Source organism: Trichlorobacter lovleyi (assembly GCF_015239775.1).
GTDB classification, from domain to species: Bacteria; Desulfobacterota; Desulfuromonadia; order Geobacterales; family Pseudopelobacteraceae; genus Trichlorobacter; species Trichlorobacter lovleyi_B.
Genome location: NZ_CP058409.1, coordinates 112719 through 168514 on the forward strand (window position 1 = coordinate 112719; position 55796 = coordinate 168514).

At 56.9% G+C, this 55796-nt stretch carries 57 protein-coding genes and 1 pseudogene (2 of these 58 cut by a window edge); 16 read left to right on the forward strand and 42 right to left on the reverse strand.

The window, feature by feature from the left end:
* Positions 1-1316, reverse strand: partial view of a thaumatin family protein gene (locus FY034_RS00565; RefSeq protein WP_265552969.1) — the 5' portion only. The gene continues 277 nt to the left of window position 1, outside the view; the window shows 1316 of its 1593 coding nt (coding positions 1-1316); the start codon lies at positions 1314-1316; the stop codon falls past the left edge of the window.
* 237 nt (positions 1317-1553) lie between these two features.
* Here FY034_RS00565 and FY034_RS00570 point away from each other — a divergent pair, with 237 nt between their 5' ends.
* The gene (locus FY034_RS00570) at positions 1554-1871 is read left to right on the forward strand and encodes a DMT family transporter (protein ID WP_265552970.1); all 318 of its coding nucleotides are present in this window, start codon (positions 1554-1556) and stop codon (positions 1869-1871) included.
* A gap of 186 nt (positions 1872-2057) precedes the next feature.
* Here FY034_RS00570 and FY034_RS00575 read toward each other — a convergent pair whose 3' ends face one another.
* The 29 genes and pseudogenes from FY034_RS00575 to FY034_RS00715 all read right to left on the reverse strand — a co-directional run bounded on the left by FY034_RS00575 (position 2058) and on the right by FY034_RS00715 (position 26801).
* Positions 2058-2819 (reverse strand): methyltransferase domain-containing selenoprotein MduS, encoded by a 762-nt coding sequence (locus FY034_RS00575; protein WP_265552971.1) that lies wholly within the window; start codon positions 2817-2819, stop codon positions 2058-2060.
* 188 nt (positions 2820-3007) lie between these two features.
* Complete coding sequence (locus FY034_RS00580) at positions 3008-3346, reverse strand: hypothetical protein (protein WP_265552973.1); 339 nt, start codon at positions 3344-3346, stop codon at positions 3008-3010.
* 9 nt (positions 3347-3355) lie between these two features.
* Positions 3356-4678, reverse strand: coding sequence for an RCC1 domain-containing protein (locus FY034_RS00585; protein WP_265552975.1), 1323 nt, complete (start codon positions 4676-4678; stop codon positions 3356-3358).
* Positions 4657-5223: a hypothetical protein gene (locus FY034_RS00590; RefSeq protein ID WP_265552977.1), complete on the reverse strand. Its 567-nt coding sequence runs from the start codon at positions 5221-5223 to the stop codon at positions 4657-4659. Before FY034_RS00590 ends, FY034_RS00585 begins: the two co-directional genes overlap by 22 nt.
* Positions 5224-5266: 43 nt before the next feature.
* Positions 5267-6421, reverse strand: coding sequence for a hypothetical protein (locus FY034_RS00595; RefSeq protein WP_265552979.1), 1155 nt, complete (start codon positions 6419-6421; stop codon positions 5267-5269).
* Positions 6422-6517: 96 nt separating this feature from the next.
* Positions 6518-9649 carry a tetratricopeptide repeat protein gene (locus FY034_RS00600; protein ID WP_265552981.1) on the reverse strand — a complete coding sequence of 1044 codons (3132 nt, stop codon included), beginning with the start codon at positions 9647-9649 and terminating at the stop codon, positions 6518-6520.
* Positions 9650-9802: 153 nt separating this feature from the next.
* Positions 9803-10336, reverse strand: a complete 534-nt coding sequence (locus FY034_RS00605) for a hypothetical protein (protein WP_265552983.1) — start codon at positions 10334-10336, stop codon at positions 9803-9805.
* A gap of 72 nt (positions 10337-10408) precedes the next feature.
* Positions 10409-10864 carry a hypothetical protein gene (locus FY034_RS00610; protein WP_265552986.1) on the reverse strand — a complete coding sequence of 152 codons (456 nt, stop codon included), beginning with the start codon at positions 10862-10864 and terminating at the stop codon, positions 10409-10411.
* 40 nt (positions 10865-10904) lie between these two features.
* Positions 10905-11303: a hypothetical protein gene (locus FY034_RS00615; RefSeq protein ID WP_265552988.1), complete on the reverse strand. Its 399-nt coding sequence runs from the start codon at positions 11301-11303 to the stop codon at positions 10905-10907.
* Between the two features lie 84 nt (positions 11304-11387).
* Positions 11388-11876: a hypothetical protein gene (locus FY034_RS00620; protein WP_265552990.1), complete on the reverse strand. Its 489-nt coding sequence runs from the start codon at positions 11874-11876 to the stop codon at positions 11388-11390.
* Between the two features lie 165 nt (positions 11877-12041).
* Positions 12042-12890, reverse strand: a complete 849-nt coding sequence (locus tag FY034_RS00625) for a restriction endonuclease (RefSeq protein ID WP_265552992.1) — start codon at positions 12888-12890, stop codon at positions 12042-12044.
* 350 nt (positions 12891-13240) lie between these two features.
* Positions 13241-14599 (reverse strand): type II toxin-antitoxin system HipA family toxin YjjJ, encoded by a 1359-nt coding sequence (gene yjjJ, locus FY034_RS00630; protein ID WP_265552994.1) that lies wholly within the window; start codon positions 14597-14599, stop codon positions 13241-13243.
* Between the two features lie 157 nt (positions 14600-14756).
* Positions 14757-15308 (reverse strand): hypothetical protein, encoded by a 552-nt coding sequence (locus tag FY034_RS00635; RefSeq protein ID WP_265552996.1) that lies wholly within the window; start codon positions 15306-15308, stop codon positions 14757-14759.
* A 13-nt stretch (positions 15309-15321) separates the two neighbouring features.
* Positions 15322-15681, reverse strand: coding sequence for a nuclear transport factor 2 family protein (locus tag FY034_RS00640; protein WP_265552998.1), 360 nt, complete (start codon positions 15679-15681; stop codon positions 15322-15324).
* Between the two features lie 178 nt (positions 15682-15859).
* The gene (blaOXA, locus tag FY034_RS00645; RefSeq protein ID WP_265553000.1) at positions 15860-16648 is read right to left on the reverse strand and encodes a class D beta-lactamase; all 789 of its coding nucleotides are present in this window, start codon (positions 16646-16648) and stop codon (positions 15860-15862) included.
* Between the two features lie 48 nt (positions 16649-16696).
* Positions 16697-17122, reverse strand: a complete 426-nt coding sequence (locus tag FY034_RS00650; protein ID WP_265553002.1) for a cupin domain-containing protein — start codon at positions 17120-17122, stop codon at positions 16697-16699.
* Positions 17106-18008, reverse strand: a complete 903-nt coding sequence (locus FY034_RS00655; RefSeq protein WP_265553005.1) for a 4Fe-4S ferredoxin — start codon at positions 18006-18008, stop codon at positions 17106-17108. Before FY034_RS00655 ends, FY034_RS00650 begins: the two co-directional genes overlap by 17 nt.
* A gap of 39 nt (positions 18009-18047) precedes the next feature.
* Positions 18048-18602 (reverse strand): nitroreductase family protein, encoded by a 555-nt coding sequence (locus tag FY034_RS00660; RefSeq protein ID WP_265553006.1) that lies wholly within the window; start codon positions 18600-18602, stop codon positions 18048-18050.
* Positions 18603-18631: 29 nt separating this feature from the next.
* On the reverse strand, positions 18632-19429 hold the full coding sequence (locus FY034_RS00665; protein ID WP_265553008.1) for a nitroreductase family protein: 798 nt from the start codon (positions 19427-19429) through the stop codon (positions 18632-18634).
* On the reverse strand, positions 19426-19779 hold the full coding sequence (locus FY034_RS00670) for an NAD(P)H-dependent oxidoreductase (protein ID WP_265553010.1): 354 nt from the start codon (positions 19777-19779) through the stop codon (positions 19426-19428). Before FY034_RS00670 ends, FY034_RS00665 begins: the two co-directional genes overlap by 4 nt.
* Positions 19780-19877: 98 nt before the next feature.
* Positions 19878-20012 (reverse strand): annotated as a pseudogene (locus tag FY034_RS00675) (NAD(P)H-dependent oxidoreductase); the annotation flags it as partial.
* On the reverse strand, positions 20009-20593 hold the full coding sequence (locus FY034_RS00680; protein ID WP_265553012.1) for a flavin reductase family protein: 585 nt from the start codon (positions 20591-20593) through the stop codon (positions 20009-20011). The gene FY034_RS00680 and the pseudogene FY034_RS00675, both read right to left, overlap by 4 nt.
* Before the next feature lie 197 nt (positions 20594-20790).
* Positions 20791-21372 (reverse strand): TetR/AcrR family transcriptional regulator, encoded by a 582-nt coding sequence (locus tag FY034_RS00685; protein ID WP_265553014.1) that lies wholly within the window; start codon positions 21370-21372, stop codon positions 20791-20793.
* 372 nt (positions 21373-21744) lie between these two features.
* Complete coding sequence (locus FY034_RS00690; RefSeq protein WP_265553015.1) at positions 21745-22392, reverse strand: 2Fe-2S iron-sulfur cluster-binding protein; 648 nt, start codon at positions 22390-22392, stop codon at positions 21745-21747.
* Positions 22392-24431: an NADH-ubiquinone oxidoreductase-F iron-sulfur binding region domain-containing protein gene (locus tag FY034_RS00695; protein ID WP_265553017.1), complete on the reverse strand. Its 2040-nt coding sequence runs from the start codon at positions 24429-24431 to the stop codon at positions 22392-22394. Before FY034_RS00695 ends, FY034_RS00690 begins: the two co-directional genes overlap by 1 nt.
* Complete coding sequence (locus FY034_RS00700; RefSeq protein WP_265553019.1) at positions 24412-24903, reverse strand: NAD(P)H-dependent oxidoreductase subunit E; 492 nt, start codon at positions 24901-24903, stop codon at positions 24412-24414. Before FY034_RS00700 ends, FY034_RS00695 begins: the two co-directional genes overlap by 20 nt.
* A gap of 378 nt (positions 24904-25281) precedes the next feature.
* Entirely contained in the window at positions 25282-26001 is a 720-nt protein-coding gene (locus tag FY034_RS00705) for an LrgB family protein (RefSeq protein WP_265553020.1), read from the reverse strand.
* Complete coding sequence (locus FY034_RS00710) at positions 25991-26362, reverse strand: CidA/LrgA family protein (RefSeq protein WP_265553022.1); 372 nt, start codon at positions 26360-26362, stop codon at positions 25991-25993. Before FY034_RS00710 ends, FY034_RS00705 begins: the two co-directional genes overlap by 11 nt.
* Before the next feature lie 37 nt (positions 26363-26399).
* On the reverse strand, positions 26400-26801 hold the full coding sequence (locus tag FY034_RS00715; protein WP_265553024.1) for a PaaI family thioesterase: 402 nt from the start codon (positions 26799-26801) through the stop codon (positions 26400-26402).
* A gap of 203 nt (positions 26802-27004) precedes the next feature.
* Between FY034_RS00715 and FY034_RS00720 the strand changes: the two genes are divergently transcribed.
* The 5 genes from FY034_RS00720 (at position 27005) to FY034_RS00740 (ending at position 30367) form a co-directional block, all read left to right on the forward strand.
* A complete protein-coding gene (locus tag FY034_RS00720; protein ID WP_265553026.1) occupies positions 27005-27478 on the forward strand; it encodes a permease in 474 nt (157 codons plus the stop codon).
* Positions 27478-28011 carry a permease gene (locus FY034_RS00725; RefSeq protein WP_265553028.1) on the forward strand — a complete coding sequence of 178 codons (534 nt, stop codon included), beginning with the start codon at positions 27478-27480 and terminating at the stop codon, positions 28009-28011. Before FY034_RS00720 ends, FY034_RS00725 begins: the two co-directional genes overlap by 1 nt.
* A 22-nt stretch (positions 28012-28033) precedes the next feature.
* Positions 28034-28378 (forward strand): PadR family transcriptional regulator, encoded by a 345-nt coding sequence (locus FY034_RS00730; RefSeq protein ID WP_265553030.1) that lies wholly within the window; start codon positions 28034-28036, stop codon positions 28376-28378.
* Positions 28379-28468: 90 nt separating this feature from the next.
* On the forward strand, positions 28469-29251 hold the full coding sequence (locus tag FY034_RS00735; RefSeq protein WP_265553032.1) for a hypothetical protein: 783 nt from the start codon (positions 28469-28471) through the stop codon (positions 29249-29251).
* A 279-nt stretch (positions 29252-29530) separates the two neighbouring features.
* Positions 29531-30367, forward strand: a complete 837-nt coding sequence (locus FY034_RS00740; protein WP_265553034.1) for an MBL fold metallo-hydrolase — start codon at positions 29531-29533, stop codon at positions 30365-30367.
* Between the two features lie 100 nt (positions 30368-30467).
* On the opposite strand, the gene FY034_RS00745 is transcribed toward FY034_RS00740, so the two are convergent.
* A complete protein-coding gene (locus tag FY034_RS00745) occupies positions 30468-32360 on the reverse strand; it encodes an MASE3 domain-containing protein (protein WP_265553036.1) in 1893 nt (630 codons plus the stop codon).
* A gap of 485 nt (positions 32361-32845) precedes the next feature.
* On the opposite strand from FY034_RS00745, the gene FY034_RS00750 reads away from it, so the two are divergent.
* On the forward strand, positions 32846-34174 hold the full coding sequence (locus FY034_RS00750) for an alanine/glycine:cation symporter family protein (RefSeq protein WP_265553039.1): 1329 nt from the start codon (positions 32846-32848) through the stop codon (positions 34172-34174).
* Here the strand turns inward: FY034_RS00750 and FY034_RS00755 are convergent.
* Together FY034_RS00755 and FY034_RS00760 are read right to left on the reverse strand one after the other, a co-directional pair.
* Positions 34158-34709 carry a MerR family transcriptional regulator gene (locus FY034_RS00755; RefSeq protein WP_265553042.1) on the reverse strand — a complete coding sequence of 184 codons (552 nt, stop codon included), beginning with the start codon at positions 34707-34709 and terminating at the stop codon, positions 34158-34160. The genes FY034_RS00750 and FY034_RS00755 overlap by 17 nt on opposite strands.
* Positions 34710-34761: 52 nt before the next feature.
* On the reverse strand, positions 34762-34947 hold the full coding sequence (locus FY034_RS00760) for a hypothetical protein (RefSeq protein ID WP_265553044.1): 186 nt from the start codon (positions 34945-34947) through the stop codon (positions 34762-34764).
* Positions 34948-35148: 201 nt separating this feature from the next.
* On the opposite strand from FY034_RS00760, the gene FY034_RS00765 reads away from it, so the two are divergent.
* From FY034_RS00765 to FY034_RS00775, 3 genes are read left to right on the forward strand one after another with little or no spacing between them, the layout of a single operon-like run.
* Entirely contained in the window at positions 35149-35550 is a 402-nt protein-coding gene (locus tag FY034_RS00765) for a bacteriohemerythrin (protein WP_265553046.1), read from the forward strand.
* A 27-nt stretch (positions 35551-35577) separates the two neighbouring features.
* Positions 35578-37071: a cache domain-containing protein gene (locus tag FY034_RS00770; RefSeq protein ID WP_265553048.1), complete on the forward strand. Its 1494-nt coding sequence runs from the start codon at positions 35578-35580 to the stop codon at positions 37069-37071.
* Positions 37068-38912 (forward strand): HD domain-containing phosphohydrolase, encoded by a 1845-nt coding sequence (locus tag FY034_RS00775; RefSeq protein WP_265553050.1) that lies wholly within the window; start codon positions 37068-37070, stop codon positions 38910-38912. Before FY034_RS00770 ends, FY034_RS00775 begins: the two co-directional genes overlap by 4 nt.
* A 79-nt stretch (positions 38913-38991) precedes the next feature.
* On the opposite strand, the gene FY034_RS00780 is transcribed toward FY034_RS00775, so the two are convergent.
* The 6 genes from FY034_RS00780 to FY034_RS00805 form a co-directional block, all read right to left on the reverse strand.
* The gene (locus tag FY034_RS00780) at positions 38992-40839 is read right to left on the reverse strand and encodes a cache domain-containing protein (protein WP_265553053.1); all 1848 of its coding nucleotides are present in this window, start codon (positions 40837-40839) and stop codon (positions 38992-38994) included.
* A gap of 6 nt (positions 40840-40845) precedes the next feature.
* Positions 40846-42195 carry a sigma-54-dependent transcriptional regulator gene (locus FY034_RS00785; protein ID WP_265553056.1) on the reverse strand — a complete coding sequence of 450 codons (1350 nt, stop codon included), beginning with the start codon at positions 42193-42195 and terminating at the stop codon, positions 40846-40848.
* Between the two features lie 217 nt (positions 42196-42412).
* A complete protein-coding gene (locus FY034_RS00790) occupies positions 42413-42877 on the reverse strand; it encodes a protein-export chaperone SecB (RefSeq protein WP_265553058.1) in 465 nt (154 codons plus the stop codon).
* 3 nt (positions 42878-42880) lie between these two features.
* Positions 42881-43414, reverse strand: a complete 534-nt coding sequence (locus FY034_RS00795) for a type II toxin-antitoxin system MqsA family antitoxin (RefSeq protein WP_265553060.1) — start codon at positions 43412-43414, stop codon at positions 42881-42883.
* A 2-nt stretch (positions 43415-43416) separates the two neighbouring features.
* A complete protein-coding gene (locus FY034_RS00800) occupies positions 43417-43743 on the reverse strand; it encodes a type II toxin-antitoxin system MqsR family toxin (RefSeq protein WP_265553062.1) in 327 nt (108 codons plus the stop codon).
* A 213-nt stretch (positions 43744-43956) separates the two neighbouring features.
* On the reverse strand, positions 43957-45747 hold the full coding sequence (locus FY034_RS00805; protein ID WP_265553064.1) for a TPR end-of-group domain-containing protein: 1791 nt from the start codon (positions 45745-45747) through the stop codon (positions 43957-43959).
* 663 nt (positions 45748-46410) lie between these two features.
* Here FY034_RS00805 and FY034_RS00810 point away from each other — a divergent pair.
* The 6 genes from FY034_RS00810 (at position 46411) to FY034_RS00835 (ending at position 53867) form a co-directional block, all read left to right on the forward strand.
* A complete protein-coding gene (locus FY034_RS00810) occupies positions 46411-47544 on the forward strand; it encodes a hydrogenase small subunit (RefSeq protein WP_265553065.1) in 1134 nt (377 codons plus the stop codon).
* Positions 47528-48469, forward strand: a complete 942-nt coding sequence (gene hybA, locus FY034_RS00815; RefSeq protein WP_265553067.1) for a hydrogenase 2 operon protein HybA — start codon at positions 47528-47530, stop codon at positions 48467-48469. Before FY034_RS00810 ends, hybA begins: the two co-directional genes overlap by 17 nt.
* Positions 48466-49731, forward strand: a complete 1266-nt coding sequence (gene hybB / locus FY034_RS00820; protein ID WP_265553069.1) for a Ni/Fe-hydrogenase cytochrome b subunit — start codon at positions 48466-48468, stop codon at positions 49729-49731. The genes hybA and hybB overlap by 4 nt, the downstream gene beginning before the upstream one ends.
* A 119-nt stretch (positions 49732-49850) precedes the next feature.
* On the forward strand, positions 49851-51530 hold the full coding sequence (locus tag FY034_RS00825) for a nickel-dependent hydrogenase large subunit (RefSeq protein WP_012468242.1): 1680 nt from the start codon (positions 49851-49853) through the stop codon (positions 51528-51530).
* A 143-nt stretch (positions 51531-51673) separates the two neighbouring features.
* The gene (locus FY034_RS00830) at positions 51674-52159 is read left to right on the forward strand and encodes a HyaD/HybD family hydrogenase maturation endopeptidase (protein ID WP_012468243.1); all 486 of its coding nucleotides are present in this window, start codon (positions 51674-51676) and stop codon (positions 52157-52159) included.
* 106 nt (positions 52160-52265) lie between these two features.
* Positions 52266-53867, forward strand: a complete 1602-nt coding sequence (locus FY034_RS00835) for a methyl-accepting chemotaxis protein (RefSeq protein WP_265553073.1) — start codon at positions 52266-52268, stop codon at positions 53865-53867.
* A 91-nt stretch (positions 53868-53958) separates the two neighbouring features.
* Here FY034_RS00835 and FY034_RS00840 read toward each other — a convergent pair whose 3' ends face one another.
* From FY034_RS00840 to FY034_RS00850, 3 genes are all read right to left on the reverse strand, one after another.
* A complete protein-coding gene (locus FY034_RS00840) occupies positions 53959-54696 on the reverse strand; it encodes a hypothetical protein (protein ID WP_265553075.1) in 738 nt (245 codons plus the stop codon).
* Positions 54697-54901: 205 nt separating this feature from the next.
* Positions 54902-55429 (reverse strand): lipocalin family protein, encoded by a 528-nt coding sequence (locus FY034_RS00845; protein WP_265553076.1) that lies wholly within the window; start codon positions 55427-55429, stop codon positions 54902-54904.
* A 34-nt stretch (positions 55430-55463) separates the two neighbouring features.
* Positions 55464-55796 carry the end of a LysR family transcriptional regulator gene (locus FY034_RS00850; protein ID WP_265553078.1) on the reverse strand. 576 nt of this gene lie beyond the right edge of the window, so only the last 333 of its 909 coding nucleotides appear in the window; the start codon falls outside the window, past its right edge — the gene reads right to left on this strand; it ends in the stop codon at positions 55464-55466.

Consider the following 55796-nt stretch of genomic DNA (forward strand, 5'->3'; position numbering starts at 1 on the left):
GGACCGGTGAACGGGTGCGCGCTGCCGCTGTCGATGCTGTAGGTGCCGCTGAGTCCGCCGGTCGGATGCAGCAGGAAATTGGGCAGCTGGATCGGGATAGTGCCTGCTGCCCGTTTTCCGAAGCTGATCGTAAAGCCCTTGATCTCGTTTGCCTTGCAGTTGCCCAGGCTGCCTGCGTCATCATACTGCCAGGTGTAGGCGCCGCTGCAGCCGCTGTTCTTGATGGTGTCGGGATAGCGTTTTGATGTCGCATCCCACACAAACTTGCAGCCGTCCTCCTGCTCAATGCAGACCACCTGGTTCTGGGCGGCCTTATCCACCGGCTTGCCCGGTTTGCCCGGTTTGCCCTGCTTGTCCTTGCTATCACCCCATTTGCCGTAATCCCCTGCCTTGAGGGCCAGCGGTGAGCAGCCGGCAGAAGCGATGCCGGTGCTGGGGTTTTTATCCGGGCAGGGTGCCTTGTCGCTACACTGGTTGCCGCAGCCGCAGGTGCTGTCGCTGGCGCATTTTGCTGCCAGGATAAAGTACTGCTGCCTTTTCAGGAAATCCTTGTTGTCGGCCTCAAAAAGCTTGTACGGAGCAAGGCAGACACCACCGGCCGGGCGATTGGTCCAGGGACAGGCAGGTAGTGCGCTGCAGCCGACCGTCTTGGTGCAGCTGCTGCTGGCAATGGTGGTCAGGGTGATCTGTACCGGGAAGTTATAGCCATCCACGTAACTGACGTTGTACCAGCTCTTGCCATCCTTGTCGTTCAGGGTAAATTCTGCCATCGAGGCCGGCTGATTGCCGGTGGTGCAGGTATTGTCGCCGCAACCGTTGCCGCCGGAATCCTGACAACAGTCCCCCACGGCGCACTTGTTGCCCTCGCAGCCGGTCCTGGCAACAAACCGGCCGTTAAAGGTCAATGGTGCGCACCAGCTGCGGGTCTTGCCGGCCTCAAGTTTCCAGTCCGGAAAGCTGCTTTTGTCGGGAGCCTGGCCCCGGTTGGCCTTGCCCAGCCAGACCCCCAGAAAGATATCCTCCCCCGAGTTATTGACAAAATTGAGCGGAACGCAACTCTCTGCCTGTGCCAGGGCAACCGCGGCCTGCAGCGGCTGGGGGGCGGCCTGGGCCGCCTCCAGGCATTCCTTGAGATGCTGGGCAAAGATCTCCTGATCGCCGGCCTTATCAAGGTTATAGGTGTATTCAGCCGCCTTCTTCTCACACTCGTAGCGGAGCTTTGAAAAACCCGGCGCCTCGGCTGCCTGGCCCACAGCCGCAACCAGACAGAGGGTGACGCTCAACAGTGCCAACAGCTTCAACCGGACAGATGCCATGGGTATCCTCCTTTTTCAGCGCTGCGTTGTGGGATGGCTGCTGCAGATTGGATTATATACTTCTAACAGAGAGTGGGACGATGTCAAATCAGTCAGCTGGAAAGGGGGAGAGAGAACTGATGCAGTAACTGGGGTATCGTGGTTTATGAAATCATACATGCTTGCAATTATCGCAGTTGTTCCCTAAATAGATAAAATCACGCTGCCTCGTGCAGGCACGCTATGAGGGAGGATGCTATGGCCTGGACCTATCTTGTTCTTGCCGGACTGCTTGAAATCGGCTGGCCGATCGGCCTCAAACTCGGCTGGACGGAAAACGGCCCGCGGCCGCTCTGGCTCGGCTTTGCGGTGCTCTGCATCATACTCAGCGGCTCGTTCCTGTTGCAGGCGCAACGGGTCATACCGATGGGAACGGCCTATGCGGTCTGGACCGGCATTGGGGCGGTGGGTACATTTGTCGTGGGGATCGTGGCCTTTGGCGATGCCGTCAGCATGCTCAGGATCGCCTCGGCCGGCCTGATCATCGCCGGGGTGGTGGGACTGAAGTTTGCCTGAATATCGACAGCCGCCTTATTTGCCAGACCAGCAGTCTGCATCTCCTGCAGCCGCGTTGCCGGATTCGTCCAAAACCGACACTCTGCTGCGGAAAATCGGGGAAGTATCCGCCACCGGCAATGCTGCTGAAGGACCGTCCCATACAGGGGTACATGCGGCTTCACCTGAAGCCCGTGGTTACACGCCTCAGGTCCTCCCCGGAGGCAGTTCCGGGGCGCCCTTGCACCTCTCCAGCGGGTCGCAGATCGTATCCTCGTCGCAGGGGGGCAGATCCCAGGTCTGCGGGGCAGCCCCTTTTCGCATGGTAACGCAAAACAGATCGCGGGGCAGACTGCCCTCCTCCATGCGGTTAACCTGCAGAAGCTCATAGCCCCGGGACAACCGGCGGATCTTTTCAGCCGTAAAGAACTGGACCGCAAACCCACCGATTTCGTAGATATCTTCACCCCAATGGGTGCCTGCCCGGTAATGCCTGTCAAAGTTGCTACGGACCGAATACAGGGCCAATCCGCCCGGTTTGAGAACACGATGCATCTCGCGCAGGACAAAGGCGATCTCAGCCGTGGAAAGCTCCATGCACAGCAGCATGTGGGAATAACATGCGTCGAACTGTTCGTCGGCAAACGGAAGTGCCTCCCGCACGTCGTGACTGAAGGGGTGTAGCTGGGCAAGCAGGCCCGCAGCTGCCGCCTTTTTCCGAACTCCCGCAACCGCAGCTTCTGAATAATCAAGGGCGGTCACCGTCAGCGCCTGCCCGGCAAACAGAACCGTATCGCGGCCCTGGCCGCACCCAACCTCCAGCAGCGAGCGCACGCCGTTTTGCCGGAACAGCTCAAGCGAGACCCTGGCAAACTCACTCGGCTGCTCACCAAAAAATGCGTCAGACCGGCTAAACTGTCTGTCCCACTGTTCTTGCTGGTCCGGTCTTGCTGGTTCTGCCCGATCCATGGCATGCTCATTTCTTCAGGCTGCGCTGCCTGGTTTAGCAGGCTGTTGAAAAACTACTGCGGAGCCCGTCTACGGCGTTGCGCGGTGCTCGCTCTTTCTCCTAACTATACGTTATGTCTCAGTCGCTGTGCGCCGTGCGCCTTGTAGCCGTGCTTCCTCATAACGTTTTTCAACAGCCTGTTAGTCCGTTACTCCTTGATCAGCCCGTGCTGCCGGAAGATCGCCTCCACCAGGGGGGCGTCTTCCACGGTAAAGCCGATCTTGACCCACTGGCTCTTCAGGTCGGCCATAAAGATCCTGTCGCGCCTGGGCCGGTTGTAATCTGCCGGAAACCAGGTCTTGATGTTGCCGGTGCCGTGCAGGCGCCACTTGCCGTTCCAGAGCGTCGGCTTGCAGACCGTAATGGCGGCAATATCCGTCAGGCGGACGGTCTTAGGAGTATGCAGCGGAAAGTAGTACTGTGCAAAGACAATCTCATCTGCGGTTATGGTCACCAGGCTGTCGTGGTAGATGGGCTTGTTGTCCATGGGGCGCCTTTACAGGTGTGAGGTGGTAGCGGCAAAATCAAGATGGAGAGACTGTTTTTTTACTGCCTGCATTTTGACAGATTGACCGCCTGACATAACGTAGCCTGCCACTTTAGTCTCCGACTGGATGAGGTCTATTAAGGCTTTTACCGGAACAAGGCTTGAGATCGATGTCCCGTCTCCAAGTTGCCCATAGCTGTTGTCTCCCCATATGTTAACCGTACTGTCCGAAATAGCTGCGCTATGTGACCATCCAGCGGAGATAGTGGTGGCAGGTCCGGCCAGACCGGAAACCGTTACTGGTAAGCTGCTGTTAATAGTGGCGCCGTTGCCGAGTTGCCCGCTAGCATTGTTGCCCCATGTCCTGACAGTGCCGTCGCTTAATAACGCCATGCTATGGAAATCACCTGCAGCAATGGCTGTGGCCGCACCACCTAAACCTGCAACAGAGACCGGCACGTAGCTGTCAAGATATGTGCCGTTGCCAAGAGCACCCTGTCCGTTGTATCCCCAAGTCCTAATCGTACCATCGCTCAGCAAGGCTACCGTGTGACAATAACCGGTTGCTATTTTGGTGGCTGTACCGCCGAGTCCTGCAACAGTGATCGGTGTGCTGCTGTCAATAGTGCTGTTGTTACCGAGCTGGCCAGCGTAGTTTGCACCCCATGTATTGATGCTGCCATCGGACATAAGTGCAACCGAATGAACAAAGCCTGCAGAGATGGCAACAGCTTTGCCACTGAGCCCGGCTACATGTACCGGTACGTTACTGCTATGAGGCGTTCCGTTGCTGATGGCGGTTCCCCAGGCCATGATGGACCCGTCTTCCATAAGTGCCATACTGTGTAGACCACCGGCAGCAATAGCGGTGACTTTACCAGTCAATCCGGTAACAGCTACCGGAATATTGCTACTGGTATTGTTGCCGTTTCCAAGCTGTCCAAAGGTGTTATATCCCCATGTCTTAACCGTACCGTCCGCCAAGAGTGCTATCGAGTGGAATTCTCCGGAGGCAAGAGCTACTGCCGGTCCGCCAAGCCCTGTGACGGTCACCGGTATAGTGCTGTTAGTAGTAGTGCCGTTGCCCAGTTGTCCAAGTTGATTACTTCCCCAGGCCTTGACACTACCATCGGGCAGCAGTGCTAGCGTGTGGTCATTCTTGGCAACGACTGTAGGGGTAACCGAGATTGATGCAGTAGAATCTTCGCTTTTGCCACATCCTGCATAGAAACAGATCAGAATGCCAAACAGAAGGAGCCTACCCAAGATACCGATGAATGTAGGTTTTTTGATCCGGTTACCAGTGATGATTATGGTTGGCTGTTTGGACATAATCTTTCCTCAGGGATAATATGCGGCTGTGCATTGATGAATAGTACAACATCACCGGCAGTCGATATCTTTTTGTAGAACGGATTTCTTTCCGTATGTTCCAGGCTACGTCCTGCTCGTTGAGCAACAACCGGAATTAAGTCTTCAATATCGTCGGGGTCAATCTTTAGATCCTTTTCAAGTCTGTCCGAAGCTCTCAGGGGGCATGCACCCTCCGGGAATTTTACCTGTTGTTGAAGCTCATCATGAACGGCTCGGATTACCCACGTGTCAACCTGGTTCCTGTCGAATGACCTTGCAAATGTACAAATCCCTTCATGTGCTCGTTCCTCTGTCATGCCCATCAGCTTTTGCCTGTGTCTTTTGTTTGAATAGAGCGTGGTTACGGCCAAGGCGGCAAATAGTGCTAACATCCAGGGATGGCGGGTGATTGCAGATAGAAGCACGTAGAGCATCAGCCCGAGTACACTGCATGCCAGTACCTTTTTCCACCAATGTACTTGTTCTGGTAGGTAGGGTGGCATTAAGCGTGATGGCGTTTTCATGTTTTCTCACACAGATGGTTATACGGTGACAATTGCTGTTGCCTTACCGGGCGGCGTCATGCCCGGTCAAAGTCTGAGCGCGGGTTAGTGATGTAACTCTATCGAGGATGGCACCAAGCAATTTTTGGTCTTTTTCGTACAGAAGATCACTTTTTAGCAGCCGAACAGGGCCGAAATATTTCTGTGCAAATGGGGTTTCGTGTTCAGATTTTTTCTTCAGAATTCGAGCGTAATAACCTTCAAGAATGCTTGAGTAGTCACTTTTTGAAATTCCTTCCTTCAGTGCCTTTATCTGTGCGCTCATGAAGCTCGGTAGTTCGCTTGCGGAGGAAGGAATAAGCAGAACGACGAAATTTGCGCTAATACCTTCTTCAGGTACCTTACCGGTGAATTCCCATCGATAGATATTATTATCGCGAGTGAAAGATGAAGGATGCACATTAGCAAGAAATACAGGGCGAGAAACTCCGGCAGGCGCTGCTTCACCAAGCTCTTTAAAAAAGTTGGCCTCTTCTAGTTTCTTGAAAAATTCTGTTCCATCTATCGTAAAGACAGCATTCTCGACTGGCTCCTTCCACGTATAGGCAGTTTTTGTAATATAGCCGAAGCTATAGGCCAAGGCCGGAAACATTCGGTCCAACTCATAATATTTCCTGTCAATGTCGTTAAAGTCGCGCTCATTTTCATTTGCAGATGCAATCCCTAAAAGCAGGCTATAGGTAACCGTGACGGTCTTTGTCTGGTGAGGTTGAAATTGCTCGTTCCACGCAAAGACTTTCTTGAACAGACCCTGCGGGTCAAGTTTCTTGTCTATCAACCCTTCCTTTAGAGTTACCTTTCTTTCGGATTTTGTGTCTTTTGCCCGGAAATGAAGCTTAGACATGGCGAGTTTTTCGTCTCCGAAGCCTTGTAGGTCAAGGAACGGAAACCCAACCTGCAGAGAGACTGGCTTATTTGCAGTGTTTTTCAAAACGAACACAGCTTCAACGTCAGCTCTTGGGAAAAATGGTGTTCCCCATTTCCCCGTTTCTTCATCAACTCGCAGTTTAATAAAAACATGTTCCTTCACGAGCTGGATATCATTGTTTTTAATCGGTATAACCTGATTGCCAGCACCAAAGAAAACACCTGTATTGGCGAGGGCGGTGAGCGGACAAAAGAGCAGGAGAATCACAAGGCATGAATTCATCCATCTCATTTTTATCTCCTTTTGTATGGTAACGGACAGAGGGAAAGCCGGGGACAGGCCGCTTCACAACAGAGCTGGACGAAAAGCAGCTCACCCTTTCAGTCATTATAAATCGAACCCAAAAACATTCTGTCCGGCAGCGCGGAGCAGTTTTTGCACGAACTTGTTTTTGACCACCGCATCCCCCGGCTCGGGCACATCAATGCTATTGCCAAACAGCGCACGTTTCGTTTCCAGCATTTCTGCGTTACCGCCAAATTTCTTGGTAAGCTCTTCCAGCTCCTGTTTGCTGGCAGGCAGGATAAACAGGTTCTTGATGGGTGCCCCTCGTTCCGGGCTCATCTTCTGGTAAATCATCCAGAGCCCTTTGACATCGGTTATCTCACCATGTTTCAGGTTGCTGTGCCGGTTCAGCGGGTCGAGCTGCACCATCCGCAGGGCGATCTGATCCATCTCCACCTGGCTGAGGAAGACGTCGTTGCGCAGTTTGTAGGCCTCCTTCCAGGCATCGAGATAGTCCGGATCGAGGTCGGCAGCTTTGCGGAAATGGGTATAGGCGTCGGCCTTGCGCCCCTGAGCCTCGCGCAACTGTCCCAGCAGATAATGTATCTGCGGTTTGTTCGGCGCCGCCTTTGCCGCCCCGGTCAGCACCTCTTCGGCTATGCTGACGCTCTGCTGATGCGTAAAGACCCCCTCGCAGCCAAAACAGAAATGGGCCACCTGGCCGAACTGCTCCGGCATCCGCTCGAACGCGATTTCATAATGTTTCTTTGCGCCGGCCAGATCGCCGATGGAGGCCAGGCGCTCGGCAAGTCGCCACTGTACGCAATAGGCGTCAGCAAACAGTTCCGATGCCTGTGCATACACCTGCAGGCTTTTGCGCAGCAGGCCGGCCTCGGTCAGCTTATCACCCGTTTCGGCCAGCTGCACCGACTGGACAACTCGATCGAAGAAGGCAGCATCGTCCGATTTCCCCTTGGCCTTGAGAATCTCACCCAGTACCGCATAGCCGCGGGCACGGTCGCCAGGCGGTTCTTCGCCATCGGTGGGGTCAATTTTCAGTGCCTGACGTACAGCAGCCTCAGCCTCGTCCAACCTGCCTTCCCTTTTCAGCAGCACCGCCTTCCAGATCAGGGGGCGCTCCTCAAAGCGGTCCCGTAGCTGCAACCGGTCAAGCCAGGGAATAACCGAAGAACCAAGCATTGCGGTGAGGGTCTCGTAGGCGGCATCGTCATCCGGTTTGGTCAGCAGGTACCACTTGAGTATGGCGGTCGATTCGGCAGTGCGCCCGCTCTTGTACAGGGCCCTGGCAGCGATGGGGGCCAGTGAAGGCTTGTTTTCGTGCATGTTAATAAGATCGGTCGCACCCCACCAGCGTGATTTTTCCAGCAAGACAAGGACATCGTCAAAGCGGCCCGCTTTGTCATACAACTGGGCCAGACGGGTAAGCTGAGCAGTGATGAAGCCGCTGGCCAGGGCCATATCCTTCGCAATTGGGTTTGCGCTGAGCTCCGGTGCGTTCAGTATGAACAGCGTCGTGGCAATGATTATCTGTTCTGCCTTGGCAAGCTGGCCGGCGTTTTCATACTCCTCGACCAGTGACTCCAGGGCTTGGCGTCCCTCCCAGGTTGCCATGTCGGTCATACGGAGTTGTAAGCCGCCGCTTTGCAGCAGGGCCATCACCTGTTCCTCTCCCACGGCGGTCAAGTCCGGCCGGGACAGGAGCTTGGCGATGGAGATCAGCCGGGCTGCCATACTGAGCTTTACCCGTGCTATGGCCTGCCTGGCCTGCGGGGTTTCCTTGCTCTCGTCGGCCGTGACGATTGCGCGCAGCAGTCCCAACGCCTCTTCAGTGCGGTCCATGGCCAAAAGAAAGTCTACCTTGCGCGACTGCACGACCAACCGGGTTCCAAGGCTGTTATTCGGTTTCTGAGCGGCAGCATCAAGAATGGCAACCAGCTTGGCCGCTTCGCTGTCATTACTGACGACCACGCCACATTGCTTCCACAGCGGCAGCTCAGGCCGATCTGTCAATATGCTGCTGCACCACCGGTTCAATCTCTGCGCATGACGGTTCTTGTCGAAAGAGTGCCAGCGCCGTCCGAACTCGGATGCCTCGAATTCATTCGCCTCCATCCGTTTGCTCAACTCCACCGCATCAGCAATCCGGTCCTTGGCGATCAGACCCAGCAGGTAAAGGATCTTTGCGCTGGTGCGGGGGGTATCCCTTTCCTGGAACCGGTATTCGTGTTCAACAGTCTGGAACATCTCCGGCACTGTCTTCTCTTTGTTTCCCTTTTCAGGGAAACGGGTGTTGATGGCCTCATACAGCTCCGTATCGTTCAGGCTGGTCACCAACTCCCATTGCGGGTCGGTGAGCAGGTCAACGCGCTTCGTTGCCAACCGCTTGGCAAGATCGAGGGTCCTGCCACCCGACGGTACCCGCAGAGATACCCCCGGTATCGTCATCGCCTTGAGGATTACCTCTTCGGCCCGTTTCTCCCCGGCCATACCGACCAGATCGGGTATCTGTACCTTGATCTGGCCCTTCGGCCGTTCTCCACGCAGCGATTGCAGATACGCCTCGAAGCTCTCGACCGTTGGCGCCCCCGATTTTCCGACATCGGGACGCTGCAGATCATCACGCAGTTCCGACAGGTTCAGGCCGAACGGGTTATTGTTCGCCATGGCCAGGGCAGCTTTCAACTCAATCAGCCCCTGATCGAGAGCGGGCTTGTCTTTGGTCAGGTAGGCCATCAGAACGCGCAGGACGGTATCCTGGGTGGCGTTGCCGGATGGAGGCACCGCAGCCAGGCGGTTCTTGAGGGTCTCCCAGGCCTCCGGGGAGGGGATGGAGCTAATCAGAGCTGTCAGTGACGGGGTCTTGGCATCGGGCGGGGCAAACGGGTTCAAGGCGTTTAGCTTCATCGACTCGGGCGGCAACAACTTGAAGCGTTCATAGAGCTTCAGCCAACGATCGACAGCAACATCGACGGCAAGCCTTGCGCGCTCTGCCTTGAAACGTTCCAGATCCCCCATGAACAGCTCTGCCTCGTTTTGGGCAGAGTCGTTCTTCTTCTCCACGGCTCCGGCTGCCTTGCCGATACGGGTCAGCGCCTCGCCGGCACCGATAAGATCGTCGGCAAATGATGGCATTGATACGGCCCAGAACGCCGTACATACAACAGCTGCCAGGATGCTGCCAGAACGCCTGCGTGTGGGAACAATACGACTCATCGTAACCCTCCTTGGGTGAGAGGTAAAATGGGGATCTTACGTCTCATTGTAGTTGTGGTCGTTTTTCTTGCACTTTGTTTAACGGTGCCAGCTCTTGAGCTGCCGGGCGGCCTTATCGCTTGGTCTCGGCCTGAGCGCCAGGTTGAACGCTCGCTATTTTTCCTCTTTTTCAAGCAACATAGACGATGGGTTTAGCCGGCGTCCTGTAGCAAGGCAAAAAACAGCCTCATCCTCCCGCCCAAGCCCTCTCAATATTGAAGCTTTTCGAGAAAAAGCGTCGTCAATTTCCTCTTCTCGTGACACCCAACATTTCCCGTCTTCCAGCATTTTTATTGCTGTATTCAAGGATTTTATTGCATTTTCATGCTCGCCTTTTCGTTCCCAGTAATCTCCTAGATCGATATAGGCAGGGATACAGTCTAAGTCCATCTCAAGCGCCTGTTCGTAACAGGCACGCGCTGTTTCAAATAGCTTTTCGGACTCCATCTCTTCAACGGCACCGGACAGGCCCCAGAGGTCAAGCAGATTCCCCTTGTAGAGAATGGCACCGATGTACTTTGGATAAACCTCGATTAGACGGTCAAGTACGCTCAATGCTCCCTCGTACTCACCTGACAACCCAAGCCGACCCGCGAGTTCCATTTGTTTTTTCGTCAGCAATTCTATAGTCATATTCTTGTTGTTCAACGGGACCGGTGGCTCACCAACGCGTCAGCGCCTGTATGCCGTCTTGTTAGGTATCAGACCTCCCACTCTCGGCTACGATAGATAAATCGCAATTTCGGGAATCTTCTTCTTTGCGGTGGCTACAATTGAATCGTTTCCGAATAGGAATGACAAATGTTCATGGGCCACTGATCCAAACAAAGGACAGCACTCCTTATTATAAAAAGCTAAATCCTCGGGGTAGTCTGGAGCGAGCCAGTCATATACAGACGTGACAGTTCGAAGCACTTTTATTGTGTCATTTGTTATTCGGTAAAACCTGATTGTCTCTTCTGGAGGGGCACAGATCTTAGTGCCCGGCCATTCATTTGTCAGTTCTTCTTTAATCAGGTATGGCCTTAACCTCTTCTCCACCTCTTGGGCGGTGGCGGCAAACGAGAAACCCTTCCGCCATATCAGTGAAAATGAGGATGCTTCTACTTTCGCCCACTCCAAAAGAAGGTAGTAACTTTCATTCTTAAAATCTGAATCGATTTCATAAAATTTCATTTTTCATCCACCTAACGGTGTTGCCGCTGAGTCGCAAGCGTCAGCGAGATGGCTCTAGTAGTGTGTTATGCGCTATATTTCTGGAGTAAATTCTGCCGACAACTCCCCCTGCAACGACGGATGCAAGAATGACAAAAGGTGAGAATAGAAGAGCTCCTTCCGCAGCCTCACCTTCACCTTTCATGCTTACAAACAGAATAGCCACAGCCATCATTCCAATAATGCTCGTCATCAGCACGCCAATTAAATATGGATGGGAAATTTCCTTCTTTCGAATTTTGCTCACTAGCTTCATGGCCGTCCATCCAACAATGGAAAATCCTCCGATTAAAAGAAGAAAGTACAAAGCAAGTTCAGTCGACCCGGAGAACGACATTACGCCGGACACGGCACCAAAGATAATCAATGCGATAATGATGCTTTTATAAATTTTCGTCATTTTTCTTTCGCATAACGGGGCAGCGGGTGACCCGTCCGGGTGGCCTTTTCGCCCGGTCGGTGTCCACCGTCCTTGTTAGATCAATCACTTCTTTCGTGTATAGATTCCGGTAAACCATGTGTGCCATTGCTTTTGAAGAATTATACCGTCTGGAGTTTTCCTCTCTGAACAACCTTTAGCCATTGGCTCATGTGTGTTTGCATCAATAGTCCAATATTCTTCCGAATTATGTACCAGACCATTAAATTGAACTTGGAGCTGAACACCGCCCAAAAGAGCTAAGGCGCAACTAACAAACATAATGGTCTTTCTGTCAACAAGCAGAATCAAGCCCATAACACATAAAGCAGTAAGTTCGAATTGCCCAAACGGCTCCGCGATCTCGATGCACATCTTTTGACGGATTGCAAAAGCAAAGAAAAAAAGAGCGAATACCGCTCCTCCGATTGCCGAGGGGATCTTTACTTTCCAAGCAATATTCTTAATAGGCTTAGTTCTAAAGAAATAGATTGTCACTACTGTGACAACGGCCATTAAGATCATGCTGATCGCGTTGATGTTATCGGGTTTCATCTTTTTCCTTCATGATCTAACTCGTTATTGAGCGGTTCACGCGCGCGTGCGCGTGAACCGCTCATCCCGCCAAATGGAACATTTATCCTGCAGCCATTCACGGCTTCGTGCCATATGGCTCCATAGCTCCTGTGCTCTTGGCTGTAACTGCCGCCTGCAAGGATGCTAGTACCTACTCTGATTCGCACACTCTTCCAATGACCGAATACCGTTACACTTTGGAAATACGGCACACCCCCAGAACTCCTTACCTGCATTGCTGCCTTGGCGTGCAAGCCGCTTCTTCATCTGCCCACCACACTTGGGGCAGGCAGGGGCCAAGGCTTTTATCTCCTGTTGGTTGACCGAAGGCGCAGGCGATAGGCGTACCCTGTCAATCAGGCTCTTCAGTTGAGGGCCGTCAATCAACTCAAGGTTAAGTCCTTGAGCAAACTTTATTGCCTCATCGGTATACACGCCAGAGGTCACAAAGTAGCCGCCGGTTGCGCCATTTGCAGCCATGACACCGTAAAACTCACGCACCGGCTGAACTCCAACCTTGTAGGCCTTCCACTGTTTGCACTGCACCAGATGCTTTTCGCTGTTTTTGCGTACTACAAGGTCGATGCCGCCGTCAGGGCCATTGCCGCCTGCCCGGCTCACCTGAAAACCGGCACGTTGGAAGTGCTCGGCAACCAATTGCTCAAAATCGCCCCAGCTCATCTGATTGAGCGCAGTTGCATCAGCTGCTGCTGCCGCTTTCTCATAGAGCCTTTTTTGGCGCAGTGCGTTTATGCCGGAAATCAGCGCAGCCAGTCCAAAGCCAAAAGGCAGGATGTATTGAGCAAGCATGGCAAGGGATGCCAGCATGCCTTTTACCACCATCTCACCCACTGTGGCTGATGTGAGCGGACGGCCGGCAAGCTGGTGCAGCACGGCATAGGAAACCAGCGCCAATACGATCCCGACCCACCAGGGGAGCCTGCTGGTCACCAGTACTAACTCTTCAAATGGGCTTGTCTTCTGTCTGGGCATAACGTTTCTTCATCTCATTGGCTGGCATTGGTATATCTGTGACCTGACTCCAGCTCCTGCTGCAAAAAATTATGGTTTTAAACAGCAGGTATATTGATAGGTTACAAGAAAACTGTAAAATTTCTTTACACCTTGAAAAAACGAAAAACCCGCCTTTTGGGCGGGTTTGGGTGTCAGCATATACGCTGTATGGAAGGCCGGTTGGGCATGGGCTTTCCTCTGTGATGTAATGGTTGGCTATCTAGTAGCGCAACTGGCGGATGCTTGTCCAGTTAAAACAGCCTGATAGGGTCACAGCCCTCGATCATCCTATTGTGTTCATATTTCCACTCCATTGCAAAATCAGCCTGTTACAGCAGGCGTGGCGCAGTCTTCAGGCGCTCCAGCGTTGCCAGGTTTTCAACGCAGATCCGGCGGAACGGTTCAGAGATGCGTGTATCAACACGTACGCGATTCCAGAACTGGCAGGCGCACTCAAACGCCGCAACCCATTCCTGATGAGCGCCGGGCACCGCAGCAGGCGGCGTAAAATTACGGACTGGTGCTGCGCCATCCATGGGGCGGTACAGCATCGGCAGTAGATCATAGGCCGGTGCAAGGGAGAACCGCTTGCTGCCGTCTGCCATAATCAGGGAAACATTGCCAAAATGTTGATCATTATTGGCAATCAGGCTGCTAAAGACCGATAACCAGCGCAACGCTGAGGCATCCTGTGCTGAGAGCCTGCCATCCTTTTCCATCCGATTGGCGGCATTCACCCAGTTGTCCTGATAGCCATAAAATTCATTATCCACAGCACGCAGTGAGATAATCGGCAGACGACCGTGCAGGCCGGTCCGGTCAAAGCGAAGTACCTCCAGAAACAGACGTCCGCCCGCCTCCAGAACCATGCTTTGTGCAGCAGCAATGCCTGTCTGTTGCGTGATCTGCAGCGCATGGTGTTCACACACCAGCAGGTCTGCCCAGCGCCTGCCCTCTTCACTGGCCACAGGTGGAGAAAACTTGACCAGTACGTTTTGCACCATGCCGCCCTGCTCAATGGTGGCGGTAAACTTAGGCTGTTCGCCCCCTGCCGATGATCCAACAGGCTGCCCTTCCATCGCCTCTTGGGCCAGCCGGGGATACCGTTCTGTCCTGGCTGCTGCCGGTATGGTGCCAGCTGCTTCCTGAATCATGCGGAAATAGCGTTCCAGTGATTCCTGACCAACTACCAGATTACCCATGGTGTCTTCACCACGGCGAACAAGAGCCATCAACGCATGGTCTTCTTGCCAGTCATTGCTGCGGGGCGGCAGACCCAGTTCTTGATGACAGTTGCGCACAAAGGCCCGGCCAACAAAACCTTCCGGGTGCAGGTCAGCCAGAAACCAGGGCAGGCTTTTGAAGAGTTGCTCACGGCCATCCTGCGGTTGCCAGAGAAAATCGCTCTGGGCCACGCAGTAGAGCGTTCCCAAAAGGCGTGCATTACCCTCGGCATCAATGGCATAGACCGGGAAGTTGCCCCCCAACCCACGCAGATCACGCAATCTGCTGTAACGGCGTGCGCGGGCCTTGCCGATTGCCAGCACACGGTCATCCAGCTGCGTAAGCAGGCGTGAGATAACCGGCTGGCTGAAGCCGAAACGCTGCTGTATCTCCGGTGCGGAGTAGACGCCGGTGGCCAGAAAGGCAAGCAGTCGTTCCTGATTGTCCATGGTGTTGGGTTGCATACTTAAAATCCTGTATATGAATAGATACTGAATAAATAATTTATAGATAGTGTATAGATTATTTATAATTTAATCAATAAGCTAGGCGCTTAGGTATGATTTATTTGCGAATAGATAGTTTGATTGATTTGAAGGGTGCTGAACAGGAGGTTGAAGCTTAGGCGGGCTGCCTGGACCGCCTGACAGAGCGTACCAGCATGGGGGCCAGAAACATTATGCCAAGCACGATCAGCATGGTGGTGTCAGGGTCGCGAATATACCTGTTCAGGCGCAGCGTTGTGATCGCAATAACGGCAAAGTAGAGCATGTCTCCGGCAATGGCAAAGGCCCAGCCGGCAATAAACCCGTGTCCTGCTGCCAGTGCCGAGGCGCGGCCGGTCATGGGATCAACACCAAAGGCGATCATGACCAGTGCAAAGGGACCGGCGCCGGTACCGCTGAACTGCGCTGTGCTGCGCGCCATGGCAGCCTTGAAGGCTGCGCTGAAGCGTGCCAGAAACGGGACCTTTCCGAACAGCATTGCGAGCATCCGCAGGATCGGTTCAAAGACAATGGCCAGCATCAGATCGGAGACCAGATAGATCCCGGCGGTGATGGGCCAGGCCAGGCCTTTGGCCTGGGCAAGCATGACACCGGCAGGGATTCCGCCGCCGACCGGGATAATGAACAGCTTCAGTACACCAAGCATGCCGGGTGCGGATGGGGTCATGGTGTAAACAGCCTTATACCCCGTAATGGGCAAAGGCCTTGATTACCTTGCCGTCCGGGCCGAAGTGAAATACCTCGGCAGCCAGCCGGTCCAGTGCGCCGCGGTAGTAGAGGGTAATGCTGCTGACCCCGGCAAGTACGGTGATCAGTTCAAACTGCAGATCCGGCAGCAGTTGCAGGGCCTGGCTCCAGTAGGCCCCCACCGCCTGCTTGCCCACCAGTCTGCCGGATGGTTCACCCACAATCTGGGCAATCACCGGCGAGTGCATCTCAAAGTCATCGGCATAGTGGCTGAGCACCTGCTCCAGATCGTGGCTGTTCCAGGCGGCAATCCATGCATTGGCAAAGCTGTGTGCAAAGGCCTGATCAATCATCGCGTCCTCCGTTGCTTGGAACCTGTTGGACTTAGGAAATCATAGCGAAAATTTGACTGGGCGAGGGCAGATTTTGACATTTTTGAAGGTCAATAGTTGTTCTATTAACCGAGAAAACGGCGAAATATGAACCGTCCTGGCAAATTTGCAGTAGATTTATCCTAAGTCCGACAGATTCCTAGATAATCCCTTTCAGCTTCAGCGCCTCCAGCACCACCTGCTGACGGTAGGCTGCCTCTGTTGGTTTGGTTATAGCCATGTTCAGGGCAAAGAACCAGACCTCTGTGCCGGTTTCAAGATAGCCCACGTACCAGCCGATTTGCGGCGTAATCTTTTCTCCGTAACCTGCCCAGCCGGTCTTGGCGTACAGGCGGTAGCCGGGCTTTTCCTCCACCAGCATAATCCTGGCCAGCGCATCATAGGATGCCGCCTTGAACGGCAGTTCATGCCTGTAGAGCTTTTTCAGGAACGCGATCTGCTGTTGTGCGCTGATCCGTAGATCGCCGGACAACCAGAAGCTGGTCAGCTCCGGCCCGGATAGGGCATTGCCGTAGTCGATCTTTTTCAGCCATTGCCGGTAGCGGGCGGTACCGATCCGTTGTGCCAGATCCTGATAACACCAGACGCAGGAGTTTTTGAAGGCGCTGGCCAGGGTCTGATCCCGGTTACAGGCTGGCACCCCTTTGTCTTTGCCGTCCCAGAGAAATACCGTATCCGGCCTGGCAGCCCCGACTTCCAGCGCAATCAGGGTGTTGGGGATCTTGAAGGTGGAGGCGGGCAAAAGCGGTGTGTTGGCGCGGGCCTCGTCATGGATGTAGCTGCGGGAGCCATCGCGGTTTGTCAGCACCAGGGTCCCCTGCAGTGCGCGGTCACTGAACAGTCTGGCAAGTGCGGCATCGCTGCAGACGGCCGGGCTTACTGAAAGGAACAGCACGGCAGATAGACAGAGTAAAAGTAACCGGCTCACAGGCATCCTCGCAACCAACATGATAATCAGCGCATGCAGCATACCATATTACTTCTGCATCCACGATGCCTTGGTGTCGTGACGTTTGCCATCCTCCAGGGTGGCCTGACTCAAGCTGCCGGCCTCGGTCTGGATGCAGATGAAGTACAGGTCTTCATCCCCGGCCTTCCAGCCCCGTTCTCCCTCCGGTGCCACCCGGACCAGGCTGCCCTCCTGGAGCGGGAATTCATCGCCATCCACATAGAACATGCCGCTGCCCCGCAGCACGATGTACAGCTCTTCGTTCTTCTTGTGACTATGGATGAACGGCATATATTTACCGGCAGGCAGGCGGTTGAGGGAGACCTCGCAGCCGGTCAGGCCCAGTTCCCTGCCGATGAAGTATTTGCCATGAAAGCCCATGAAATCCTTGTTCAGCAGCTCTTCAAACGGTCCGATATGTTCTGCGCTGTAGTTTTTAGCCTTGGTTGTCATCGCTTTTTCCTTTCCACTGCTGGATCTGGTTGGTCAGTGCAGCCGGTACGTTCGCCTCACAGGGGATCTTGACCTGACACAGGCCGCAGGGGGTGGCGCCGGTGCCGTAGGTTGTCGTTGCATAGGGGGTGGTTGTCTCACGGATGTAGGTGAAACAGGCCTGTTTATCATGCCCGTTGGCTGTGGTGATGGCATCAACCGGACAACGTTTGGCGCAGGCGCCGCAGCTGCCTTTGGCATACCAGAGGCACCAGGCATGATGATCATCACCGTATGCCCGTGGGGTAACCGGCAGGTTGATGCGCGACACCACCGAACCGAAGCGAACGGCCTTGCCCCAGCGGGTGATCAGGGCATCTGAAAGGCCAAAGGTGCCGTGTCCGGCAACGAAGGCCACATGCCGCTCTGACCAGTTGGAGGCCAGACCAAAACGTTCCGACTGGCGGTAGGCAAAGCCGGGCAACCGCTCCGGCGCCACAGCCGGGTAGCCTGCCTGGGTGAGTGCGGCTGCCAGGTGCAGACGCAGTTCGCAGTTGAACTCTTCTCCATGAAAACGTGAGCGGGCCCAGCGTTCAGCCGGTACAGTGGTTTCCTGACGCTGATCAGCACGGGTTTCCGGTGTCTGCGGCAGGATATAGCTGATTACCCGCAGCTCTTCAGCGGCCACCGGCGCTTCGGGAAATGCCAGGGCATAGGCCTCTTGCGGGGTCCAGAGAAAGGAGCCGATCAGCTCTTTGTTGCGCAGAAACAGGGGATCGTCTCCCCGCGCTATCGCCAGCTGTGGTTCCAGCCAAGCCTTTTCACCGCTTGCAAGGTGCAGGCTGTTACTGGGGTGCGATGCCCAGAAGCTGCGAATGATCTCTTCAATCTGTATGACTGAATCCATACATCCCTCTCACTACCTGTCTGACCAAGAAACGAAGGATTACCATGTTCCGTAATGCACAAACTCAGCAAGCGGCTTGCGGGGTGGGCCTCCCTTGGCCTCAGTGGCCGGGTAACCCAGGGGAAACAGGCCCACAATCCGGGTCTGGGGCGGAATCCCCAGCAGGCCTTTGAGCTGCTCCTCATCAAACACCCCCACAAAGACCGTGCCCAGCCCCAGGTCATGGGCAGCCAGCATCAGGTTCTGGCTGGCAATCCCCAGGTCGGCCATAAAGTACTGCTCACCGCGCAGGTCGCCGGACTGTTGCGGATCAGCACAGGCCACCAGCACGATCGGCGCCTGGGCCAGCCCTTTCTGGGCCGGGTTGCTCTTGTAACCATAGGTGCTGAAGAACGATTCCACAAACGACAGCTCGCTGATGCTGGCGCGCAGCTGTTGGTCCTGCACCACCACCAGGCTCCAGCACTGCTTGTTTGACCAGGAGGGGGCCTGTTGCACCGCCTCCAGCACCGCCTGCAGCTTTTCCGGTTCAACCGGCTGATCGGAAAATTTGCGGATACTTCTGCGGGTCTTGATCGCTTCCAGGGTTTCCATAGACTGCCTCCTTTAGGGGTGTCGTAATCTTAACGCCAGGTGACCCGCGCTGCCTGGCGCGGCGGGATACGGTGATAGCGGTAGCGGGGCAGACCGTACATCAGCGCCCCGGTGACGCTATGGCCTTCCGGGATCCCCAGGGCCTCCCGCAGGGGCTGGTGCCCCGCTGCTGCCCGCATCAGAAAGCCGGCCCAGCAGGTGCCGATGCCGCGTGCGCAGGCTGCCAGCTCAAACTGGGTCAGGGCAATGGTGCTGTCCACGGTGCTCCAGCCCCAGTCGTCCGGCGCGTGGATTACCAGCAGATGGGGCGCACTGCGCAGGAACGGGTCCTTGCCCTGGTCCCACATGGTGATGTAATGGGCATAGCGTGGTTCAACGATCTGCCGCAGGTACTCGGCCACCAGGCCGGCCAGTTTCCTGACCTCAGCCGGGTTCTGGATCACCAGCCACTCAACCGGCTGGCGGTTGACAGCCGAGGGGGCCCAGCGGGCAATCTCGATCGCCTCCCTGACCAAGGCCTGCGGCACCGGCTCGGCCTTGAACTCCCGGACCGAACGCCGGGCCTGCAGCAGCTGGTTCAGGGCTGTCAGATCAAGCTGCAGACTGCTGTCCAGCAGGGCTGCCTCGTGCAGCGGCAGCTCTTCGTGCTGCAGCGCATCATATCCACAGACCGCCACACAGTGGCCGCACCTGATACAGCGCTGCTCACCGTCTGCATGGAACTGCGGGAAGCCCTCCGGGTCGTTCTCAAACAGCCCTGCCGGGCAGACCGCGCTGCAGGCGCCATCCCGCCGGCAGCGGCCATGATCAATGCTGACAAGGCTCATGCTTGCCTCCCAGGTGCGTTCATGAGCTGGCGCGCCACAGCCTCGGCCTGCTGCAGGACCTGATCAGGCACGGCATCCACAGAGGCCGGTCCGATGCCGCAGGCCCGGATCAGGCTGGTCTCCGTGAAACCCATCCATTTCAGGAAAAAGTCGTAGCGTGGGAAGATATCTCCGAACATCGCCTCTTCAGGCTGCCCCTGGGTCTGGATAAAGACCAGTTTTTTGGAAGAAAGCCGGCTGGGCTGCGGATTGGTGATGTAGTCCGGCACCAGATAGGAGTAGCTGCGATCAACAAACCCCTTGAGCTGCATGGTGATGTCGCCGTAATAGACCGGCGAGGCCAGCACCACGGCATCTGCATTCTGTACTGCGGCCAGCCCTCGGTCAGGTCGTCGTTCAAGACGCAGTCTTCGCGCCCTTGTTTGCAGGCATAGCAGGCCTGGCAGCCACGATAGGTCAGGCGGTTCAGTTCAAAGGTCTGGGTCTCGGCCCCCAGTTCAGTGGCGGTCTTCAGCAGATGCCGGGCAATGGTGGCGCTGTTGCCGTTGCTGCGGGGGCTGCCCAGCAGGGTTACGATTTTCATGGTTGTTCCTCCGTTGTGATGGTTTTACCGATCTCCCAGGCCGTGCCAAGGTAGTCACCCAGGCCGAAATAGCGGCGGTGGGCTGCATCCCAGATGAACGGCTTGACCTTGGTGATATCCGGGTAGCCCTTGGCACCCAGCACGGTTTCGTCGGCCTTGATATCCACGATCTCCCCCACAAACTGGGTGTGCAGGCCGATTTCCAGGGTGTGCAGCAGGCGGCATTCAATCACCAGCGGTGCCTCACTCACGTAGGGGGCATCCACCAGTTCGCTCTTGACCGGGGTCCAGGTGCAGGCGCCGAATTTGTCCGTATCGCGGCCCGAGGCGATCCCGCAGAAGTCCGCCTGTGCCACCTGCTCTGCCGAAGGGATGCTGACGGTAAAGGCCTTGCGGGCCTCAATGGCGGCATAGCTGTGGGTGGCCTTGCGCAGGGAGACCGTCACGCAGGGCGGAGTAGAACAGCAGATGCCGCCCCAGGCGATGGTCATGATGTTGGGTTTGTTGTCGGCATCATAGCTGCCCACCAGCCAGACCGGGGTCGGCATGGCCAGGGTTTTTGCTCCCACTGATTGTTTCATTGTTTTCCTCCTCAGATATGTAGGCCGCTTCCATTTCAAGGCGCTCTCTTCGTTGGCTCGTCGTCGGCTCCTCGATGTACTGCGTGTACACCTGCGTCGCCGAACTCCTCGCCGCCTTGAGATCATCCTTGAACTGAAACCGGCAGCAGCGCACCGGCAAATTAGACCGGTCGTCTAGTCAAAGGGTAAAAAATTTATCAGCTCAAGGTCTGGGAAAACAGGATCTGGATAAAGTCCTGCAGCGGCTGCGGCGATTTCATCACCTTGGCCCGCAGGATCGCCCCTTCCCAGCCGGACAGGATAAAGGAGGCCATGAGCTCGCACTCGCAATCGGCCCGCAGGCTGCCCGACTGTTGGGCCTCCTGCAGGCAGGCGGCAAACAGCTGCTTCCAGTCGGCAAAGATCTCATCCAGCCGGGCACGGAAACGCTCGTTCTGATCCGCCATCTCCTGGCCCAGGTTGCCGATCAGGCAACCTTTGCTGCACTGGTTGCGGCTGAACCGTTCCAGGGAACCCTCCAGCAGGGTGCGGATACGTCCCAGGGGCGGCATTGTCGTGTCCTGCAGCAAGGCGGTCATGCGCTGGCTGTAGTAGTCGGCAAAGACGTCCATCACTGCCAGGCCGAATTCCTCCTTGCTCTTGAAGTAGTGGTAGAAGGAGCCCTTGGGTACTCCGGCCTCTTTCAGCACCATCTCGATGCCGGTGGCGTTGTAGCCCTGGCGGGAGATCAGCTCGGTACCGATTTTGATGATATCGCTGCGGGTGTCTTTCTTTTCCATGGAAAGCAAAATAGACCGGTCGGTCTAATTAAGCAACCACTTTTTTTGATCTGTGGTACAGGGTGGTCAGCTCTTCGTTTTTAGTGCAGGAGCCGTTTATCTGTCATCATTCATGAGGTCTGTATGCGTGAACGTTTGATCAACAGGATCTGCTGTTTTGTGCGGGAAGATCAGGGTAACCGTCTCCACGGCTGTGATCAGCCTTGTTTTACCAGCCGCTGTCCTGTCGGCACCATTACGAAGGCGGGCCATGGTAAACAAGGGTGCGGTGCGAGCAGCAGGTTCCGGGTTAGGGGGTAGGGTCCTGCAGTGGTAGTCAATTAGTGGGGGTGCCCGAATGGCAGGTGGGATTTATAGCTGATTGGAGGAACTTCAGGATGGTTCTAGCGCACGATATAGGCGTGCGCTGAAGGTGTTGCTTCCATTTCCACGGATATAGCCGGTGGGGCAGACAAGGCTGCAGGCACGGCAGCCGCCGCAGCCGTCGTGATCGTGCGGGCCGGCAACGTAGCTGACTGCAAGGTTTCTGCCTCTACCAAGAAACGTCAGTTTATGGCGGCCAATTTTGGCGCACAGAGCGATGCAGCAGCCGCACAGAATACACCCTGCCGGCATGGCGCGCTGCAGATCACCCTGCTCATGCTGATCAGCTGTTTCCCTGCCGGAATTCCAGTCAAGCGGTGCCGCTGCCACGAGTTCCTTGAGTAGCTGTCCAACCGCTTGGTTGCTGAACGGTCCCCGTTCCAGTAGCAGACGGGCCACTAATGCACGCTGTTCCCGAAGTGCCGGGGAGTCAGTCCGGATAACCAGGCCGTCTGAGCAGGGCAGCCTGCAGGCATGGTGCGTCTGCCAGCCGGCCCCGCACAACTGCTCGACAATGCACAGACTGCAACGTCCCTGGTAGCCCGTATGCGGCTGGTAACAAAGTGACGGCAGCTCGATTCCCTGTTCCCGGAGTACCTGCAGCAGCACCGTTCCAGCGCGGCCGACCAGCTGTTTTCCGTCAACGGTCATCACCATCAGGTATCCTCCCCAGAGACCGCCACGATTGCGCCGTGAGGACAACTGTCAAGACACAAACGGCAGCGGGTGCACTGTGCATGGTCAAAGCGATAGCGTTCCGGGCCCCGGCCGGGATCCAGCTGTATGGCGCGTTGCGGACAGAGTTCATAGCAGATCTGGTTGTCGGTACAGCGTGAGGGAACAATCTTCAGCCGGATCAGGGCACTGCAATATGCTGCCGGGCACTCGCCCCGTGCGTGCTGCTCGTATTCCTGCCGGAAAAACCGTAGCGTTGTAAACACCGGATGCACGGCAGAGCGCCCCAGGCCGCACAAAGACAGGTTGCAGATGGCATGGCTGAGTTGCTCAATAGCCGAAACTGTAGCGTCGTTTCCCCGGTGTTCTGTCAGGTCGTGCAGCAGCTGTTCGAGCCGCGCCAGCCCATCACGGCAGATCAGGCAACGTCCGCAGGATTCATCGGCCATAAAGCCGACCATATGCTGTACCAGATCAACCAGACAGCAGGCGTTGTTCAGCACCACCAAGCCGCCTGAGCCGATCATACCCCCAAGCGCGGCCATCGTTTCATAATCAAGATTAAAGCTGCCGTAGGGGACGATCCCCCCGGACGGTCCGCCGATCTGGATTGCTTTGATCGGGTCCGGGGGGGCACCTCCGATTTTTTCAATAACCGTCGTCACCCCAATCCCTAAAGGAACTTCAACGAAACCGCTCCGGCTGACATCACCGGTAAGGCAGAAAATTTTGGTTCCAGGGCTTGCTGCGGTCCCTGCCTCACGGTATCTGGCGGAACCATGTGTCATTATCCAGGGCACATTTGCAAAGGTTTCTATGTTGTTGATCACGGTAGGGTGACCATTGAGGCCAGCCTCAGCCGGATACGGTGGACGACGGCTCGGCTCGCCCCGTTTCCCTTCCATAACGCTGAGCAGGGCCGTTTCCTCACCACAGACAAAGGCACCGGCATTTGTTGTAATGCCGATTTCCAACGAGAAATCGCTGCCCAGGATGTTATTGCCCAAGAGCCCGGCTGCGCGGGCTGAGGTAATGGCATGCCGCATGCGACGGATTGCCAGGGGGTACTCATGCCTGATAAAGATATGCGCCTGCTGTACCCGGATGGCATAGGCCGCCAGCATGATACCTTCAAGCACACGGTGCGGATCGCTTTCCATCAGCGTACGGTCCATGTACGCGCCGGGATCTCCCTCATCCGCATTGGCTATAACGATTTTTGTGCTGCTGCCGGTTTTGGCAGCCATTTCCCACTTGGCGCCGGTGGGAAACCCGCCGCCGCCACGCCCGCGTAAGCCTGAAGCCGCTATTTCTGCTATGAGATCAGCGGGCTGCTGTTCAAGCAGCGCCTTGGCTGCGGCAAAGTAACCACCGGTAGCGATGTATTCAGCAAGGTTTTCAGGGTCGATCAAGCCGCAGTTGCCGCTGATAAGCCGGCGCTGGCAGGCAAAAAAATCTGCCAGATCATGATTAATCACCTTCTCTACGAGCAAGTCGTCAAAACTGGTCAAAAAGCCCGGTTCCCGCTCGCGGAGTACCAGCCAGGCACCTTTTTGCAGGCGTTGCTCCTTGGCAGTGTGAATGATCGGCCAGGTACCGCTTTTATCTACTTTGCCAAAGAGATAGTGCCGTCCATCAGGTGTCCTGACATCGACCAGGGGTTCGCAAAAACAGGCGCCAATGCAGCCGACCTTGCGGACAACCGTATGGTTGGCAAAATCATGGCGAGCAGACAGCACCGCAGCACGTTCCCCGGCCCCTGCCGCCAGTCCGCAGGTGGCAGCACCGATACCGATGCGTGACATGCTTCCGGGGCAAAGCAGCTCATGTCCCTTGGCAGCCAGATCAGCAAGTAGATCGGGAATATCCGTCAGCCCCTGTCGGCTTGTAAGAAAATCTACGATTGGAGCCCTTTCGGGCGCCGGTTCAGTCCATGCCTCCGACAGCATCCGGCCGTCAATCTGGAGTCCGGCTGTTATCCCGCCCTTGAGAGCTGTTGGATCAATCGCTGGGGCTATCATTACGCTGCAACTCCTCTAGCCTTGCCGTTACCTGCAGCGGCTTTATCTTCCCCTCGAGGACCCCATTGACGCTGAGAACCGGGGCCAGGCTGCATGCCCCGACACAGGGCACTTTGCTGATGGTGACAAAGCCGTCTTCTGAGGTTCCGTCTGCGTCCAGCTGCATGGTTTCTTTCAACCGCGTAAATACTTTTTCTGACCCGCGTGCATAGCACGCAGTACCACAGCAGACCGCAATCTGGTTTCTTCCGACAGGGCGTGTCCGCAACCCACTAAAAAAACTTACTAAACCGTAAAGATTGGCAAGCGGTATGCCAAACTGTCTCGATACATCATGCAGGCTTTGTTCTGGGAGATAGCCATAGTGCTCTTGAATGGTGTTCAGCACATTTACGACTTGCCGGTCTGTTCCGGCCAGCGCCTGAAAAACCTGCTCGATCTCTCCAACCTGCCCATTTTCAAAGGTAGTCATTTTCTGGATTCCTTTAACAGCAGCCATTCCGGTTGTACCCATATTGATTGGCTGTAGTTTGTCGTGGTCCCGTTTCCTAGCTTTTTAGTCATAATAGGCGTGCTGGCGAATTTTTTAAAGGCCTGAATGGGGAAAAACTTGGGGCACGGCAAAAGAAAGGGAGCAGCCACTGCCGTGAGCGGCTTGGACACTAGCACAGACCTTGTCCCTGCTACGCAGCAAAGGCCTGCCACGAGTCAGCGACATGTGCCGCACAATACGTTCGTGCCCAAGGCACTACCAAGGGCTCCGACCGGACCGCTTGCGGCCTCTGTCAGACCACGGCCCCCGGCGAGCAGCAGATCCCGCTGTCCCGTGCTGAGTGAGGCTGACAGGCCGTCAGCGCAGCAGGCTGATCAGCAGCGGCAGCAGCAGTGCCGTAAGCAGGCCGTTCAAGGCCATTGCCAGTGCCGAAAAGGCGCCGGTCACCCGGCTTTTGTGCATGGCATGGGCGGTGCCGATCCCGTGGGAGGCGATCCCGAAGGCCATGCCGCGGGCTGTCTCGTCATGCACCTTCATCCAGTTGAGCACCAGATCGCCGATCACAACGCCGGTGATGCCGGTCAGCACCACCGCAACCGCGGTCAGGGCAGGCAGGCCGCCGATCTGCTCGGAGATCCCCATGGCAATCGGTGTGGTGACCGACTTGGGGGAGAGGGTTAACAGCAGTATCCGCTCACCCCCCAGCAGCCAGGCGATCCCGACTGCGCTGAGTATGGCGGCCAGTGAACCGGCAAACAGGGCGACGATGATCGGCACAAAGGTCTTGCGGATCACGGCAACCTCCCGGTAGAGCGGAATTGCCAGGGCAACCGTGGCCGGTCCCAGCAGGAAGTGGATGAACTGAGCCCCGCGAAAATAGGTCTGGTAGTTGGTACCACTCAGCTTCAGCAACAGGACCAATACCAGGACTGCGGTCAGCACCGGATTGAGGAGCTGGCTGCAGCCGCAGCGCTGGAAACACCAGGTCCCCAGCTGATAAGCCAGCAGGGTCACGGTCAGCCACAACAGCGGGCTGGTGGACAGGTAACACCAGAGTTGTACCATATCACTGTTCATGGGGTGCCTCCTGCTGATCCGGCCTGGCGCGGCGGTTTGCCAGTTGCATCACCAGACCGGTCACGGCAATGGTTACGCCGGTCCCGATGATAATGGCCCCGGCCAGGGGCGCCCATGAACGTGCCAGCAGGTCAAGGCTGGTGATAACGCCGACTCCGGCAGGCACAAACAGCAGCGGCAGATAACGGTGCAGAAGACCGGCTACGTTTTCAAGCTCCGGGGACATGGTGCCCCGCAGCATCAGTCCGCTGAAGAGGATAACCATACCGATCACCGGGCCGGGTACCGGCAGCCTGGCTGCCTTGGCAATGATTTCACCCGCCAGTTGGCACAGCAGAATTATGGTCAGATGGCCGAGCATAGCTGTTTCCTTTCAAATCAAAAGTTGATCCGCCAACTCACGCCAGCAGCATCAATCCAATCACACCATGGGCAACCAGCCTGGCATCCTGATTGGTGATCTCCACCCTGACACTGGCGGTTCTGCGCCCCAGATGCAGCAGCTCCGAGCGGGCCGTCAGGGTGTCGCCGAGGGCTGCCGGGCGGATGTAGGTGACGTTCAGGCTGGTGGTGGTGCAGGCAGTGCCGGAAGGGAGCAGCGGACGGGGGAAGAAGGCGGCCGTATCCACCAGGGTGGCCAGCAGGCCGCCATGGGCACCCCCCAAGTAGTTGCGGTGCAGCTCGCTGACCGTTACCTGCATGATGGCGTGGCGGTCGCCGATCTCATGCAGCTGTATGCCAAGGGTCTGAAGGAAGGGAATCCGGTTGCCCGATTCCAGTGTGGCAGGTTCTATGGCCATGGCTGCACCTCTGTCCTGATCGCTCTACGTCGAGGCTATCATAGCCTGTCGGCGGTCTCTTGCAACAGGATATTCTGGTCTCGGGGCAGGTTTGTGACGCTTGCTGCCTCAGCAGGAGATTCCCGTTGACTGGGAATTGGAAACATCATACTGTAATTAACACTATGATGTGGTTAACACCAAAGGTGCGGAAAGGGACAACGATGATGTCAGCAACACTCTATGGGATGACAGCAGTGGCGCTGCTGCTGTCATGGTGGTTTGACCGGGAGAAGACCCATCGGGCGCTGAAGATCGGGGCCAAGTCGCTACATGTATTGCTGCCGAAGATCCTGGGGATGATTGCCCTGGTGGGACTGGTGCTGGCCCTGGTGCCACCCGGGCTGATAACCAAGCTGTTCAGCTTCCGTGGCATCGGCGGCTTTGTGCTGGTTGCCGCCATCGGCGCAATCATCACCATGCCGGCCCCGATCGCCTTTCCGCTGGTCGGGTCTCTGCTCAGGCTGGGCGCGGCTCCGGCCACCCTGGCTACCTTTGTGACCACCCTGACCATGGTGGGCATCATCACCGCGCCGATTGAGATCTCCTATTTCGGCAGACGTTTCACCCTGATCCGCCAGAGTTTAAGCTTTGTCACCGCGGTTATTATCGGGCTGTTGATGGGGGTATTCCTGTAATGAAAACGCATCTTGCAAGCTATCGTCTCTTTCTGGCCGTGCTGGGTATCAACCTGCTGCTGCTGCTCTGGCAGCCGGCCCTGGCCCGCCACTCGGCAGTCAACTCCCTCAGCTTCCTGCTGGAGGTACTCTCGATCGTGCCGCCGGTCATGATCTTGATGGGACTGCTGGATGTCTGGGTGCCCCGCAGGCTGGTGGAGGCCCATCTGGGACCCGATGCCGGACTGCTTGGCGCCGGGGTTGCCGTCCTGTTGGGAACGGCTGCGGCCGGACCGCTCTACGCCGCCTTTCCGGTTGCCATCTCGCTTCAGAAAAAGGGGGCGCGGCTGGCCAATATCGTTATCTTTCTGGGAACCTGGGCCACCATCAAGATCCCGATGATCATGATGGAAAGCAGCTTCATCGGGCTGCGTTTTGCCCTGCTGCGGCTGCTGTTCACCATCCCCTGCATCCTGCTGGCCGGATACCTGATGGAGCGGGTGATTCCCCTTGAGAGTCTGCCGGACAACACGGACAACGCAGCCAAGGCCTGATGGGCCAGAAAGGAGAACAGGGATGCCACCCAAACGCAAACAGCAGTATCGCCATATACCGGCCTTTATCCTGCTGGCGCTGGCTGAAGGGCCAATCCACGGCGGTGCGATCCATACGGTCCTGACTGAACGGATGCCGCTTTATAAGCCTGACACCAGCGTAATCTACCGTACCCTCCAGCAACTGGAGCAGGATGGCGAGGTGGTTTCGGAGTGGGATACCAGCAAGAGCGGACCGGCCAGGAAACGCTACCAGCTGACCGGTGCCGGCTGGAAGAAGCTTGAGTATTGGCGTGAAGATATCGAGATGCGGATTGCGAACCTGCAGTATTTTCTGACCACCTATCAGGCCATGGTGAAAGGCTGAGACATTTTTAGCTGGTTGGTTGTAAATTGTGTATCCCGCCGGCAATTCTGCCGATACAAGTACTGTGACGATTTTTGGGGGGATCTGCAGATGGAACTCACCGCCCTGCTGAAACAGTACAATCTGCCGCTTACCAGCAATGAGCGGGCACTGGTCAATGGCCTGAAAAGCAACAGCAGCTCACGTCCGGACGAGTATTACGAGCAGCAGCTGAAGCGGCTGGCTGATGCACGGGAGGCCCTGAAACGGCTGCCGGACAAGAAAACATCCGACCGCCAGAAAAAATCGGAAAAGATCAAGATGCTGAAGGAACGTCTGAAGATGCTGAAACAGATGATCCCGTTCATGAGCCCTTCGGCAGCCAAATCATTGAAGGCGGAACTGAAGCAGATCGCCTCCCAGATCGCCTCGCTCAAGGATGATGGCGGCAGTGGCGGTGCCCAGTTCAGTGGCGGCTCCGATTCAGCAGCCGGCTCGACGGTTGCGGCAACAGGTGCTGCAGGCACGAGCGCGGAAGCTGACACCGCCGCCGCTGAAACCACGCTGGCGAGCAGTGCTGCGGAGGGCGTGGAGAACACGGAAGCAGGTGAAAAAACAGCTGAAGCAGCGGGTGAGTCAAAGGATACGGAGACCACCAACGCAGCCACCAGCTATCAGGAACAGGCCAACCAGAGCAAGGCGGAAAGTGCTGCCAACCGAGCGGAAAAGGAAGAACTGGAGAAGCTGAAACAGCTTTACCAGGCAGTGAAAAACATGCTTGAGCGCAAGCTGCAGAGGCCGGATGACCCCGGTACCCAGGCGGCCTTGCAGATACAGGCCTACCAGGCCGCGTCCGAGGTCCTCAGCAGCGGGGCGGTCAGTGTTAAGGGCTGAGCATCCTGCCGGCAGGTGCGGTATCAAACAAAACGTTGCTTGACGAAAGGCGGTTGGAGGGGTATGACTCCCTGCATGCAAACCATCACCACAGATATGCAGGCTGTCGTCGTAGTCGTCACCTTGTGACGGCTCGAAGCTGCCTGTCTGCATAACAGAACACGGAGCGCGGGCCACCCCCCGCGCTCTTTTCGTTTCTGCCGGATAGCAGGTACAGACAAGGGGACGGGGGACGCCTTCCCGGCCTTGTACAGGTCCTACTTGAAAGGAGAAACCACCATGCAGATCAAACCGGAAATCCTGACCCTCAACCTCCCCTTTAGCGTACCGTTGCCAACCGGCCCGATTGACCGGTCGGTCAATGTGGTCCTCATCTGCAGCGAGATGCTCACCCTGATCGACAGCGGTACCGCTGGTGCTGAAACCAGGATATTCGATTACCTCCGTTCCATCGGCAGGCAGCCGGAAGAGTTGTCGCTGCTGCTTTTGACCCACAGCCACCCGGACCATATCGGTGCCGCCCGGGCAGTTGTTGCTGCCAGCGGTTGTCAGGTGGCAGCCCATGCCGCGGAACGGGCCTGGATAGAAGATGTTGAGCTGCAGGTCAGGGAGCGCCCGGTGCCCGGTTTTCATGCGCTGGTGGGCGGTGCGGTGCCGGTTGACCGGATACTGGTTGAGGCTGAACGCGTTGCTGTGGGCGGGGGGGCGGGTCTGGAGGTGCTGCACACCCCCGGCCATTCGCGGGGATCGCTGTCGTTCTGGTACCCGGAAGAGGGGCTGCTGATAACCGGCGATGCACTGCCGGTGCCGGATGAGATGCCGATATTCGACAGCCTGCATGACTCGCTGGCGTCGCTAAAACGGCTGCAGGCGCTGCCGGCCGAACAGCTGATCTCGGCTTGGGAACCTCCGTTGAGCGGTGCTGCTATCGGCCAACGGTTTGAGGCCAGTCATGACTGGCTGATGAAAATCAAAGCGAGTGTCGACAGGGTTGCCGGCAACAATCGGGATAAAGCCCCGATGACGCTGTGTGCAGAGGTGGTTGCGGCACTGGGGCTGCCGCCCTTTGCGGTTAATCCGCTTGTGGCGCGTTCACTTGTCTCATGTCTGGCATGACACCGTCCCCGGTCCGGCCGGGCCGGTACCGACAATGGTGATATCAGCGTCACAGGATTGCATCGGATGCTCCTCGGGGGACCGTGGTGCCGGTGGTCCCTTAGCAGGCCGTTGCGGCCTGCACGGTTTCAGGGTGGTTCGGCAGGCGTACCGTAATGAAGGTGCCTCCCTCCTCGGAGGTTGTCATGGCGATATCACCCTGATGGGTGCGTGCGGCCAGCAGGGCGGAATAGGTGCCCAGCCCGGTACCCTTTTGCTTGCCGTGGGTGACGTAGCGGTCAAAGAAGCTGGCGCGGATCTCCGTTGGTACTGCGCCCTGGTTATGAATCGTGATGCTGCTCCAGTGTGCATCCTGCTCGCAGGAGACGGTAATGACCTCCCCCGGCGGAGAGGCCTCTATGGCATTGCTGATCAGGTTTGAGAGCATGGTGTAGCAGAGCAGTTCTTCGCAGGTCACCATGAACAGGTCGTCTGCGCCGGCCGGGACCCCCTTGACCAGGCAGGTCAGCTCCAGCTGTTTCTGCTTCAACTGTTGTTCTGACCCTCTGGCGATCTCGTTAATCAGTTGCAGCAGATTGCAGCTGGTTGTTGTCAGCGTATAGGTGCCCTGCTCCATTTTGTAGAGCGACAGGGATGAGTCGATAATGTTCAGGATCCGGTAGCCGCAGGTCTTGATCATCTGTATCAGCTCAGTCTGCTCCGGGCTCAGGTTTGCATCCATAAGCAGAATTTCCGGGATGCCGATCACGGGATTAAGCGGCGTTTTCAGGTCGTGGTGCGTGATAAGCTCGATATCGTCACGCATTTTTGCCACCTGGACCTGGTCCGTAATGTCGCGGACAATCCCCACCGCCAGCAGCGCAGTACCGCGTTGATCATGCCGGGGGCGGTTGAACTCAACCTGCAGGTGATGGACGCTCCCATCGCCCTGAATGATCCTGTGGCTGAACTTCAAGGGCTGTTTTTCCTGCAGGTAGGTGGCGGTTACCTGCTGCACGGCAGGCATATCGTCAGGGTGCACCCGTTCAAAGATCCGCTCCAGGCAGGCGCTGGTCTGCTGCTTGTCGTAGTCAAACAGGGCATACATCTCGTCCGACCACCACATGCTGTTATCGCGCAGGTTCCATTCCCAGCTTCCCATATGGGCCAGCCGCTGGGCCAGCAACAACGATTCCTCTTTCTGGCGCAGCGTCTCTTCACTCTGTTTCAGTTCCCGGAACAGCAGGCTGTAGGGTTGCCTCAGGGCGGTTTCAATGATGGCCTTGTACATGAAACCGAAGGAGAGGATCTTGAAGATATGGCCGACAAAATTAAAAACGCCGTAGAGATGGGTATAGACCGTAAAGAACAGCTCGGTAACAATGGTGCAGGCGATTGACAAGGACAGTAATTGCAACACATTCGGTTCAAAGCGGTCTTTTTCTCGATGCAGCAGCACAAGTGCAACCAGCAGAATCAGATCAATAACGTATTCGCTTATACGCTTGAAGGGTGTCAGTCCCTGGCCGGTCACAAAGCAGTCTGGAAAGTTACGGGCCCAGAAGATTGACCAGAGCGCAAGCACTGAAACCGCGCCCGCAAGCAGAAACACCCCGGTGATCTGCAGGCGCCGCCGGAAAAAGAGCGGGGCGGTCAGCAACGCGATGCTCTCCATGTAGCGTGCAACCAGCCAGAGCTGAGGGGCCAGGTTGTTGTGATCAAAGCTTGTGAAGATACCCGTGCCGCGGTAGGCCAGGGTATGCAGGGTGTCGAAAAAGGCGACAAACAGGTAGGTAATGCCGATAAAGAGCAGGTAGTTGTTGTTGTAGAAGGCCCGTGAGTTCCAGGCGATCATGAAGATGCCGCAGGCAATGACAATGCTGAACAGTTCTGCAAAGCTGTGAAATACCAGATACTCGCGCTGCGCAATCAGATACAGCAGGAAGGTGAAGACGCAGAACAGTGCGCCTTTCAAGATCAGACCAGGGGAAGTACGGCCGGACGTATCATACATAGCTGAGTGCCTCGCGCTGCTTTCAGGTGCTGGTCGTCTGTACTGTAGCAATGTGAGTATAGCCGAAAAAACAGACTGTTCAATGCAAGACGTGCCCAGGGCGGGGCGGCGCTGTTGGAATGTGGTACTGCGTTGGATGTTACGTGGAAAGATTAACGGGTTTGGCTGCCGGAGCGGCTCAGGAAGAACATCCTGCGCCAGTTATGAGGTCCCTTCAGGTCATGCGTGCTGACCCCGCCGACCTGAAGCACAAGAAAAACAAAATAAGGTTGCCTTATCTCTCTGCATTCACTTTGCCGACAGCAAAACCGGTAGCGAGTAACTGCTTACTATGTCTAGTACAGCTTATTCGTTAAGCAAGCTGCTGAATTGTTCCGGGTCAGTTCGATTTTTTGCCTGATTTTTCCTGACAGTTGCGGTACCGTAGCGCCGCGCTGCAAGCAGCCCGGTTCAGCACCGGGCAATCCACCGCGCCGGGAGAAACGATGCAGACCATTGAAGCCCTTATTGCCGCCTTATCCAATTTTGTCTGGGGACCGCCGATATTGGCGCTGCTGGTCGGTACCGGGCTCTATCTGACCATTGTCCTGCGGGGTGTGCAGTTCCGCGCACTGCCCCATGCCTTCCGGTTGATCTGGCACAAGGAACATGCCGGTGACGGCGATATCAGCCACTTCGCCGCCCTGATGACCGCCCTGGCGGCAACGGTGGGGATCGGCAATATTGTTGGTGTGGCAACCGCCATTTCCCTGGGGGGCCCGGGGGCGGTGTTCTGGATGTGGATGACCGGTCTGGTGGGGATGGCAACCAAGTATGCCGAGGCGGTGCTGGCGGTCAAGTACCGTGAAAAAGGGCCCCACGGCATGCGGGGCGGCCCGATGTACTATCTGGCAAAGGGGGCCAACCTGCCCAGGCTGGGCTGGCTGTTTGCCGTCTTCACCGCCCTGGCCACCTTCGGCATCGGCAACATGACCCAGGCCAATGCCGTGGCCACGATCTTCAAATCCACCTTTAATGTCGAGACCTGGATCACCGGTCTGGTGCTGATGCTGATGACCGGCCTGGTGATTCTGGGCGGTATCAAGTCCATTGGCAAGGCTACCTCGATCCTGGTGCCGTTCATGATCCTCGGCTATACCATCGGCGGCCTGGTGGTGCTGGCCTTGAATCTGGACAAGATCCCCCATGCCCTTGGGCTGATCTTCCAGCAGGCCTTCAGCACTGCCGCTGCTGGCGGCGGTTTTGCCGGTTCCACCATTGCGGCAGCCATGCGGTTCGGTATTGCCCGGGGTGTCTTCTCCAACGAATCCGGCATGGGATCGGCCCCGATAGCGGCAGCGGCGGCCCGCACCCATGATCCGGTCAAGCAGGCCCTGGTCAGCATGACCCAGACCTTTATTGATACCCTGGTGGTCTGCAGCATGACCGCGCTGGTGATCCTGACCGGCAGCGCCTGGCTTGAGAAGGTACCGGCCGGCCAGCTGACCAGTGTCAGCTTCGGCGCCACACTGGGGCAGCCCGGCGTCATGCTGGTGGCGGTTGCAACCGCCCTGTTTGCCGGTTCAACCCTGATCGGCTGGAACTATTACGGTGAAAAGGCGATTGAGTACCTGCTGGGACCAAAATCAATCAAGCCGTACCGGGTGGTCTTTGTCTGCGTGGTACTGCTGGGCTCCATGATGAAACTGGATTTTGTCTGGAACTTCTCCGACCTGATGAACGGCATGATGATCATCCCCAACACGATTGGCCTGCTGCTGCTGTCCAGAGTCGTGAAAGAAGAGACGGCACGCTATTTCAAGTGGAACTCCTGACCGGCAGGGCTGTCTGTGAGGCGGCATGTTTTCTGATTTGGTCGCTCTCCTGCTCGCTGATCCCCAACGACAGCAGAAAGGCCTGATGGGCCTGGGGGGCGCGCCGCTCAAATTCGCTGTGCCACTGGCACATGGCCTGGTCGTCCATGCCGGCGGCCCGCAGCATCTCAATCCAGGTCTGCTTGTCCACCGCCTGTGACAGCTCTCCGCCGGTTGGCAGCGTGAGCATCCCGGCCAGCAGCCGTTGCTGGGCCTGCAGTTGTCTGATCTCGTTGCCGATAGCCTGCAGCCGCTGCCGGATGACCGCCTCGCTGCCGTCTGCTGCCGTTGCCAGCAGACAGCGGATCTCCTCTATCCCCAGACCTGCCTGGCGGTAGGAACAGACCAGGGCCAGCCGTTCCTTGTCGGCAGCTGAATAGAGGCGATAGCCCGCCTCACTGCGGCCGGTGGGACAGAGCAGGCCGACCCGGTCGTAGTACAGCAGGGTGCTGCGTGAAAGCCCGAAGCTGCGGGCCAGCTGGGTAATACGATACATAGGGTGCTCCAAAGCTGCGGCCCCGCCCAAACGGGGCCGCCACCGGTTTTAATCATGCGCTTTGGGCGCGAATCTCTGCAATGCGCTCGCTGGAAAGTCCCAGCCATTCCAGAAAGCTCTGGTGACCTGCCGGATTTTCTGTCTCGAACAGGTGGTGCCATTGCTGCATGGCGGCCTGATCCAGCCCGATGGCCCGAAAACGGGCTACCCATTCCTCTACGGTTACGTTTGATTGCATACGGTGTCTCCTTGTGCTGTGGTTTTGTGTCGTGGCCATGACAAGGGTTACGCTAAACTGTGAAGCGATAGTCAGGTCAAGGGAAAATGTTTGGCAGCCGTTCATGCACCGATTGTACACCATACAATGGGGGTAGTGACAATTGACAAGCGCCTGTAACTGTGAATAGTACTATGTAACATCTGCAGGCAAGGAGCCGGTATGGAACATGTGCTATGGGAAGCGCGTTATACTGTTGGTAATGAACGGCTTGATCAGCAGCATCAGAGGATTGTCGGCATGATCAACCAGCTGGGTGAGGCAATGGATACCGGTGCAGAGAAGGCCACCCTGATGAAAATACTGTCCGATCTGGCCGGCTATGCCAAGACCCATTTCAGCGAGGAAGAACGGACCCTGGTCGAGCATCAGTACCAGGCTCTTGATGAACACCGCGAACAGCATGCCCGGCTTAACCGCCAGCTGGCTGATTTTTATCGAACCTTCTACACCAGCTCCCGCCCGCAGACCAGGGAGGTCATGGCCTTTTTACAGAGCTGGCTGTATGACCACATTCTTGAGCAGGATAAACGTTATGCACCGTGTCTGGAAACCGCAGCATAGCCGGCTGCCAGGGACAGGGGGTGTCGTATGAACAGCCAGGGTTCGCCGCATGGTTCCAGGTCAGGGGTAACCGGTTTCCTGCTTAACCGGCGCCTTTCACTGGTTGTTGCCGCTGCCTCCTTTGTCACGGTGTTGTTGTTGGCTCTGGGAGTTGCTGCGTTTGTTGACAGCTACCTGAAGGAGAAAAACGGCCAGTCCCTGGCTGAACTGGCCTTCCACATGTCTCAGACGCTGGATAACGGGGTCTATGAGCGTTTTGGCGACCTGCTGCAGATCAGCCATCGTCTTGATTTTCGCAGTCTGCAACAAAATCCCCAGAAGTTGCGTGCGTATCTGGAACAGCAGCAGCGTTTTTTCCCGGAATACGCCTGGCTGGGGTTTGTGCGTCCTGACGGGACCGTGCTGGCAGGTACGGGCGGGATGCTGGAGCGCAAAAACATCAGTGCGCGGGAGTGGGTTCAGGCAGGCAAGCAGAACCCCTATGCCGGGGATGTGCATGAAGCCATGCTCTTGTCCGCGCTGCTTCCTCAGCCACAGGATGGTGAGCCGCTGCGCCTGATTGATCTGGCCCTGCCGATTTATGATGACCAGAACCGGCTGCTGGGGGTCATGGGAGCCCACCTGAGCTGGCAGTGGGCCAAGGATATCCGCAAAAACCTGCTCAGCCACAATCTTGATGGCCGTGAAATAGAAATTCTTATTCTGAACAGCAAAGGCAGTGTCCTGCTGGGAAGTTCCGGCGGGGCCTCCAATGGTATGGATCTGTCAAAACTGCTGAGTTTTCGCCAGGCCAGAGAGTTTAAAGTCGGCTCGGTCTCTGAACAGTGGCCCGATGGAAACCGTTATACCAGTGGCTATGCCCGCGGCAAGGGCCGCCCTGATTTTAACGGACTCAACTGGATTGTGCTTGCGCGGCAAAGCGACGCGATCGTTCACCAGGAGACCTCAGCCATCATGCAGAAGGCTGTGCTGCTTGGTCTGCTGATCGGCTTGTTGGCAGGGGCAGGCTGTTGGTTCAGCGTTTCCCGGGCGCTTGAGCCGCTGCAGCAGATTGAGGAGGCACTGGCACGGCTTGATCAGGATGCCGCTACGTTACCGGAAACGCTGCCCACTACGCGCCGTGACGCACTGGCGGGTTTTGCCCGGAAGCTCTATAGCCGGCTGATTGACATGTATGGCCGGGAACACCAGCTTCTGGCAGAGCGGGAAGAGTTGCGGGCAGAACTGACACAGCACTTTGATACCAAGGCACATCTGGCCGAACTGCGCAGGAGCCTTGAGTTGCGGGTGCTTGAGCGGACTGCGGACCTGCAGGATACAAACCGTCTGCTGGAACAGCAGCTTGAGCAGGCCGCGGCAACGTTGCTCTCCTGCCGGCAGTATCTGCAGGATCATCCGGACAGCACCGGCTTACAGGCTCAGATCCGGAAGAATCTGGAGCTGTTGAGGACACCACCCGCCGACACGGCGGTACAGGGCAGCCAGACCGCCACTGAACCGTCTGTTCGGGAGAAGCTATGAAAAACAGATCGATAATCACCGAGCACCTTCTGACCAGCACTGTCCTGCTGGTGGCCTTGCTGCTGTTTCTGGCAATTGGCCATCAGTTGATTGCGCATATCAGGGATGACGGCCAGATGATCAACCTGGCCGGCAGTCTCCGGTACCGGACATACAAGCTGTTGCTCCTGCAACGGGACTTTGTCAGCGCAGAAAGCCCGGTATTGAAGTCTGTGGCCCGCTCATTGTTGAAGAGCGAAATGGATGATTTTGACCTGACCCGCAGCAAGGTCCGGGTTCTGACACACAGCAGCCTGCTTTTCCCCGGCGTGATGAAAACAAGCGGGCTCAATGAGATTGATCAGCGCTGGACCGGCGAGATGAGACCGTTGTTGCTGGCAATCATTGAAACCGGGGGTAAGCAGAAACAGCTGACAAGCCGCTATACGCAGCTCTCAAACGACTTTGTCACCACCTTGAACACCTACCTGAACCAGCTGAGCCAGGAAAACCGGGCCGCTATTGAGCGCTTTGAACTGCTGCGCGGCCTGTTTGTGGTGCTGTTTTTTGTCAGCTTTCTGCTGATCGCCTACTTCACCCGCAGCCGCCTGATCAAGCCGTTGACAATGCTGCGTCAGGCCGCCGACCAGTTGGGGGCCGGAAACTTTTCTGCATCATTGCCCCAGGTTACCACCGTGAAAGAGGTGGATGTCCTCTATCAACGCTTTAATGAGGTGGCAGCCTCACTGCAGCAGATGATGCAGGATCTGACGGAGCGTTCGAATACCCTGATGGCCTTTAACCGCGCTTCAAACGAGATGGCGCAACTGGTCACCCTGGAACAGATCTACAGCTTTATCGCCAGCCGGGCCTCGGAAATTCTGCAGGCGGATCTGGTCTGGGTGGGACTGATTGAGAAGGGGCATCAGGAGATCGTCCCGGTGGCGACGGCCGGTGCCTGCCGTGACCTGATGACAAAGGTCCGTATTACCTGGGATGACTCAGAACTTGGCCAGGGGCCGTCCGGGAGGGCCATCCGCGGAATGCATCCGGTCAAGGCCGTGGTGGATGCGCCTGAGCTGGCACCGTGGCGGGAGCGCTTTGAAAGCATGGGGCTGACCACGCTGCTCTCAATTCCGTTGCTGGTGCGTGAAGAATGTATCGGTGTACTGACGCTGGTCAGCAGCAACAATGAACTGCATAAAAGCCATATCGTCGATATCTGCCAGGTCTACGCCAATCACGCCGCTGCGGTGATTGAAGACCTGAAGCTGACCGAGTACATCATCTTTTCACTGGCGCGGGCAGCAGAAGCCAACGACGAGGATACCGGCAATCATATCCTGCGGGTAGGAGAGTATTGCACCGTACTGGCGCAGGAGCTGGGGCTGCCGCAAGCGGTGGCGCAGGGCCTGCGCTTTCAGGCCACCCTGCATGACGTCGGCAAGATCCATATCAACCCGGCGGTACTTAAAAAGAAGGGCCCCCTGAACGACGCAGAGTGGCAGGAGATGAAACAGCATCCGCGCTGCGGTTCAAAGATCATCGGTGACCATCCCATGCTGGCCATGGCCAAAGAGATCGCACTGGCCCACCACGAACGCTGGGATGGCGGCGGCTACCCCTTTGGCCTGAAGGGGGATGAGATACCGCTCTCTGCACGGATTATGAATATTGCCGATCAGTATGATGCCTTGCGGAGTGAACGGGTCTACAAACCGGCCTTTGACCATGCAAAGACCTGTTCGATTCTGCTTGAAGGGGATGGACGGACCATGCCGGAGCATTTTGATCCACAGGTGCTGGCGGCATTCAAAAAGGTTGCCGATCAACTCGACCAGATTTACCGGCGCCTGCAATAGCTGCCGGCCACTCCTGCCGCAGGCCCGCCTCACCACACCCACCGAGTAGTCCGGATTCAAGATCCAGTAAAGGCGTAGATCAGGCTCTGGTAATTCCCGGCAGCGTCACGGTAAAACGTGCCCCGCAGCCGAGGGCGCTCTGCACCGCGATGGTGCCGCCGTGGTTGCGGACAATCCCCCAGGAGACCGCCAGTCCCAGGCCGGTACCGTTCTGCTTGGTGCTGAAGAAGGGTGAAAACAGCCGTTCCTGCTGTTCCGGGTCGATGCCGGGGCCGGTGTCGGCGACGGTAATCGAACAGGTGCTGTCAGGATCTGCCTCGGCACTGATGGTGAGCCGGCCCACTCCTTCCATGGCCTGCAGACCGTTCAGGATCAGGTTGGTAAAGACCTGACGCAGCTGCTCACGGTCAGCCTCCAGCTGGATTGCCGCCTGCCGGTAGTTGCGCTCGACCGTGTAGCCTGCCAGCGGTACCTGATGGCCGATCTGGTTCAGGATCTCATCCAGCAGGTCCGGCAAAGGAAAGCGGCTGATCTGGCGCTTGTCCTGCCGGGCCAGGTTCAGCAGACTTGCGGTGATCCGGTTGATCCGGCCGGCCTGGGCCAGGATTTCGCTAACCTCCTCCTGATCTTCTGCCCCTGCGGGGATCGACATCTGCAGCAGCTCGGCATTGCCGCGGATGATGGCCAGCGGGTTGTTGATCTCATGGGCCACCCCGGCAGAGAGCATCCCCAGCTCAGCCAGGCGCTCGTTGCGGGCCAGCTCCTTTTCCGTCTCCAGCAGTTGCCGGCTCTTCTCCTCCAGCTCTACGGTCCGCTGCTGGACCTTCTGTTCAAGGGTACGGTTAAGGGTGCTGATCTCGGCTTCCCGCCTGCCGAGCTGCCTGCCCAGGGCGGTGGTCAACCCGACTGCCAGCAGGGTCAGGATCAGCAGCAGGGCTGCAAAGGTCAGGTTGAGGTTGTTACGCAGGTAGAGGTAGGGCCGTTCCGGCAGGCCGACATACAGCGCCCCCACCACGGTACCGTCGGGATCACGCAACGGTTCATAAGCGGCAAAGTAGCGCTCATGCAGGACATAGGCCGGGGCGATCCAGACCTCTCCCCGCTGCAGGACCTGCTGGGCCACTTCGGCTGAAAGCCGGGTGCCGGTGGCCCGCTGCCCGTTTTCATCGGTCACCGTGGTGGCGATCCTGACATCATCCAGAAAGATGGTGGCGGTCTCATGTAGCAGACCATCCTGCTGTTGCGGTGCGATCAAGCGGGTAATCCGGTCTGCCAGCTGTTCATTGTTGTTCAGCAGCTGTCCGGCCAGCAGCGCCCCGTGCAGCTCTCCGTCAGCAGCGGTAATCGGTGCTGCGGCAACCAGAAACAGGCCGCGCTGTTCAGCGGTTTTGCTGGTGGGCAGGGCGTGTTGCGACGGAAGCAGGGGGACCAGCATCTGGTCCGGTAACAGCGGGTTTTCCTGGCCGGCCTGCAGGGCAGACAGCAGCATGGTCCCCTGGCTGGCACGTCCGGCCAGGGCCTCGGCCACCGGCTTGAGGTGCCGCAGCGTGTCGCCGAAACGCTCGGGGTTGGTGGCGCGGTAACGTACCTGGCCGTAGCGGTCCACCACGGTCAGAAAACTGAAACTGCGGCTGCCTGAAAGGAGGCCCAGCAGGCGGGATATGTCACCGGCTGTGTTTCCCTGCAGCAGGCGGGACAGCTCAGGGCTGCGGCTGATCACCTGCAGCCCTTCAGACAGCCGGCTCAGCTCCCCCTGGTACAGCTCCCTGGCAGTGCCGAGATCGCTGCGGGCCTCTTCCTGGGCCTGTCCGGCCACCCGGGCGCTGATCAGGTGGTTGCCGGCCAGCCAGCAGACCAGCAGTGCGGAGACCAGTGGCAGCAGGGTGGTCAGCAGCAGGCGGCGCCGGATATGCGGGGTGGTTTCCATGGCTGACTAATCCGCCTTGTATTCCTGCAGCTTACGATCCAGGGTCTTGCGGGAGATGCCCAGTATCTCGGCGGTCTTGCTTTTGTGAAAGCCGGTCTGCTTGTAGACCCCCAGGATATGCTGCCGCTCCAGCGTATCCAGCGATACCAGCGGCGTGACCTCATCGTTGCGCAGTGGTGTGGTCCTGCTGCAGACCGGCAGCAGATCCGAAGTCAGCTGGTTGCCCTGGGCCAGGATCACGGCCCGTTCGATCACATTTTCCAGCTCCCGTACATTGCCCGGCCAGTGGTAGCGGGACATGCAGAGCAGGGCATCCGGGTCGATGCCATGCAGATCCTTTTTCATCCGGGCGGCAAAGCGGCGTACAAAGTGGCGCGCCAGCGGTTCGATATCCTCCGGCCGCTCCCGCAGCGGCGGCAGGGTCAGGGAGATGACGTTCAGGCGGTAGTAAAGATCCTCCCGGAAACGCCCCTCAGCAACCTCCAGCTGCAGGTCGCGGTTGGTGGCAGCCACAAAGCGGACATCCACCGTCCTGGGCTTGGTTGAGCCGATCGGAATGAACTCCTTCTCCTGGATCACCCGCAGCAGCTTGGCTTGGATGGTCGGTGAGACATCGCCGATCTCATCCAGAAACAGGGTGCCGCCATCCGCCTCTTCCAGCAGTCCCTTCTGGTTCATGATCGCACCGGTAAAGGCACCGCGCAGGTGACCAAAGAGCTGGCTCTCCAGTAACGAATCCGACAGGGCTGCACAGTTGAGCGAGACAAAGCCATGCTCACGGCGGCCGGAGTTGGCATGCACGGTGCGGGCGATCAGCTCCTTGCCGGTGCCGGATTCGCCCAGGATCAGGATGTTGGCCTCGCTTGAGGCGACCTGCAGGGTCAGGTCGTACACATCCCGGAAACGGGGTGAACTGAAGACAATCGAACTGTCGTCCCCGCCCCGCTGCAGTTCCTCCCGCAGGCGCCGGTTCTCATCTGCCAGGCGGTGGTGTTCCAGCGCCTTGGCCAGCACCCCCAGGATCTTCTCCTTGGGGAACGGTTTCATGACGTAATCATAGGCCCCCAGCCGGATGGCATGCACCGCATCATCCACCGTGCCGTGGGCGGTCATCACCACCACCGGCATGTTGGGACGCAGCTGATGTACCTGCTTCAGGATATTGATACCGTTGATGTCCGGCAGCCGCACATCCTGCAGCAGCAGATCAACCGGTTCCGTTGACGCAGCCGTCAGGCGTGCCAGCAGGGCGGTGCCGCTGCTGAAGGTTTCCACGGTGTAGCCCTGTGTTTTAAATAGTTTGGATAGATAACGCAGGATGCCTTCTTCGTCATCGCAGATCAGGATACGGGGCATAAACTGATTCCTTTGAATGATAACAGCTGATTTTGGACAAAATGATACAGGCTCTGGACGGAATTACACAACAATAATTTGCGGGGGAGTCAGGGCAGGTTGATTTGGCTCTTACTGTTGCCGGTGGTGTCATCCTTTTTTTACCATTGGGAAACACTACGCTGGCTTGCTGTGTAGTTCAGCTGTTGCTCTTAATCAGCCTCAAGCTGTGGTCTTATTATTTAGATACCCTCACCCTTTTTGAAACAGGCTTCTTGGTGAGTGCTGCTTCATTTTTTTTGGCTTTTTCCATGTTCATCAACTCGACAAAATTAACCGGCTGCAAGTGCAGTGTCGGCACTCCGGCCCGCCGTGTGAGATCGGCAATTGCTTCGCGTAGATAGGGGAAGATCATGGAAGCGCCATTAGCCCGGGCAATTATCTCCAGCACATCCGCGGGCGGTTCTTCTACAAGCTCAAACCTGCCGATTCCTTCAACCATGAAAGCAAAGGGGGCATGCTCGCCATCCGGCATCTCAACCCGTACCTGTACGGTTAGATCCGTACCGGTACAGGAATAGTCCACTTCAACAGAGGTTGTGATCTCGATTTTGCCGGATTTTGGTTTGAAGGAGGGATTGAGATGGAACATGATGTTCGGCAGAAATATTTCTTTCAGCGAAAACTGAAAATGATTTTTCATTTGTTACCCCAGGGCGCTTTTTAAGTGGTCCGAGTATGCCTCACCGTGCGGTGATTCTGCATAGGTATAAGGCGATTTGCTCCGGTAATCCATCAGGCTGACAACCTTGGCGCTTGCTTTTGCCGGGCGGCGGTTGATCACGTCAAGGGCAAAGGGTAGTTCGTCCAGAATCCGCAACAGGTTGTCCATACCCTTGCTCTGCATTACCTGACCGGACTCATAGCGGGCAAAACCTTTCAAGCCGCCGCCACACACTTCGGCCATCTGCTCTTGGGTATAGCCTAGCTTTTTGCGGATACGTTTGATCTCGGCAGCAGTCAGCAGGCCATCCACACCCCTGGCGAAATCCTTCAACAGCTTTGATGCCCGTTGTGACGAAGCCGGGTCAACAACCGCTTCGCCGCAGGCCGCGCATTCATACACCACATACCCAGGCACCGCCAACGTTTGGTCCTTGTAGGTAAAAATCTCTTCAACCACCTTTTGCTCCAGCGCATCAGCGCCGCAGACCGGACAGGTGCCTCCCTGCTCGTACATGTTCACCACTCCTTGCTTGTATCTGTCTTAAACTGGATGACAACCGCCTGATCGTTGCCGGCCGAGAGTTGCAGCTTGATATACAGAGCACGCTCTCCATCATCCGATTTATAGACGTCCTGCCATAACTGTGCGTTTCCGTAGGCTGTCATGGATTTATAGAATTCTCTGCGGGTCAGCCGCAGTACCCGTTCAACAATTGCTTCATCATCGAAATAGCCGATCTGGGCGGCTTCCTGCTTGCATGTTCGGGTAATCACCCGGGTGTTTTCGTCTTCAAGCATCTCTTGAAGCTGGTTCAGGGAATAGTGGGGTTTGCGTTTTTCCATAGGTGGCTGGTAACTCCAGACATAATTACATCAATAGCAGGTACAGGATGCTTGCGTCAAGGCGTTTTGTATCATGATGATACTTTTTGGGTGGCGATTGCGAGTAAAGGTTTGGCACTATAACCCGGTGATGCGTGCTCGGCACAGCATTGTCAGCGGCTGCCTCTACTGCCCCTGCAGCACTTTCTTGCCTGGTAGCACTACACGCACTAATCATTCGATTATCTGCTGAAATTCTTCGAGCATCCGGATCGAATCAAGATCCGTATCCTGGTCAATATGGTCTCTACTCGGCAATTTGCCAGCATCCTTGGATCTGGCAAGCCATTGCAGGGCTTCCTCAACATTACCTTGCAGGGCAAACAAACAGGCTAGGTTATAGGCAGCCTGGCCGGGCTTGGTCTGTTCAGCCTGCTTAAGCTGCTTATGGGCAGACTCAAACAGCCGGTCAGCCTCGTCTCCGCTCTTGGTTTTTGCCTGATGTAAAAGGGCATTGCCCCAGTTGTTGAAGGCTTCATGCATGTCCGGTTTGATCCGTACTGCTTCGGCATATTTGGAACAGGAGTCTTCAAACAGCCGGTCTGCTTCTTTGCCATGCTTGGTTTTTGCCTGCTCAAAAAGGGCATTGCCCCAGTTGTTGAAGGCTTCGGGTTTGTCCGGTTTGATCCGCACTGCTTCAGCATATTTGGCGCAGGCGTCGGTAAACAGTCGGCCTGCTTGGTCTCTGCTCTTGGTTCGTGCCTGATTTGAAAGGGCATTGCCCCAGTTGTTGAAGGCTTCGTGACCATTGGGCTTTAGTGATGCAGCTGCTGAATACAACTGGATTGCTTGTGCATATTCCTCAAAACGGTGCACGGGTTCTCGTTGAGCTTTAGCATAGAATTCGTTCCCCTCCAGTGTGTACGCCCAGTAGAGCTGCTCAAGCGGTATCCCCCGGTATGGCGGGGTCAGGTCACCCGCCAATTTGATCAGTTCGGCATATTTCCCTGCAGAAAACAGAGCCGCTGCTTCCTGGGCAACATTTTCAGCAACTATTCCTTCCTGCTCTGCCTTGGTCGAGTCTGCTGGCGCTGGAGTTTCAAATCTAACAATTGCACCACGGATGTTGTCTCTGGCATTGGCAACAATATCGACTCCCGCGCCATTTTCCACCGGAAACTCAATCAACATATCCAACAGCTCATCAAGGTGTGTAAATGGTGAGCCGATGAAGTTGGGGGGGAAACATTCCAGACGCTGCGCCAGGGTAATGAAAAAACTGTCAGCGTCAAATCCCTTTACAAAATGAGCATCCTTTTCGGGCAACAGCAGTTTTTCCCTGACATGGTGCGACGGTTCTTCATCCCGGTAGCCAATCCAGAAAAGGCGGTTGTCAAAGCGCTCTACCTTTGCCAGATGCTCAAACACCGGGTCGCACTCACCGCTGTATCCTGCCACGATCCAAACCCTTTTTTTGCCTGCATCTTCAAACACAGGCGCAAAGTGGCCCGAAAGCTCACTACACTCATCCCCGGTATTCATAAGCTTGAAGCCTGTGCGTTGACCATGCAGGTAAAAGATGGCCTGATCCGGCACGTCGGCCGGTTTGAACAGTTGCGACGAGGCAAAATCATAGACTGCAGGAAATATGTTGATCATGGCGCAGGACTTGACCACAAGCTGGTCAAAATTGGTGGTTAGCACCCGGTCCACGTAGCCATGCTTGATCAGTTGCGCAATGCCGATATGCGCCCAGTTAATCTTTGATTTATCGATATGAGCAGCGATCAAATCCCGCCTTTCTGCCAGTGACAGTTGTGCCATGCAGTTGGGATAGTCTTTTAGCTTGGCGCGTTCATAGGAGCGGGGGTACTTTGTTTTGATAATCTCAACAAACTGGGTCGCAGTCGGAATGCCCGCCGTAGCCGAACAGCCTGCTCCTATCAGTAAGGTTGAACACTTCTCTCTACCTTTGGCTTGGCGAAGTGTTTCGACCACATCATCAATTTCCATGTATATGCTCATGCATTTCCCCCCCCATAGAGCATCCAGCTCATTTGCTGGATTACTCCACGCCGCTGCGTGAGCAGACGGTCAGTCTGTTTTTGTGTCGAGTAAGCTGCTGATATTAGGTGAGTGAACACAAAAGTGTAAAATTTCTTTACACCTGTAAAAAACGAAAAACCCGCCTGAGGGGCGGGTTTAAATTTCAGCAGTCTTTGCTATGTAGGGAAGCCGGTTTCGCATGGCCGTTCCTGTTGTTGAATTTGTATACGATTATTTATCGTAAAATCCAGGTGCTGTCCAGTTGTAATAGGATATTAAAGCCTGTTTTGCCGCTGATTATGGGGTTTAGCGTAAATGAACATAATAATCGTAATGTAATCTGAAGGATGCGCCACAAAACGCCTTGCTTTCGTGTTGTTTGTGTTCATTTGCAGTTATCCGGGCAGGTTGCCTTGTCCCGCCTATCAAGCTTTCCCATCAAAAGCCGACCTTCAGACAAAATGATACAACTCGGGACAATTGTACACAGAAAAAATGTCCGCCTGTGCCGTAAACGACCAGTGCCAAAACGATAACTACCTTGATTTACGTTCTTTTCAAGATTGGCACGGCTCCTGCTCTCTTCGCAGCTCGATACGATTTGTATACAGGACAAACCTGCAAATATCTGCGGAGGTACGAATGAGTCAGTTAGGGCATTTTTTCGGCAGTGGGATCAGTCGCCGGGATTTTATCAAGACCTGTGTGGCAACAACGGCAGTCATGGGACTGCCTTTCAGCATGGCGGCCAAGGTGGCGGAAGCCGCCCAGGCACCGGATCGACCGCCGGTGATCTGGTTGCATTTTCAGGAGTGTACCGGCTGTTCCGAGTCGCTGCTGCGGGCCAATCACCCGGCTCCGGCCACCCTGTTGTTAGAGATGATCTCGCTGGACTACCATGAGACCCTGATGGCCGGTTCCGGCCACCAGGCTGAGAAGTCGCTGCACGATTCCATGAAGGCCAATCATGGCAAGTATATCCTGATCGTGGAAGGGGCGATCCCCACCAAGGAGAATGGCATCTACTGCAAGGTGGGTGGCAAGACCGCCCTGGAGTCCCTGCGCAAGGCCGCCGAGGGGGCAGCCGCCATCATCTCGGTCGGTACCTGCGCCAGCTACGGCGGTATCCAGGCGGCCCCACCCAACCCCACCGGCGCTGTTGGTGTACGGGATATCATCAAGGACAAACCGATCATCAACATCCCCGGCTGTCCGCCTTCCCCCTATAACCTGCTTTCCACCGTACTGTATTTCCTGACCTTTAAGAAACTGCCGGAACTGGATGAAATGGGCCGTCCCAAGTTTGCCTATGGCCGCCGGATTCACGAGCATTGCGAGCGCCGTCCCCACTTTGACGCGGGCCGTTTTGCCAAGGCCTATGGCCATGAGACCCATGCCCAGGGCTACTGCCTCTACAAGCTGGGCTGCAAGGGGCCGGCCACCTATGCCAACTGTTCTGTGCAGCGCTTTAACGATGCCGGGGTCTGGCCGGTCTCGGTGGGCCACCCCTGTATCGGCTGTACCGAGCCGGATATCCTGTTCCGCACCGCCATTGCCGACAAGGTCCAGATCCATGAACCGACGCCGTTTGACAGCTATGCGCCGGTGGATCTGAAGGATAAGGGCAAAGGGGCCAGCCCGGTTACCACCGGTGTGCTGGGCCTGGCAGCCGGTGCCGCCCTGGGGGCCGGGGCCATGCTGGCCCGCAAGCTGCCGGATGCTGAGCAACCTGCTGCTGAACATGAGCAGGGAGGCGACCATGAGCACAAAGAGTAGTAGACGCGAGTTCCTGAAGCTGGCCGGTCTGGCCGGTGCGGGGCTGGTGACTGCGCCTGCCATGGCGCTGGCCGGCCACCCGGTTGCCGGTGCCAATGATGAAGAGCTGGGCATGCTGTACGATGCCACCAAATGTGTCGGTTGCAAGGCCTGCATGTCGGCCTGCAAGCGGGTCAACGGCGATTACGGCTCACTTGCCTATGAACAGGCCAAGTTTGACCCGGACAAGCTCTGGGATGCCCCCCAGGATCTGACCGGTTCCACCCGTACCCTGATCAAGCTGGTCAAGGATACGCCCAAGGAGTGGTCCTATGTGAAGTACTCCTGCATGCACTGCCAGAAACCGTCCTGCGTCTCGGTCTGCCCGGTTTCGGCCATGACCAAGGACAAGATCACCGGCATTGTGGATTACAACAAGAACACCTGTATCGGCTGCCGCTACTGCCAGATCGCCTGCGCCTTCAACATCCCCAAGTTCCAGTGGGAAAAGGCGATCCCCCAGATTGTGAAGTGCGACCTCTGCAAGAACACCAATCTGAAGCAGAAGGGGATCTCGGCCTGCGCCGAGGTCTGCCCCACCGGCGCAATCATGTTCGGCAAGCGCAAGGATCTGCTGGCCGAGGCCAAAAAGCGGCTGGCCGAGCATCCCAAGCAGTATGTCAACCATATCTACGGTGAGCATGAGCTGGGCGGTACCAACCACCTCTACCTGGCCGCACTGCAGTTCAAGAAGCTGGGCCTGCCGGAGCTGAAGAGCGAGGCACCGGCCGAGTTCTCTGAAAAGATTCAGCACACCATCTACAAAGGGTTTATCGCACCGGTGGCCCTCTACAGCACGCTCTGTTTCATTGCAGTCAGAAATATGAAGAAGGGCAGCGCTCATACGGATGAGCAGAAGAAAAACAGCGATGGAGGGGATCAATGAGCCACGATGAGTACCAGATTCACAAGGCGAAGATTCTGACGCCCTCCTTCTGGGTCTTGCTGACCCTGACCGTGATCGGTTTTGCCCTGATCGGTGTCCGCTTTATCTGGGGTATCGGTGCCGTCTCCAACCTGAGCGACGGCTACCCCTGGGGCATCTGGATTACCTATGACGTGGCCACCGGCACCGCCATTGCCTGCGGCGGCTATGCCGTGGCGATCCTGATCTATATCCGCAACAAGATGCACTACCACCCGCTGATCCGTTCGGCCGTGCTGACCTCGCTGTTCGGCTACGGCCTGGCCGGTTTCTCGGTCATGGTGGATGTGGGCCGTCCCTGGAACGCCTACAACTTCTTCGTGCCGTCGCAGTGGCAGGCCAACTCGGCCATGTTCGAGGTGGCGCTCTGCGTCATGGCCTACACCACCGTGCTGGCGATCGAGTTCCTGCCGGCGGTGCTGACCCGGCTGCAGGAGACCAACTGGAGCCGGGCACGGGCCTTTCTGGAGAAGTACCATGGCCGTTTCGGACTGGATACACCGGTGGTGCTGGAGAAGCTGGAGAAGCTGCGTCAGCGGGCTGTCTGGCTGCAACCCAAACTGGACAAGGTGCTGATCTTCGTGATCGTGCTGGGGATCACCCTGCCCACCATGCACCAGTCATCGCTGGGGTCACTGCTGCTGATCGCCTCCACCAAGCTGCATCCGCTCTGGCACACCGGCTTTCTGCCGCTGCTGTTCCTGATCAACTGCATGTTCATCGGCTACTCCATCGCCATTCTGGAGTCGGTTATCTCCTCATTCGGCTTCAAGCGCCCCTTTGAGATCGAACAACTCTCCGGCCTGGCCTCGATCACCCCCTATCTGACCACGATCTGGCTCTGTGTGGTGGTGGGAGATCTGATCTGGCGTGGTCAGGTGGGTAATGCCCTGCGGTTTGACTTCTATTCCGCCTTCTTCCTGCTGGAGTTCGGGCTGGTGGCCAGCGGCTCACTGCTGCTGTTCTCGAAGAAACGGCGTCAATCGCCGCGCTGGCTGTTCATTACCGCAGTCCTGATCGTGCTGGGCGGTGCCCTGTACCGCTTCAACGTCTACCTGATCGGTTTCAATCCGGGCCAGGGCTGGCGTTACTTCCCGTCCCTGGCGGAGTTGCTGATCACCGTCGGGATCGTGGCGTTCGAGATCCTGGGCTATCAGGTGCTGGTCAAGCTGTTCCCGGTCCTGCCGCGACTGCATGGCCATGAAGTAGTAGAAAAGGCATAACCCCCCTCAGTCCCCCCTTCTCAGGGGGGAGGTCTTGACATCCCATCTTTTTGCCCCCTCCCTGACAAGGGAGGGTCGGGGTGGGTTAATAAAAATATTTGCTGCACAGGAGAAAATACATGGCACGAATCACGATTGACCCGATTACCCGCATTGAAGGACACCTGCGGATCGATGTTGAAGTAACCGGCGGACAGGTCAGCAAGGCCTGGTCATCCGCCCAGATGTGGCGCGGTATTGAGACCATTCTCAAGGATCGTCCCCCCCAGGATGCCTGGATCTATGCCCAGCGCTTCTGCGGGGTCTGCACCACGGTGCACGCCATCTCCTCGATCCGCTCCGTGGAGCATGCCCTCAAGGTTGAGGTGCCGCTGAACGCCCAGTACATCCGTAACATCATCATGGCCCAGCATTCCGTGCAGGACCACATCGTCCACTTCTATCACCTCTCGGCCCTGGACTGGGTGGATATCGTCTCGGCCCTCAAGGCCGACCCCAAGAAGGCCGCCTCGATTGCCCAGTCGGTCTCGGACTGGCCCGGCAACAGCGAGAAGGAGTTCAGCGATGTCCAGAAACGGCTGAAGGCCTTTGTGGATTCCGGCAAGCTGGGGATCTTCGCCTCCGGCTACTGGGGCCATCCGGCCATGATCCTGCCGCCGGAGATCAACCTGATCGCCACGGCCCACTACCTGAAGGCGCTGGATTACCAGCAGAAGGCTGCCCAGGCCGTGGCCATTCTGGGGGGCAAGAACCCCCATATCCAGAACCTCTGCGTGGGGGGTGTGGCCACCGCCCTGAACATGGACAACCTGGCCACCATCAACATGGAGCGGATCGCCTACCTGAAGGCGCTGATGACCGAGACCCGCGAGTTTGTCAAAAAGGTCTACTATCCCGACCTGCTGGTGATCGGCAAGGCCTATAAGGACTGGTTCAAGCATGGCAAAGGGGTGGTCAACTACCTGGCGGTGCCTGAGTTTGCCGAAGATACCAAGAACACCAGCTTTGCCCTGCCGGGCGGCCTGATCATGGGCGGCGATGTGGCCAAGGCCCGCATCATCAGTACCCATCAGGACCAGCAGCTGATCGGCAGCATCAAGGAGTCGGTGGCCTGCGCCTGGTATGAAGGCAAGTCCTCCCTGCACCCCTGGGAAGGTGAGACCAAGCCGGATTACACCGACTTCCAGGAAAACGGCAAGTATTCCTGGTGCAAGGCGCCCCGGATTGATGGCAAGCCGATCCAGGTCGGGCCGGTGGCCCAGCTGCTGGCAGGCTACGCCGCCGGCAACCAGCGGGTACGCAAGCTGGTGGACAGCACCTGCAAGGCAGCCGGGGTCGGCGTGGCTGACCTGCACTCCACCATGGGCCGCCTGGCAGCCCGTGGCATCCGTGCCCACCTGCTGTCTGACCTCTCCCTGGAGTATCTGGACAAACTGGTGGACAACGTCGGCAAGGGTGACAAGACCTATGCCAACCACACCGAGATCCCCTCCGGCGAGCATCGCGGAGTCGGCTTCCACGAGGCACCCCGCGGCGTGCTGTCCCACTGGATGGTGATCAAGAACAAGAAGATCAAGAACTACCAGGCCGTGGTCCCCTCCACCTGGAACGCTTCGCCACGGGATGCCGAAGGCAATGCCGGTCCCTACGAGGCCTCGCTGCTGGGCAACCCGGTGGCCAAACCGGATCAGCCTCTGGAGGTACTGCGCACCGTGCACTCCTTTGACCCCTGTATCGCCTGCGCGGTGCATACGATTGATCCGGAAGGCAAAGAGATCACGAAGGTAAAAGTGGTATAGCAAGCGTCCACTTTTTCGCAATCTCGGTGTCAGGCTGCGCGGCGTCTTGTGCGACGTACTTTGTTGTACGCCGCCGCGCCGCCGCTTGCCTTCCTTGACCTTGCAAAAAATTGAACGCTTTAAGGTGAACACAGGAGTGGTGTATGAAAGTTCTGATTTTTGGTGCAGGTAATCTGCTGCTGTCCGACGAAGGATTCGGGGTGCATCTGGTCAAGTATCTGGCCGACAACTACAGCTTTGACGACGATGTGGAGCTGTACGACGGTGGTACCCTGGGCTTCATGGCCTCCCATAAACTGGAGGAGGCCGGCCGGGTCTACATGGTGGATGTGGTCACCACCCCCGGCGAGCCCGGCGAGCTCTACCGCTTTGAAAAAGATGCCTTTATCGGCCGTACCATCCCGATCAAGATGTCACCCCATCAACTGGGGATTCAGGAGATGCTGCTCTTGTCCGAGATCCGGGGCCGCTGCCCGGACCAGGTCACCCTGTTCGGGGTGGTGCCCAAGAGCTACGAGGCGGGGATTGAGCTGTCACCGGAGCTGGCGGTACGGTTGCCGCAGCTGGCAGAACTGATGGTTGCCGAGTTGACCGCTGCCGGACATCAGGTGGTGGCGCATCGGGCCTAGCACAGATAATAGAACATCCCACAAAGGGAGGGCTTAGGCCCTCCTTTTTTTGTGTATGTATACATTTGGCCGGGCTGCAGCGCGGCCCGGTATTCCGGGGAGAGAAATGAGAGTCAAGACGAAGTTTATCGCCGTCAACTGCCTGATCGTAACCGTGGCACTGATCCTGTCCACTGTTGCCGGGCTGTACAAATTCAAGCAGGAGATGTACCGCCAGGCTCAGGTTTCGCAGGAAAGCAGAATCAAGACCTTCTGGGAGCTGCTGCGGGCCAGGGGCAACGAGTTTAGCGTGGTTGACAACAAGCTGCTGGCCGGCTCGTATGCGCTCAACAACAATGAAGAATTGCCGGACAAATTAAAGGAGCTGTGCGGCGGCACCGCCACCATCTTCATGGGTGACGAGCGCATCTCCACCAATATCGTCAAACCGGACGGCAGCAGGGCCATAGGCACCAGATTGTCAGGTCCGGCCTATGCAGCGGTACTGCAAAAAGGGGAAAGCTACCGCGGTGAGGCGGACATCCTCGGCACCTCCTATTTCACCGCCTATGACCCGATCAAGGATCGCAACGGCGCGGTGATCGGCATCGTCTACGTGGGGGTCAAAACCTCCGAGTTTTACGCCGCCTACCATCACCTCCAGATAGTTGTGGCGGTCATGGCGCTGGTCGTGCTGCTCTGTGCCGCTGTTATTTCATGGCTGGTGATTAACCGCCTGTTTGAACCGCTCAACCGGATGCACGACATGCTGAAGGACATGGCAGAGGGGGACGGCGACCTGACCAAACGCCTGACCTACTGCAAGCAGGACGAGATTGGCGAGATGTCGTTCTCCTTCAATGCCCTCATGGATAAGCTGCACACCATCGTGGTAAAGGTGGCCGAGATTACGACACAGCTGGCCGCAGCCAGCGCACAGGTCCAGGGAACTGCCCAGCAGATCGCCCACGGGACCGGCGACATATCGTCCCAGTCAACCGGCATTGCGACGGCGGTTGAGGAGATGGCAGCCACATCCGGCGAAATCGCCAACAACTGCGTCCTGGCGGTGGGTGAGGCCCAGGAGACCACCGCCTCAGCCAAGGCCGGTGCTGCGATCGTTGATCAAACCGTTACAACCATGCACAGCATTGCTGAACGGGTTATGGCAACCTCACAAACCGTCGAGGCCCTGGGGCGGCGATCCGATCAGATCGGTGAGATCATCAGCACCATTGAGGATATTGCCGACCAGACCAACCTGTTGGCGCTTAACGCCGCCATTGAGGCGGCCCGGGCCGGTGAACAGGGCCGCGGCTTTGCGGTCGTGGCCGACGAGGTGCGGGCACTGGCAGAACGCACCACCCGCGCGACCCGCTCCATTGGTGAGATGATTTCCAGTATCCAGGCCGAAACCGCCCAGGCTGTCACCTCGATGCAGCAGGGGGTTGGCGAGGTCAAGCTGGGGGTTGATGAGGCGCAACGTTCGGGCGGGGCCTTGCAGGCCATTCTCCGCCAGATTGGCGATGTGACCGCGCAGTTGCATCAGATCGCCACGGCAGCGGAACAGCAGACCGCCACGACCCATGAAATAAGCGGCAATATGACCCGCATAACCGAGGCGGTGCAAGAGACCGCCAGCGGCGCCCATGACTCGGCCAGGGCATCGCAGCAGCTCAACACGCTTGCCCATGACTTGAAGGGGGTTGTGGCACAATTCAGACTCTGACCGCCAGCTGCCTTTGTGCGCTGCCGTACCATGACGTCCAGCGCACAAAGGGCCAACCTGCAGCCAAGCGAAAAAAACGCAGAAACTCTGGTTATTGGCGGGATTTTTTCAGGTCGTCGTAGCACTTCCAGCGCTTGTAGTTGTTATCGTACTGTTCACTCCAGAAACAGTCCATGGCCTGCTTGTCTGCCTTCCATTGCGTATAACAGGCAAGCCCCTGGGGCTTGGAGCACTCTTCCACCAGGGTACAGCCGCAATCCTCCGGTGTCGGACCGCATTGACGCTCAAGGAATGCGGTCACGGTGTCCTGGCCTTTGGGACAGGTGAAGACCGGGGCGTTTTCCGTGCAGGGGCCGATTGCCACGCCGGGCCCAAAGAGCAGATCTTTGCGGGACCAGCAGGCAGCAGCCTGTTTGCGCACCTTGCACTCTTCCGGCTCAACCGTACCGGATAGTCCGTACTTGGGTTTGCCGTACTTGGCACAATCCACCATGCTGGTGGTGGTGCCGATCCGCACTTCGCACTCTTTGGTGCTGCCGCGGCGGCAGCAGACGCTGGCCTTTTCAAACAGACGGCAGCCGCACTTTTGCAGCTCGACCAGATCGTAGTCCCAGCAGGTTCCCACCGGGGTCAGATATTTCTTCCCATTCAGCTCATTGGTGGGGCGCTGGCCGCCCCGGCTTTTCAGGTCAAGTACGCGGCCTTTGACATTATGCTGCTGTTCCCAGAGCTGGATGACCTGCGCCTTGCCCGGTTCTGCACCAGCCGGCTGAGCAGCCATACTGACTGCCGCGATGATACCACATGCCAACACCATTAACGATTTCATAGAGCCTCCTGAAATGTTGATAGGGATGTCTGGATAGTGGTGAAACTATAGCTCAGAATGCTACTGCCGCAACCTCGCTGCATGAAAATTACAGCAAAACCCCTCCCGGCCTCCCCTTGTCAGGGGAGGAGAAAGCAGGAAGCATAAAGGCTTCCCCCCTGACAAGGGGGGATAGAGGGGGGTTGGTTTTAGCTGTTACGCAGCATTACTGCCTGACCACCAGACCCGGATCAAAGCCCTGCTGCTTGGCCCGCTGCAGGATGGCGGCATAGAGGGTGTCGTCCATGCTGCGGGTTCTGCTGAGAATCCAGAAGTATTTGCGGTTGGGGGTGCCGATCACGGCGTACTCGTACTCCCTGCCCAGCTCAATAATCCAGTAGTCCCCCCGGAACGGCCAGAAGAAGGAGACCTTCAACTTAGCGTTGCTGGCGCTGTCCACCACCCAGGCATGCCCCTTTGCCTGACGCTGCCTGCCATCTTCGCTATCCTTGCAGCGGTTCAGCACCTCAATATCGCCATCATCCCGCAAGGCATAGCTGGCGCTGCTCTCCAGGCAGCCCTTCTGAAACCAGTTGGGATAACGGGCTATCTCGTACCACTGCCCAAGGTAGCGTTTCAGGTCAACCTGCGGCACGGTCTGCAAAGGCGGCAGGCCGGTGTCGGCCTGAGCCGTTTGTCTGCCCGGGCAGACAACGGCCAGGGCAAGCAGCACAAAAAACAGGATAACTTTCATGGTATCCCCTACTTTCTGTTGAACTTTCCGGCATCTACCCTGCTCTGTCGCTCTTGACCTGAGCATGCTGTTCCCTGATAAGCTGCAGAAAAGCATCACGAGCTGGCGCATCTGTTTTTGCGTGCCAGCAGACAATCAGCGGAATCGGTTCCAATGCAGGTAGGAGCGGCACAAAGGCCAATTGATTGCTGCGCAGGTTCTGGACCCCTTCAGGAACGATACTGACACCTTGCTCCGCTGCCACCATGGTGAGCACTGCTGACATCAGATCAGGACTAGTGCTCACCAGAGGTGAAAAACCTGCCTTTAGACAGGCTGCAATAATATGATCATGCAGGCCAACAGCCACTGCCCGGTCAAGCAGCAC

Excerpts from the sequence above, each read along its gene's own strand:
- FY034_RS00810 (WP_265553065.1), top strand. The coding sequence starts at position 46,411 with ATGAGTCAGTTAGGGCATTTTTTCGGCAGTGGGATCAGTCGCCGGGAT.
- FY034_RS00580 (WP_265552973.1), bottom strand. The coding sequence starts at position 3,346 with ATGGACAACAAGCCCATCTACCACGACAGCCTGGTGACCATAACCGCA.
- FY034_RS00760 (WP_265553044.1), bottom strand. The coding sequence starts at position 34,947 with ATGCAATCAAACGTAACCGTAGAGGAATGGGTAGCCCGTTTTCGGGCC.
- hybB (WP_265553069.1), top strand. The coding sequence starts at position 48,466 with ATGAGCCACGATGAGTACCAGATTCACAAGGCGAAGATTCTGACGCCC.
- FY034_RS00695 (WP_265553017.1), bottom strand. The coding sequence starts at position 24,431 with ATGATAGCCCCAGCGATTGATCCAACAGCTCTCAAGGGCGGGATAACA.
- FY034_RS00710 (WP_265553022.1), bottom strand. The coding sequence starts at position 26,362 with ATGCTCGGCCATCTGACCATAATTCTGCTGTGCCAACTGGCGGGTGAA.
- FY034_RS00570 (WP_265552970.1), top strand. The coding sequence starts at position 1,554 with ATGGCCTGGACCTATCTTGTTCTTGCCGGACTGCTTGAAATCGGCTGG.
- FY034_RS00680 (WP_265553012.1), bottom strand. The coding sequence starts at position 20,593 with ATGAAACAATCAGTGGGAGCAAAAACCCTGGCCATGCCGACCCCGGTC.
- FY034_RS00835 (WP_265553073.1), top strand. The coding sequence starts at position 52,266 with ATGAGAGTCAAGACGAAGTTTATCGCCGTCAACTGCCTGATCGTAACC.
- FY034_RS00590 (WP_265552977.1), bottom strand. The coding sequence starts at position 5,223 with ATGAAAACGCCATCACGCTTAATGCCACCCTACCTACCAGAACAAGTA.
- FY034_RS00745 (WP_265553036.1), bottom strand. The coding sequence starts at position 32,360 with ATGTATGATACGTCCGGCCGTACTTCCCCTGGTCTGATCTTGAAAGGC.
- FY034_RS00715 (WP_265553024.1), bottom strand. The coding sequence starts at position 26,801 with ATGGCCATAGAACCTGCCACACTGGAATCGGGCAACCGGATTCCCTTC.
- FY034_RS00685 (WP_265553014.1), bottom strand. The coding sequence starts at position 21,372 with ATGGAAAAGAAAGACACCCGCAGCGATATCATCAAAATCGGTACCGAG.
- FY034_RS00845 (WP_265553076.1), bottom strand. The coding sequence starts at position 55,429 with ATGAAAGTTATCCTGTTTTTTGTGCTGCTTGCCCTGGCCGTTGTCTGC.
- FY034_RS00650 (WP_265553002.1), bottom strand. The coding sequence starts at position 17,122 with ATGACAACCAAGGCTAAAAACTACAGCGCAGAACATATCGGACCGTTT.
- FY034_RS00795 (WP_265553060.1), bottom strand. The coding sequence starts at position 43,414 with ATGTACGAGCAGGGAGGCACCTGTCCGGTCTGCGGCGCTGATGCGCTG.
- FY034_RS00625 (WP_265552992.1), bottom strand. The coding sequence starts at position 12,890 with ATGCCCAGACAGAAGACAAGCCCATTTGAAGAGTTAGTACTGGTGACC.
- FY034_RS00595 (WP_265552979.1), bottom strand. The coding sequence starts at position 6,421 with ATGAGATGGATGAATTCATGCCTTGTGATTCTCCTGCTCTTTTGTCCG.
- FY034_RS00635 (WP_265552996.1), bottom strand. The coding sequence starts at position 15,308 with ATGACCCCATCCGCACCCGGCATGCTTGGTGTACTGAAGCTGTTCATT.
- FY034_RS00575 (WP_265552971.1), bottom strand. The coding sequence starts at position 2,819 with ATGGATCGGGCAGAACCAGCAAGACCGGACCAGCAAGAACAGTGGGAC.
- yjjJ (WP_265552994.1), bottom strand. The coding sequence starts at position 14,599 with ATGCAACCCAACACCATGGACAATCAGGAACGACTGCTTGCCTTTCTG.
- FY034_RS00655 (WP_265553005.1), bottom strand. The coding sequence starts at position 18,008 with ATGGATTCAGTCATACAGATTGAAGAGATCATTCGCAGCTTCTGGGCA.
- FY034_RS00705 (WP_265553020.1), bottom strand. The coding sequence starts at position 26,001 with ATGAACAGTGATATGGTACAACTCTGGTGTTACCTGTCCACCAGCCCG.
- FY034_RS00755 (WP_265553042.1), bottom strand. The coding sequence starts at position 34,709 with ATGTATCGTATTACCCAGCTGGCCCGCAGCTTCGGGCTTTCACGCAGC.
- FY034_RS00775 (WP_265553050.1), top strand. The coding sequence starts at position 37,068 with ATGAAAAACAGATCGATAATCACCGAGCACCTTCTGACCAGCACTGTC.
- FY034_RS00790 (WP_265553058.1), bottom strand. The coding sequence starts at position 42,877 with ATGAAAAATCATTTTCAGTTTTCGCTGAAAGAAATATTTCTGCCGAAC.
- FY034_RS00665 (WP_265553008.1), bottom strand. The coding sequence starts at position 19,429 with ATGAGCCTTGTCAGCATTGATCATGGCCGCTGCCGGCGGGATGGCGCC.
- FY034_RS00640 (WP_265552998.1), bottom strand. The coding sequence starts at position 15,681 with ATGATTGATCAGGCCTTTGCACACAGCTTTGCCAATGCATGGATTGCC.
- FY034_RS00785 (WP_265553056.1), bottom strand. The coding sequence starts at position 42,195 with ATGCCCCGTATCCTGATCTGCGATGACGAAGAAGGCATCCTGCGTTAT.
- FY034_RS00780 (WP_265553053.1), bottom strand. The coding sequence starts at position 40,839 with ATGGAAACCACCCCGCATATCCGGCGCCGCCTGCTGCTGACCACCCTG.
- FY034_RS00800 (WP_265553062.1), bottom strand. The coding sequence starts at position 43,743 with ATGGAAAAACGCAAACCCCACTATTCCCTGAACCAGCTTCAAGAGATG.
- FY034_RS00730 (WP_265553030.1), top strand. The coding sequence starts at position 28,034 with ATGCCACCCAAACGCAAACAGCAGTATCGCCATATACCGGCCTTTATC.
- FY034_RS00660 (WP_265553006.1), bottom strand. The coding sequence starts at position 18,602 with ATGGAAACCCTGGAAGCGATCAAGACCCGCAGAAGTATCCGCAAATTT.
- FY034_RS00840 (WP_265553075.1), bottom strand. The coding sequence starts at position 54,696 with ATGAAATCGTTAATGGTGTTGGCATGTGGTATCATCGCGGCAGTCAGT.
- FY034_RS00765 (WP_265553046.1), top strand. The coding sequence starts at position 35,149 with ATGGAACATGTGCTATGGGAAGCGCGTTATACTGTTGGTAATGAACGG.
- hybA (WP_265553067.1), top strand. The coding sequence starts at position 47,528 with ATGAGCACAAAGAGTAGTAGACGCGAGTTCCTGAAGCTGGCCGGTCTG.
- FY034_RS00725 (WP_265553028.1), top strand. The coding sequence starts at position 27,478 with ATGAAAACGCATCTTGCAAGCTATCGTCTCTTTCTGGCCGTGCTGGGT.
- FY034_RS00805 (WP_265553064.1), bottom strand. The coding sequence starts at position 45,747 with ATGAGCATATACATGGAAATTGATGATGTGGTCGAAACACTTCGCCAA.
- FY034_RS00720 (WP_265553026.1), top strand. The coding sequence starts at position 27,005 with ATGATGTCAGCAACACTCTATGGGATGACAGCAGTGGCGCTGCTGCTG.
- FY034_RS00615 (WP_265552988.1), bottom strand. The coding sequence starts at position 11,303 with ATGACGAAAATTTATAAAAGCATCATTATCGCATTGATTATCTTTGGT.
- FY034_RS00600 (WP_265552981.1), bottom strand. The coding sequence starts at position 9,649 with ATGAGTCGTATTGTTCCCACACGCAGGCGTTCTGGCAGCATCCTGGCA.
- FY034_RS00830 (WP_012468243.1), top strand. The coding sequence starts at position 51,674 with ATGAAAGTTCTGATTTTTGGTGCAGGTAATCTGCTGCTGTCCGACGAA.
- FY034_RS00690 (WP_265553015.1), bottom strand. The coding sequence starts at position 22,392 with ATGGTGATGACCGTTGACGGAAAACAGCTGGTCGGCCGCGCTGGAACG.
- FY034_RS00770 (WP_265553048.1), top strand. The coding sequence starts at position 35,578 with ATGAACAGCCAGGGTTCGCCGCATGGTTCCAGGTCAGGGGTAACCGGT.
- FY034_RS00620 (WP_265552990.1), bottom strand. The coding sequence starts at position 11,876 with ATGAAACCCGATAACATCAACGCGATCAGCATGATCTTAATGGCCGTT.
- FY034_RS00700 (WP_265553019.1), bottom strand. The coding sequence starts at position 24,903 with ATGACTACCTTTGAAAATGGGCAGGTTGGAGAGATCGAGCAGGTTTTT.
- FY034_RS00740 (WP_265553034.1), top strand. The coding sequence starts at position 29,531 with ATGCAGATCAAACCGGAAATCCTGACCCTCAACCTCCCCTTTAGCGTA.
- FY034_RS00585 (WP_265552975.1), bottom strand. The coding sequence starts at position 4,678 with ATGTCCAAACAGCCAACCATAATCATCACTGGTAACCGGATCAAAAAA.
- FY034_RS00610 (WP_265552986.1), bottom strand. The coding sequence starts at position 10,864 with ATGAAATTTTATGAAATCGATTCAGATTTTAAGAATGAAAGTTACTAC.
- FY034_RS00735 (WP_265553032.1), top strand. The coding sequence starts at position 28,469 with ATGGAACTCACCGCCCTGCTGAAACAGTACAATCTGCCGCTTACCAGC.
- FY034_RS00750 (WP_265553039.1), top strand. The coding sequence starts at position 32,846 with ATGCAGACCATTGAAGCCCTTATTGCCGCCTTATCCAATTTTGTCTGG.
- FY034_RS00825 (WP_012468242.1), top strand. The coding sequence starts at position 49,851 with ATGGCACGAATCACGATTGACCCGATTACCCGCATTGAAGGACACCTG.